The organism is Lentzea sp. HUAS12 (assembly GCF_024125735.1).
GTDB lineage: Bacteria > Actinomycetota > Actinomycetes > Mycobacteriales > Pseudonocardiaceae > Lentzea > Lentzea albida.
The window spans coordinates 1,316,132-1,373,802 of sequence record NZ_CP099738.1 but is presented as its reverse complement, the minus strand read 5'-3'; the positions used below and the strand labels follow the sequence as shown (position 1 = coordinate 1,373,802).

Annotated in this window: 31 protein-coding genes and 2 pseudogenes (2 of these 33 running past the window's edge); 20 read left to right on the top strand and 13 right to left on the bottom strand. The window is 72.9% G+C overall.

The features are described 5' to 3' along the window. The 4 genes and pseudogenes from ND450_RS06190 to ND450_RS06175 form a co-directional block, all read right to left on the bottom strand. Nucleotides 1-12,581, bottom strand: partial view of an SDR family NAD(P)-dependent oxidoreductase gene (locus ND450_RS06190; protein ID WP_371927670.1) — the 5' portion only. It extends 9,547 nt beyond the left edge of the window; the window shows 12,581 of its 22,128 coding nt (coding positions 1-12,581); its start codon is at nt 12,579-12,581; its stop codon lies off the left edge, out of view. A gap of 38 nt (nt 12,582-12,619) precedes the next feature. After that, nucleotides 12,620-17,068: pseudogene (locus tag ND450_RS06185) on the bottom strand (SDR family NAD(P)-dependent oxidoreductase); the annotation flags it as partial. Further along, nucleotides 17,068-22,479 (bottom strand): type I polyketide synthase, encoded by a 5,412-nt coding sequence (locus tag ND450_RS06180; RefSeq protein ID WP_253325189.1) that lies wholly within the window; start codon nt 22,477-22,479, stop codon nt 17,068-17,070. The pseudogene ND450_RS06185 and the gene ND450_RS06180, both read right to left, overlap by 1 nt. Nucleotides 22,480-22,590: 111 nt before the next feature. Next, on the bottom strand, nt 22,591-34,284 hold the full coding sequence (locus ND450_RS06175) for a type I polyketide synthase (protein ID WP_253325188.1): 11,694 nt from the start codon (nt 34,282-34,284) through the stop codon (nt 22,591-22,593). Between the two features lie 361 nt (nt 34,285-34,645). On the opposite strand from ND450_RS06175, the gene ND450_RS06170 reads away from it, so the two are divergent. Both ND450_RS06170 and ND450_RS06165 read left to right on the top strand, forming a co-directional pair. Then, nucleotides 34,646-35,572, top strand: coding sequence for an ACP S-malonyltransferase (locus tag ND450_RS06170; protein WP_253325187.1), 927 nt, complete (start codon nt 34,646-34,648; stop codon nt 35,570-35,572). Nucleotides 35,573-35,719: 147 nt separating this feature from the next. Continuing rightward, the gene (locus tag ND450_RS06165) at nt 35,720-37,384 is read left to right on the top strand and encodes an NAD(P)/FAD-dependent oxidoreductase (RefSeq protein WP_253325186.1); all 1,665 of its coding nucleotides are present in this window, start codon (nt 35,720-35,722) and stop codon (nt 37,382-37,384) included. 49 nt (nt 37,385-37,433) lie between these two features. Here the strand turns inward: ND450_RS06165 and ND450_RS06160 are convergent, their stop codons facing one another. From ND450_RS06160 to ND450_RS06150, 3 genes are all read right to left on the bottom strand, one after another. Then, nucleotides 37,434-38,216, bottom strand: coding sequence for a carbon-nitrogen hydrolase family protein (locus ND450_RS06160; protein WP_253325185.1), 783 nt, complete (start codon nt 38,214-38,216; stop codon nt 37,434-37,436). A 38-nt stretch (nt 38,217-38,254) separates the two neighbouring features. Then, the gene (locus tag ND450_RS06155; protein ID WP_253325184.1) at nt 38,255-38,854 is read right to left on the bottom strand and encodes a hypothetical protein; all 600 of its coding nucleotides are present in this window, start codon (nt 38,852-38,854) and stop codon (nt 38,255-38,257) included. A gap of 64 nt (nt 38,855-38,918) precedes the next feature. Next, complete coding sequence (locus tag ND450_RS06150) at nt 38,919-39,896, bottom strand: zinc-binding dehydrogenase (RefSeq protein ID WP_253325183.1); 978 nt, start codon at nt 39,894-39,896, stop codon at nt 38,919-38,921. A 592-nt stretch (nt 39,897-40,488) separates the two neighbouring features. Here ND450_RS06150 and ND450_RS06145 point away from each other — a divergent pair. Continuing rightward, nucleotides 40,489-41,169, top strand: coding sequence for a universal stress protein (locus ND450_RS06145; RefSeq protein ID WP_253325182.1), 681 nt, complete (start codon nt 40,489-40,491; stop codon nt 41,167-41,169). A gap of 31 nt (nt 41,170-41,200) precedes the next feature. On the opposite strand, the gene ND450_RS06140 is transcribed toward ND450_RS06145, so the two are convergent. After that, nucleotides 41,201-41,776, bottom strand: coding sequence for a GNAT family N-acetyltransferase (locus ND450_RS06140; protein ID WP_253325181.1), 576 nt, complete (start codon nt 41,774-41,776; stop codon nt 41,201-41,203). Continuing rightward, nucleotides 41,773-41,925: an RGCVC family protein gene (locus tag ND450_RS45980; RefSeq protein WP_371927669.1), complete on the bottom strand. Its 153-nt coding sequence runs from the start codon at nt 41,923-41,925 to the stop codon at nt 41,773-41,775. Before ND450_RS45980 ends, ND450_RS06140 begins: the two co-directional genes overlap by 4 nt. 588 nt (nt 41,926-42,513) lie before the next feature. Here ND450_RS45980 and ND450_RS06135 point away from each other — a divergent pair. From ND450_RS06135 to ND450_RS06110, 6 genes are all read left to right on the top strand, one after another. Next, nucleotides 42,514-43,551 carry an acyl-CoA desaturase gene (locus ND450_RS06135; RefSeq protein ID WP_253325180.1) on the top strand — a complete coding sequence of 346 codons (1,038 nt, stop codon included), beginning with the start codon at nt 42,514-42,516 and terminating at the stop codon, nt 43,549-43,551. Between the two features lie 50 nt (nt 43,552-43,601). Further along, complete coding sequence (locus ND450_RS06130; RefSeq protein WP_253325179.1) at nt 43,602-43,826, top strand: hypothetical protein; 225 nt, start codon at nt 43,602-43,604, stop codon at nt 43,824-43,826. A gap of 228 nt (nt 43,827-44,054) precedes the next feature. Next, nucleotides 44,055-44,336, top strand: a complete 282-nt coding sequence (locus tag ND450_RS06125; protein WP_253325178.1) for a hypothetical protein — start codon at nt 44,055-44,057, stop codon at nt 44,334-44,336. After that, nucleotides 44,333-44,536, top strand: coding sequence for a cold-shock protein (locus tag ND450_RS06120; protein ID WP_253325177.1), 204 nt, complete (start codon nt 44,333-44,335; stop codon nt 44,534-44,536). The genes ND450_RS06125 and ND450_RS06120 overlap by 4 nt, the downstream gene beginning before the upstream one ends. A gap of 100 nt (nt 44,537-44,636) precedes the next feature. Beyond that, the gene (locus ND450_RS06115) at nt 44,637-44,867 is read left to right on the top strand and encodes a hypothetical protein (protein WP_253325176.1); all 231 of its coding nucleotides are present in this window, start codon (nt 44,637-44,639) and stop codon (nt 44,865-44,867) included. Between the two features lie 296 nt (nt 44,868-45,163). Further along, nucleotides 45,164-45,367, top strand: a complete 204-nt coding sequence (locus ND450_RS06110; protein ID WP_371927668.1) for an ANTAR domain-containing protein — start codon at nt 45,164-45,166, stop codon at nt 45,365-45,367. Between the two features lie 19 nt (nt 45,368-45,386). Here ND450_RS06110 and ND450_RS06105 read toward each other — a convergent pair whose 3' ends face one another. Beyond that, nucleotides 45,387-46,208: a transglutaminase family protein gene (locus ND450_RS06105; RefSeq protein ID WP_253325175.1), complete on the bottom strand. Its 822-nt coding sequence runs from the start codon at nt 46,206-46,208 to the stop codon at nt 45,387-45,389. 130 nt (nt 46,209-46,338) lie between these two features. Here ND450_RS06105 and ND450_RS06100 point away from each other — a divergent pair, with 130 nt between their 5' ends. From ND450_RS06100 to ND450_RS06060, 9 genes are all read left to right on the top strand, one after another. Then, on the top strand, nt 46,339-46,743 hold the full coding sequence (locus ND450_RS06100; RefSeq protein ID WP_253325174.1) for an ATP-binding protein: 405 nt from the start codon (nt 46,339-46,341) through the stop codon (nt 46,741-46,743). 41 nt (nt 46,744-46,784) lie between these two features. Further along, on the top strand, nt 46,785-47,105 hold the full coding sequence (locus tag ND450_RS06095; RefSeq protein WP_253325173.1) for a hypothetical protein: 321 nt from the start codon (nt 46,785-46,787) through the stop codon (nt 47,103-47,105). Between the two features lie 58 nt (nt 47,106-47,163). Further along, complete coding sequence (locus ND450_RS06090; RefSeq protein WP_089922708.1) at nt 47,164-47,427, top strand: GlsB/YeaQ/YmgE family stress response membrane protein; 264 nt, start codon at nt 47,164-47,166, stop codon at nt 47,425-47,427. A 194-nt stretch (nt 47,428-47,621) separates the two neighbouring features. Continuing rightward, nucleotides 47,622-48,803 carry a fumarylacetoacetate hydrolase family protein gene (locus ND450_RS06085; protein WP_253325172.1) on the top strand — a complete coding sequence of 394 codons (1,182 nt, stop codon included), beginning with the start codon at nt 47,622-47,624 and terminating at the stop codon, nt 48,801-48,803. 99 nt (nt 48,804-48,902) lie between these two features. Beyond that, nucleotides 48,903-49,112, top strand: coding sequence for a DUF2795 domain-containing protein (locus tag ND450_RS06080; RefSeq protein WP_253325171.1), 210 nt, complete (start codon nt 48,903-48,905; stop codon nt 49,110-49,112). A gap of 158 nt (nt 49,113-49,270) precedes the next feature. Then, nucleotides 49,271-50,788: an FAD-dependent oxidoreductase gene (locus tag ND450_RS06075; RefSeq protein WP_253325170.1), complete on the top strand. Its 1,518-nt coding sequence runs from the start codon at nt 49,271-49,273 to the stop codon at nt 50,786-50,788. Next, complete coding sequence (locus tag ND450_RS06070; protein WP_253325169.1) at nt 50,785-51,615, top strand: carotenoid biosynthesis protein; 831 nt, start codon at nt 50,785-50,787, stop codon at nt 51,613-51,615. Before ND450_RS06075 ends, ND450_RS06070 begins: the two co-directional genes overlap by 4 nt. Next, nucleotides 51,597-52,730, top strand: coding sequence for a glycosyltransferase family 2 protein (locus ND450_RS06065; protein WP_253325168.1), 1,134 nt, complete (start codon nt 51,597-51,599; stop codon nt 52,728-52,730). Before ND450_RS06070 ends, ND450_RS06065 begins: the two co-directional genes overlap by 19 nt. A 1-nt stretch (nt 52,731) precedes the next feature. Further along, a complete protein-coding gene (locus ND450_RS06060; protein ID WP_253325167.1) occupies nt 52,732-54,201 on the top strand; it encodes an NAD(P)/FAD-dependent oxidoreductase in 1,470 nt (489 codons plus the stop codon). Here ND450_RS06060 and ND450_RS06055 read toward each other — a convergent pair. Continuing rightward, a complete protein-coding gene (locus tag ND450_RS06055) occupies nt 54,163-54,885 on the bottom strand; it encodes a CDP-alcohol phosphatidyltransferase family protein (RefSeq protein WP_253325166.1) in 723 nt (240 codons plus the stop codon). The genes ND450_RS06060 and ND450_RS06055 overlap by 39 nt on opposite strands. Before the next feature lie 21 nt (nt 54,886-54,906). On the opposite strand from ND450_RS06055, the gene ND450_RS06050 reads away from it, so the two are divergent. After that, a complete protein-coding gene (locus ND450_RS06050; RefSeq protein WP_253325165.1) occupies nt 54,907-55,749 on the top strand; it encodes a YhjD/YihY/BrkB family envelope integrity protein in 843 nt (280 codons plus the stop codon). 9 nt (nt 55,750-55,758) lie between these two features. Here ND450_RS06050 and ND450_RS06045 read toward each other — a convergent pair whose 3' ends face one another. After that, complete coding sequence (locus tag ND450_RS06045; RefSeq protein ID WP_253325164.1) at nt 55,759-56,574, bottom strand: hypothetical protein; 816 nt, start codon at nt 56,572-56,574, stop codon at nt 55,759-55,761. After that, nucleotides 56,571-56,982: pseudogene (locus ND450_RS06040) on the bottom strand (DUF6301 family protein). Before ND450_RS06040 ends, ND450_RS06045 begins: the two are co-directional and overlap by 4 nt. Nucleotides 56,983-57,322: 340 nt before the next feature. On the opposite strand from ND450_RS06040, the gene ND450_RS06035 reads away from it, so the two are divergent. Further along, nucleotides 57,323-57,671: the 5' end (the start) of a hypothetical protein gene (locus ND450_RS06035; RefSeq protein ID WP_253325162.1), read on the top strand. The gene runs 644 nt beyond the window's last position; only the first 349 of its 993 coding nucleotides appear in the window; its start codon is at nt 57,323-57,325; the stop codon falls past the right edge of the window.

The following is a 57,671-nucleotide window of genomic DNA, read 5'->3' as shown; positions in this document are numbered from 1 at the left end:
TGCGAGCCCTGGCCGGTGAACAGCACGGCCGTCCGTCCGGAGAGGACCCGGCCGGTCGTGACCGACGCCGTGGTCCCGCCGGACGAGAGCGCGGTCAGACCGGCGCGCAGCTCCTCCGCGGTGGAACCGACCACGACAGCCCGGTGGTCGTGCGAGGTGCGCGTGGTGGCAAGGGAAAGCCCGAGGTCGGCGTGCAGGCCGTCGACCGCCAGCAAGCGGGCCGCCTGCTCGTGCAGTGCCTGCTCGGTGCGGCCGGAGACCACCCACGGCACGACGGGGAGCTCGACGTCCTCGCGCGGCGCGACGGGCTCGTCCCGCACCTGCTCCAGGATCACGTGTGCGTTGGTGCCGCTGATGCCGAAGGACGACACGGCGGCGCGACGCGGCCGGTCGACGTCGGGCCAGGCGCGCTGCTCGGTGAGCAGGCTGACGTCACCGGATGCCCAGTCGACGTGCGGGGTCGGCTCGTTCAGGTGCAGCGTCGCGGGAAGCACGCCGTGGCGCAGCGCCTGCACCATCTTGATCACGCCCGCCACACCGGCCGAGGCCTGGGTGTGGCCGATGTTCGACTTGATTGAGCCGAGGTAGAGCGGCTCCTCCTCGCGCTCCTGGCCGTAGGTGGCGAGCAGCGCCTGGGCCTCGATCGGGTCGCCCAGCGGGGTGCCGGTGCCGTGCGCCTCGACGACGTCCACAGTGGACGAGGCAATGCCCGCACTGGCCAGCGCCTGCCGGATGACCCGCTGCTGCGAAGGCCCGTTCGGGGCGGTCAGGCCGTTCGACGCGCCGTCCTGGTTCACCGCGGAACCCTTGACCACGGCCAGGACCCGGTGACCGTGGCGCCGGGCGTCGGACAACCGCTCCAGCACCAGGACGCCGACGCCCTCCGACCAGCCGGTGCCGTCGGCGTCGACCGAGAAGGACTTGCACCTGCCGTCGACCGCGAGACCGCGCTGGCGGGAGAAGCCGATGAACGTGTCCGGCGAGGCCATGACGGTGACACCACCGGCCAACGCCATCGAGCACTCACCCGAGCGCAGTGCCTGCATCGCCCAGTGCATGGCGACCAGCGAGGACGAGCACGCCGTGTCGACCGTGACGGCCGGGCCCTCCAGCCCGAGGGTGTAGGCCACGCGCCCGGACAGCACGCTGCCGGACGTGCCGGTGCCGATGAAACCCTCGACGCCGTCGGGCAGCACGCCGAGGCGCGCGCCGTAGTCGTGGTACATCAACCCGGCGAACACGCCGGTCCGCGAGCCCTTGAGCCCGGACGGGTCGATCCGCGCGTGCTCCAGCGCCTCCCACGAGACCTCGAGCAGCAACCGCTGCTGCGGGTCCATCGCCAGCGCCTCGCGCGGCGAGATGCCGAAGAACTCCGGGTCGAAGTCGCCGGCGTCGTGCAGGAACCCGCCCTCGCGCGTGTAGGTCTTGCCCTGCGCGTCGGGGTCGGGGTGGTAGATGCCCTCGACGTCCCACCCGCGGTCCTCGGGGAAGCGGGTGACCCCGTCGCGGCCGTGGGTGACCAGGTCCCACAGGTCGTCGGGCGAGGCGATGCCGCCGGGGTAGCGGCAGGCCATGCCGACGATGGCGATCGGGTCGTCGCCCAGTGCCACGGAGGTGAACTCGGGCGTCACCGGGCCGGCCAGCTCGTCGACGAACTCGGCCTGGACGAACTCGGCCAGCGCGAGCGGCGTCGGGTAGTCGAACGTGAGCGTGGCGGGCAGCCGCAGTCCCGTGGCCACGTCGAGGCGGTTGCGGAGCTCAACGGCGGTGAGCGAGTCGAAGCCCAGGTCGCCGAACGCGCGGTCGGTCTCGACCGCGTCCGGGCTGGTGTGGCCCAGCACGAGCGCGACCTCGGTGCGGATCAGTTCGAGCAGCTGACGCAGCCGCTCGGCCGGGGGAAGCGCGCCCAGCCGCTGGCGCAGGCCGGTGCCTTCCTCCGCTCGCGCGGTGCGGCGCGGGCGGACCCTGACCAGGTTCCGCAGCACGTGCGGGACCACACCGGTGGCCTTCGCGCTCTCCCTGGCCGCGGCGACGTCGAGCCGCAGCGCGACCGGGTTCGCGTCGTCGCCCAGCGCGGCGAGGTCGAACAGCGCCAGGCCGTCCTCGGCCGACAGGGCCGCGAAGCCCGCGGCACCGGCCGCCTGGCCGTGGCCCATGCCCTCGTCCCACAGGCCGTAGGCGATCGACGTCGCCGGCAGGCCCTGCGCGCGGCGGTGGGCCGCCAGCCCGTCGAGGTAGCCGTTCGCCGCCGCGTAGTTGGCCTGGCCGGGCGCGCCGAGCGTGCCCGCGATCGACGAGAACGTGACGAACAGGTCGAGGCCGGTGGTCAGGTCGTGCAGGTGCCGGGCGGCCTCGGCCTTGGGGCGCAGCACGGCTTCGACGCGTTCCCGCGTCATCGCGTCGAGCACGCCGTCGTCCAGGACACCGGCCGCGTGCACGACACCGCGCAACGGCCGGTCGGCGGGGACGAGGGCGAGCGCGGTCTCGACCTGGCCGCGGTCGGAGACGTCGCACGCGGCGACCGTCACCTCCGCGCCGAGGTCGGTCAGCTCCCGCACCAGCGCGGGTGCGCCGGGGCTGTCGCCACCGGAACGGCTGACCAGCAGCAGGTTCCGGACGCCGTGGCGTTCGACGAGGCGACGGGCGACCAGCGCGCCGAGGCCTCCGGTACCGCCGGTGACGAGGACCGTGCCGTCGAGCGACCAGTCGTCGCGGCCGGTCGCCTTGGCGCGGACCAGGCGCGGGGCCCTCAGCTCGCCGTCGGCGAGCAGGACCTCCGGCTCGCCCGTGCCCACTGCGGCGGCGACGTCACCGTCGCCGTGCACCAGCACGAACCGGTCGGGGTGCTCGGCCTGCGCGCTGCGCACCAGACCGCTCACCGCGGCGTGCGCGGGAACGCCCGGGGTCGTGCGCACGACCAGCTTCGCCTCGCGGTCCTCCGCCAGCCACGACTTCAGCAGCTCCAGGACCTCGGCGGTCAGGTCTGCCACCGCGCCGTCGGCGACGACGTGGTCGACGAACGCGTCCGCCGCCGTACCGGGTGCGACCGGCACCCAGTCGATCGTGAAGAGGGCGTCCCGTTCCGCCTGGTCGGCCGATCGGAGCTGCTCCTCGCTGATCTCCCGCAGCGCGAGCCGGGCGACCGAGAGCACGGGGGCGCCGGTGACGTCGGCGACCCGCAGCGACAGCGCGCCCGAGCCCGCCGGGGCGAGCCGGACCCGCAAAGCGGTCGCACCAGCCGCGTGCAGCGTCAGGCCGGCCAGCGAGAACGGCAACCTGGCCCCGCCACCGGACAGCCCGACGGCGTGCAGCGCGGCGTCCAGCAGGGCCGGGTGCAGGCCGAACCGGCTGACGTCGGTGTCCTCGGGCAGTTCGACCTCGGCGAACGTCTCCTCGCCCCGGCTCCAGGCGGCGCGCAGGCCGCGGAACACCCCGCCGTAGTCGAGTCCGGCCTCGGTGAGGGTCGCGTAGAAGCCGTCGAGGTCGACCGGTGCGGCGTTCTCCGGCGGCCACACGGTCTCCGGTTCGCCCGGCTGCTCACCGCGGGCGAGCGTGCCGGTGGCGTGCAGGGTCCACTCGTCGTCGGTGTCGGCCGCCTCGGGACGCGAGTGGACCGTCACCGTGCGGCGACCGTCCACTTCGGAGTCCGAGACGGAGACCCGGAGCTGCACCGCCGCGCTGCCGAGCAGCAGTGGCGTCTGGAGGACGAGTTCCTCGACCGTGCCGCAGCCGACCTCGTCGCCCGCCCGGACGGCCAGTTCGGCGAACGCGGTGCCGGGGAGCAGGACCGCGCCCATGACCTTGTGCCCGGCGAGCCACGGCTGCGCGTCGAGCGACAGCCGGCCCGTGAGCACGAGTCCCCCGTTGTCCGGGAGTGCCACGGAGGCGCCCAGCAGCGGGTGGTCCAGCGCGCCGAGACCGAGGCTCGGGGCGTCTCCCGCGCCCGGCGTGGAGTGCAGCCAGAACCGCTGCCGCCGGAACGGGTAGGTGGGCAGGTCGACGACCGCCGCGGCACTGCCGGCGAAGTACTCCCGCCAGCCGATCTCCTCGCCGTGGCTGTACAGCGTGCCCAGTGCGGTGACCAGCGAGGTCGTCTCGTCGCGGTCCTTGCGCAGGGACGGGACGAACGCCGCCTCCACGGTGCCCTGCCCGAGCCCGGACAGGGCCGCGTCGGGGCCGATCTCCAGGAACCGGGTGACGTCCAGGGCGGCGAGCGCGGTCAGGCCGTCGGCGAACCGCACCGGCTTGCGCACGTGCTCGACCCAGTACTCCGGCGACGTCAGCGTGCCCGGTTCCACCAGCGCACCGGTCACGGTGGACACGATCGGCACCTTCGGTTCGCGGTACTCGATCGACTCCGCCACCGCGCGGAACTCGTCGAGCATCGGCTCCATGAGCACCGAGTGGAACGCGTGCGAGACCGCCAGCCGCTTGATGCGGCGGCCGAGCTTCTCGAACTTCTTGGCGGCCTTGAGGGTGGGCGAGGCGGCACCGGACAGCACCACGGCGTTCGGGCCGTTCACCGCGGCGAGGGACACCTTGGGAGACAGGAACTCCGCGACTTCTTCTTCCGTCGCCTCGACGGCGACCATCGCGCCACCGTCGGGCAACGCCTGCATGAGACGGCCTCGCGCGGAGACCAGCTTGGCCGCGTCCTCCAGCGACAGGACACCGGCGGCGTGTGCCGCCGCGATCTCACCGATCGAGTGTCCCGCGAGGAAGTCCGGCGTGACGCCCCACGAGCTCACCAGGCGGAACAACGCCACTTCCAGCGCGAAGATCGCGGGCTGCGCGTTGCTCGTCTGGGCGAGCACGTCGGCGTCGGTGATGTCCTTGACGCCGGGCAGGAGTTCGCAGACCTCGTCGTAGGCCCGGGTGAAGACCGGGAACTCCTCGTACAGCCCGGAACCCATGCCCAGCCGCTGGGTGCCCTGACCGGCGAACAGGAACGCCAGCCTGCCGGGAGCGGCCAGACCGGTGACCACGCCGGCGGCCTGGCCGGTGGTGGCGAACGCCGACAGCGCGGCGAGCGCGCTCTCGCGGTCGGTGCCGATCACGACGGCACGCCGTTCGTGCGACTGGCGGGTCGTCGCCAGCGAGAAACCGAGGTCCAGCAAGGACTTCGAGCCCGTGTCCGCGGCGAGGCGGCCCGCCTGGTCGCGCAGGGCCTCCTCGGACCGGGCGGACAGCACCAGCGGCACGACCGCGGGCGGGGTGCTCCGCGTCTCGGCCGCGGCGGGTGCCGGGACGTGCTCGAGCACGACGTGCGCGTTGGTCCCGCTGAAGCCGAACGACGACACGCTCGCACGGCGCGGCGCACCGGTCTCCGGCCAGTCGACCTGTTCGGTGAGCAGGCGGATCGAGCCCCGGTCCCAGTCGACCTGGCCGGACGGCGAGTCGATGTGGAGGGTGCGCGGCAGCACGCCCTTGTGCATGGCCTGCACCATCTTGATGACACCGGCGATGCCCGCGGCGGCCTGGGTGTGGCCGATGTTCGACTTCACCGACCCCAGCCACAACGGCTGCTGCCGGTCCTGGCCGTAGGTCGCGAGCAGTGCCTGCGCCTCGATGGGGTCGCCGAGCCGGGTGCCCGTCCCGTGCGCCTCCACCGCGTCGACGTCCGAAGTGGACAGACCGGCGTTGGCCAGCGCCTGCCGGATCACCCGCTGCTGCGAAGGCCCGTTCGGGGCGGTCAAGCCGCTGGACGCGCCGTCCTGGTTCACCGCGGAACCCTTGAGCAGCGCGAGCACCGGGTGGCCGTTGCGCCGCGCGTCGGACAACCGCTCCAGCAGCACCATGCCGACGCCCTCGCCCCAGCTGACGCCGTCGGCGCCGTCGGCGAAGGCCTTGCAGCGGCCGTCGAGCGCCATGGCCTGCTGCTTGCTGAAGTCGATGAACGGGCCGGGCGTGGACATCACGGTCACACCACCGGCGAGGGCCAGCTCGCACTCACCGGAACGCAGCGAGTGGGCGGCCATGTGCAACGCCACCAGCGACGACGAGCAGGCGGTGTCGACGGACACGGCCGGACCCTCGAAGCCGAAGGTGTAGGCGATCCGCCCGGACATCATCGAGCCCGAGGTGCCGGTGCCGAGGAACCCCTCGACGTCGTCGGGGATCGTCTTCAGCTGCGAGGCGTAGTCGTGGTAGATCGCGCCGGCGAACACGCCGGTCGTGCTGCCGCGCAGGTCCGCGGGCTTGAGCCCGGCGCGTTCGAACGCCTCCCAGGAGACCTCCAGCAGCAACCGCTGCTGCGGGTCCATGGCCAGCGCCTCGCGCGGCGAGATCCGGAAGAACTCCGGGTCGAAGTCGCCCGCGTCCTCCAGGAAGGCCCCGACCCGCGTGTTCGAGACGCCCTGCTTGCCGGGCGTGGTGTCGAACAGCGCCGCCAGGTCCCACCCGCGGTCGTCGGGGAACGGGGAGATCCCCTCGCGGCCCTCGGACACCAGCGTCCAGAGGTCCTCCGGAGAACGCACGCCGCCGGGGAACCGGCAGCTCATGGCGACGATCGCGATGGGGTCGTCGGCGGCGGCGACCTGCGCCCGCACCTGGGGCGCACCCGCGACGCCCAGCTCGCCGAGCAGTTCGGCGCGCAGGAAACCCGCCAGCGCGACCGGGGTGGGGTGGTCGAACGTCACCGTCGACGGCAGGCGCAGGCCGGTCGCGGAGCTGAGGCGGTTGCGCAGCTCGACAGAGGTCAGCGAGTCGAAGCCCAGGTCCAGGAACCCGCGGCCGGGCTCGATGCCACCGGGGGTCACGTGGCCGAGCACCAGCCCGACCTCGGTGCGGACCAGGTCCAGCAGCTCGTGGTCCTGCTCGGCCTCGGTGAGCGAGGCGAGGCGGCGCGCGAGCGAGGAGTCCCGCCCGGCACCGGACTGCGCGACGCGCCTGGCCGGCGTGCGGACGAGGCCGCCGAGCACGGCCGGCAGCGCGGTGCCGCGTGCCGAGGCGCGCAGCGCGGGCAGGTCCAGTTTGACCGGGACGGCCACGGGCGCGTCGGCCGCGAGCGCGGCGTCGAACAGCGCCAGGCCCTCCGGCACGGTGAGCGCGGGCGTACCGCCGTTGCGCAACCGGGCGAGGTCGGCCTCACCGAGCGCCTCGCCCATGCCGGCGGCCCACAGTCCCCACGCCATCGACTGGCCGGGCAGGCCGAGGGCCCGCCGGTGTTCGGCGAGCGCGTCGAGGTAGGCGTTCGCGGCGGCGTAGCTGCCCTGTCCCGGCGCGCCGAGCACACCGGCGGCCGAGGAGAAGGTGACGAACAGGGCCAGGTCGTGGTGCGCGGTCAGCTCGTGCAGGTGGCGGGCGGCGTGGGCCTTGGGCCCGAGCACGCCCGCCACCCGCCGCGGGGTCAGCGAGTCGATCGTGCCGTCGTCGAGCACACCGGCCGCGTGCACCACGCCGGTCAGCGCGACGCCGTCCAGCAGTGCGGCCAGCGCGTCGCGGTCCGCCACGTCGCAGGCCGCGGCCGACACCTCGGCGCCCAGCGCGGTGAGCTCGTCGACGAGCTCCTGCGCGCCGGGGGCGGCGAGTCCGCGGCGGCTGGTGAGCAGCAGCCTGCGCACGCCGTGATCGGTCACGAGGTGCTTGGCCACGACGGCGCCCAGGCCACCGGTGCCGCCGGTCACGAGCACCGTCCTGTCCGGATCGGCCGACCTCGGCATGGACAGCGCGACCTTGCCGATGTGCTTGGCCTGGCTCAGGAAGCGGAACGCCGCCCGTGCCTGGCGCACGTCCCACACCTTCACCGGGAGGGGCTCGAGCACGCCCTGGTCGAACAGCTCGACGAGGGCGGTCCACATCTGCGCCGTGCGCTCGGGTCCCGCCTCGCTCAGGTCGAACGCCTGGTAGCGCACGTCCTGCCGGATGCCGGCCACGTCGCGGACGTCGGCCTTGCCCATCTCGAGGAACCGGCCTCCCGGCGCCATGGTCCTCAGCGAGGCGTCCACGAAGTCGCCCGCCAGCGCGTTGAGCACGACGTCGACCTGGCCGAACCGCTGCTCGAAGTCGAGCGTGCGGGACGAGGCGATGTGCTCGTCGGCGATGCCCGCCTCCCGCAGCACGTGCTGCTTGCTCTCGCTCGCCGTGCCGTACACGACGGCACCCAGGTGGTGCGCGAGCTGGGTCGCGGCCATGCCCACGCCACCGGCGGCGGAGTGGATCAGGATCGACTCCCCCGCCTTCAGCTCGCCCAGGTCGCACAACGCGTAGTAGGCGGTGAGGAACACCAACGGCACCGTCGCGGCCTGCTCGAACGTCCACCCCGCGGGCTTGCGGGTGATCATCTGGCGTTCCACCACCGCCGACGGGCCACCGCCACCGGCGACCAGGCCCATCACCTCGTCACCGGGCGCGAGGTCGGTCACGGACGAGCCGACCTCGGTCACGACACCGGCGAACTCGCTGACGAGCAGTCCGGCCTCGCCGCGGTACATGCCGAGGACGTTCAGCACGTCCCGGAAGTTCAGGCCCGCCGCGCGCACGGCGACGCGGACCCCGGTCGGGTCGAGCGGCTGCGCCTGCACCGGCTCCAGCACCAGGTGGTCGACCGTGCCCTGGCCCGTCATGCCCAGGCGCCAGTCGCCCGCGGGCGGGACCATGCGGCCGGTGGTCTCGGTGGAGACCAGGCGCGGGACCAGGAGCTCGCCGTCGCGCACGGCCAGTTGCGGCTCGTCGGACGCGATGGCGGCGTCGGTGATCTCAGCGGCGTCGACCAGCGCGAAGCGGTCGGGGTGCTCGGACTGCGCGGAGCGCACCAGGCCCCAGACCGCGGCCACGACCGGGTCGATGCCGGTGTCGTCGGGGCCCGTCGAGACGCCACCGGTGGTGTGGACGACCAGCTTCGCGGTCTCGAACCGCTCCTCGGCCAGCCACCGCTGGAGCACGTCCAGCGTCGCGGCGAGCGTGCTCTCGACGTCCTCGCCGCCGGCGCGGTGCACGACGACGGGCGGCACCTCGTCGCCCAGGTCCTCCCAGCGCACCCAGCCGACCGGGTCGCCCGCGGGGGCGGTGACCGGCTTCCAGGCGAGTTCGTAGAGCCCGTTCTGGTCGGCGGCCGTGCGGATCTGCTCGGCCGACACCGGTCGCACCGCCAGGGAACCGACGGTGGCGATGGGCGCGCCCTGGCCGTCCGCGACCTCCAGGGTGATCGCGTCCGTGCCCGCCGGGGACAGCCGGACCCTCAGGTCGGCGGCACCGGAGGCGTGCAGGGCCACGTCGGCCCAGGCGAACGGCAGCCGGGCCTGGCCGTCGCCGAGCGCGAGGGCGTGCAGGGCGGCGTCGAGCAGCGCGGGGTGCAGGCCGAACCGGCCCGCCTGGTCGCGGGCGCGGTCGGGCAGCGCGACCTCGGCGAAGGTGTCCTCGCCCCGCGTCCACACCGCGCGCAGGCCCTGGAACGTGTCGCCGTACTCCAGACCGAGTGCGGCGAGCTCCTGGTAGTGGCCGTCCAGCCGGACGGCCTCGGCGCCGGGCGGCGGCCACTCGGTGAGGTCCCAGGGCGTGTCCTGGCGGGCCGTGGTCAGCGAACCGGAGGCGTGCAGCGTCCACGCGCCGTCGACGGCGGCTTTGCTGGGACGCGAGTGCAGGGTCAGCGGACGGCGGCCCGCCTCGTCCGGCGCGCCCACCCACAGCTGGACGTGCACGCCCCCGTCCTCGGGCAGGACCAGCGGAGCCTGGAGGGTGAGCTCCTCGATGCCGGTGAGACCCGTCTCGTCGGCCGCGCGCACGGCCAGTTCGACCAGCGCCGTGCCGGGCACGACCACCGCGCCCATGACGACGTGGTCGGCCAGCCACGGGTGGGTCCTCGTGGACAGGATGCCGGTGAACAGGAACCCGTCGGCGTCGGCGACCGACACGGCGGCACCGAGCAGCGGGTGGTCGAGGGAGCTGAGGCCGAGCCCCGACGCGTCGCCCGCGGGGGCGGTGACGGGCAGCCAGTAGCGGTCCCGCTGGAACGGGTAGGTGGGCAGGTCGACGACGCGGGCACCGGAGAGGTACGCGGCCCAGTCGACCCGGCCGCCGTGCACGTGCAGGTCGGCGAGGCCCGCGAGCAGCGTCGTGACCTCGTCGCGGTCGCGGCGCAGCGCGGGGACGAACCGGCCGTCCGCGCTGTCCTGGCCGGCGGCGGACAGCACGCCGTCCGGGCCGAGCTCCAGGTACCGCGTGACACCGGCCGCGGCCAGGGTCCTGACGCCGTCGGCGAACCGGACGGCCTCGCGGACGTGCCGGACCCAGTAGCCGGGGTCGCAGATCTCCTCGGTGCGGGCGAGCTCGCCGCTGACGTTGGAGACCAGCGCGATCTTCGGGGTCTGGTAGGTGATCCCGTGCGCGACCTCGGCGAACTCGGCGAGCATGCCGTCCATCAGCGAGGAGTGGAACGCGTGCGAGACCTGGAGCGCCTTGGTCTTGCGGCCGGAGGCGGCGAAGCCCGCGGTCACCGCGGCCACGGCGTCCGCGTCGCCCGAGATCACGACCGCCTGGGGACCGTTGACCGCGGCGATGTCGACGCCGTCGCGCAGCGCGGCCCTGACCTCCTCCTCGGCGGCCTGAATGGCGGCCATGGCGCCGCCGGTGGGCAGTGCCTGCATGAGCCGGCCGCGGGCGTGCACCAGCTTCGCCGCGTCCTGCAGCGACCAGACTCCGGCGACGTGCGCCGCGGCCAGTTCGCCGACCGAGTGGCCGATCAGGAAGTCCGGACGCACACCCCACGACTCGACCAGCCGGTAGAGCGCGACCTCGAGCGCGAACAGCGCGGGCTGGGCGTTGCCCGTCTGGTTGAGCACGTCGGCGTCGTCGATGTCGCGGATGCCGGGCAGCAGTGCCGCGATCTCGTCGTAGGCCTCGGCGAAGGCCGGGAACGCCGCGTACAGCTCGCGGCCCATGCCCAGCCGCTGGGAACCCTGTCCGGTGAACATGACGGCGAGCTGGCCGCCGACGGCCTCGCCGGTGGTGACGCCGAGCGCGCCGGACCCGTCGGCCACGGCGCGCAGACCCGCGCGCAGGGAGTCGAGGTCGGTGCCGGTGACGACGGCGCGGCGCTGCCCTGCCGCCCGCGTCGCGGCGAGCGAGTAGCCGATGTCGGCCGGGTCCTCGTCGACCGACAGCAGCGCCTCGGCCTGCGCCCGCAGGGCGGCCTCGGTCCTGCCGGACAGCACCCACGGGATCACGGCGGGCGCGGGTCCGCGGTCGGGCAGCTCCGCGGGCTCAGGGGCCTGTTCCAGGACGACGTGGGCGTTGGTGCCGCTGATGCCGAACGACGACACGCCCGCACGGCGGACGCGGTCGGCGGGCCACGCGCGGTTCTCGGTGAGCAGCGAGATCGTGCCGGACGACCAGTCGACCTGCGGGGTGGGGGCGTCGACGTGCAGCGTCGCGGGCAGCACGCCGTGGCGCAGCGCGAGGATCATCTTGATCACGCTCGCGACGCCGGCGGCGGCCTGCGTGTGCCCGATGTTCGACTTGACCGAGCCGAGGTGCAGGGGGCGGTCCGCCTCCCGGCCGCGGCCGTAGACGGCCTGCAGCGCCTGCACCTCGATCGGGTCGCCGAGGGTGGTGCCGGTGCCGTGCGCCTCGATGGCGTCGACATCCTTCGCGGACAGGCGGGCGTCGGCGAGCGCGGCGCGGATGACGCGCTGCTGCGACGGCCCGTTGGGCGCGGTGAGGCCGTTGGACGCGCCGTCGGAGTTGACCGCCGTGCCGCGGATGACGGCGAGGACCTGGTGACCGTTGCGCTGGGCGTCGGACAGCCGCTCGAGCACGACCACACCCGCGCCCTCGCCCCAGCCGGTGCCGTCGGAGGCCGCGGCGAACGCCTTGACCAGACCGTCGCGCGACAGCCCGCGCTGGCGGGAGAACTCGACGAACGCGCCGGGGTCGGACATGACCGTGGCGCCGCCGGACAGCGCCAGGTCGGACTCCCCGGCGCGCAGCGAGCGGACCGCGAGGTGCAGGGTCACCAGCGACGCCGAGCACGCCGTGTCGACGGTGACCGACGGGCCCTCCAGCCCCAGCACGTAGGAGATGCGGCCGGACAGGACGCTGCCCGCGGTGCCGGTCCCCAGGTAGCCCTCGACGCCTTCGACGCCCCTGGCGATGTCGCGCGCGTAGTCCACGCCGTTCGTGCCCATGAACACCCCGGCGCGGCCACCCCTGAGCGACGTGGGGTCGATCCCCGCCCGCTCCAGCGCCTCCCACGAGGTCTCCAGCAGCAGGCGCTGCTGCGGGTCCATCGACACGGCCTCGCGCGGCGAGACGCCGAAGAACTCCGGGTCGAACTCGTCGGCGTCGTGCACGAAGCCGCCGAGCCGCACGTAGCTCGTGCCCAGGTGGTCGGGATCGGGATCGAACAGGCCGTCGACGTCCCAGCCCCGGTTGACCGGGAACTCGGTGATCCCGTGCCGGCCGGTGACCAGCAGGTCCCAGAACTGCTCGGGTGTGCGCACGCCGCCGGGGAAGCGGCAGCCCACGCCCACGACGGCGATCGGCTCGGCTTCCCGGTCCTCGACCTCGGCCAGGCGGTTTCGGGTGCGCTGCAGCTCACCGGTGACCCGGGTCAGGTAGTCGCGCAGCTTGGCGTTCTCATCCACGGTTGCCCCACTCATTGGTCAAGATCACGAGCGCCGGCTCAGGTGCCGAGCTGTTGGTCGATGAAGGCGAAGAGCTCGTCGTCGGACGCCTCGGTGAGGTCGGTCCGCGCCACAGTTCCGCGCGAGTGCGTTGGTGCGGAGCCGAACTCCGCGACGAGCGCGTGCAGGCGCTCCAGGACGGCGGCGCGCGCCTCGTTGCCGTCGTCGAGACCGCCGAGCACGTCGGCGGCCCTGTCGAGGTCGCGCAGCAGGGCCTCCGCCGCGTGCTCGGGGCCCGCGACCTCCGCCCACAGGTACTGCGCGAGCGCGAGTGGTGTCGGGTGGTCGAAGACCAGCGTCGACGGGACCGACAGCGACGTCGCGGCGTCGAGGCGGTTGCGCAGTTCGACGGCGGTCAGCGAGTCGAACCCGAGCTCGCTGAACGCGCGGTCCGGTTCGATCGTCGTGGTGCTCGGGTGTCCCAGCACCTTCGCGACGACGTCGCGGACCAGGTCGAGCAGCAGGCGGCGCTGCTCGGGCTCGATGAGTCCGGCGAGCCGTTCGCGCAGCGCGGGACCCGCCGCCGCGGCGGGAGCCCCGGCCTGCGGCCGCGGGATCTCCGCGAGGACCGGTGCCTGCCGCGAGGTCTCGAAGTAGGCGGGCCAGTCGAAGTCCGCCACGGTCACCGTGACGTCGCCCGCGGCGAGCGACTCGAACAGGGCCTCGACGGCGGCTTGCGGCGCCATCGGGCGCAGGCCCATCCGGCGCACGCCGTCGTCGTGCGAGCCGGCCATGCCGCCCTCGGCCCACGGGCCCCACGCCACCGCCGTGGCGGGCAGCCCGTCGAACCGCCGTTGCTCGGCCAGCGCGTCGAGGTGCGCGTTCGCCGCGGCATAAGCCGCCTGGCCCCCGTTGCCGAGCACACCTGCCAGGGACGAGTACAGGACGAACGCGTCCAGTTCCAGGTGCTTGGTCAGGTCGCCGAGGTGGTGCGCGGCGTCGGCCTTGGGCTTCGCGACGGCGTCGAACCGCTCCGGCGTGAGGCCCATGATCAGGCCGTCGTCCAGGACTCCCGCCGTGTGCACGACGACACGGAGGTCGTCCAGCTCCGCCACGACCTGGGCCAGGGCGTCGCGGTCGGCCGCGTCGCACGCGCGGATGCTCACCTGAGCGCCGAGGCCGGTGAGCTCCGCGGCGAGCTCGCCCGCTCCGGGCGCGTCCTGTCCGCGGCGCGACAGCAGGACCAGGCGCTGCGTGCCCGCCTCGACCAGCCGCCGGGCGACCTGCGCGCCGAGCGCACCCGTGCCGCCGGTGACCAGCGCGGTGCCGCTCGTCGTCCACGACCCCTTGACGGGCTCGGCGGGCACGAGGCGCCGGGCGTGCACGCCCGAACCGCGGATCGCGACCTCGTCCTCGGCGCCGGACAGGACCTCCCGCAGCCGGGCGACGGACCGGGCGTCCGGCGCCTCGGGCAGGTCGACGCAGCCGCCCCAGGAACGGGGCTGCTCGATCGCCGCGACCCGGCCGACGGCCCAGACCCCGGCCTGCCGGGGCGAGGTGACCCGCTCGTGCGCGCCGACCGCGACCGCGCCCCGCGTGGCGCACCACAGCCTGGTGCCCTCCCGGAGCAGCGCGGCGGCCGCCATGCCGTCGCCGACGAAGGCGAGGACATTGCCCTCGCGGGCGTCCGCGGCGGTGACGACCTTCGTGCCCAACGCTTCCGCCGCCGCCCGCGCCCACGCGTCGTCCCGGTCCCCCACGACCGTCCACGGTCCGGCCGGTGCGCCCCCGGTCGGCACGGGCGTCCAGCGGACGTGGTGACGCCAGCCGGTCGCGCGCTTGACCGGGTCTGCCGCGAGCCAGAACCGCTCCCGCTCGAACGCATAGGTCGGGAGGTCGACCAGTTCGGCGCCGGTGCCCGCGAAGATGCCGGGCCAGTCGAGCTTGACGCCGTGGGTGAACAGGGTGGCCTGCGCGTGCGCGGCGGTGGTGACCTCATCGCGGTTCTTGCGCTGCACGGGCAGGAACAGCCCGTCGGGCACGCAGTCGGCGCCCTGCGCGGACAGCGCCGCGTCCGGGCCGATCTCCACGAAGCGGCGGACGCCCGCGGCGTGCAGCGCGGCCACGCCCTCGGCGAAGCGCACCGTGCCGCGGACGTGCCGCACCCAGTACTCCGGGTCGGTGACCTGCTCGGCGGTGGCGACCGCGCCGGTGAGGTTGGAGATCAGCGGGATGCGCGGCGCCGAGTGCTCGACGTCGCGGACGATCTCCCGGAACTCGGCGAGCATGCCGTCCATGTGGTGCGAGTGGAAGGCGTGGCTCACCGCGAGCCGCTTGGAGCGCTCGAACCGGGCGGCCATCTCGGCGACGGCCTCCTCGTCACCCGACAGCACGAGCGACTCGGGGCCGTTGACCGCGGCGATGCTCACGCCCGGCAGCAGTTCGACGTCGGCCTCGGCGGCCCTGACGGCGATCATCGCGCCGCCTGCCGGTGAGGCCTGCATGAGCCTGCCACGGGCGGCGACCAGCCTCGCCGCGTCCGGGAGCGACCACACCCCCGCGAGGTGCGCGGCCGTCAGCTCGCCGATGGAGTGGCCGAGCAGGAAGTCCGGCCGGACGCCCCACGAAGTCACGAGTTCCGCGAGCGCCACCTCGAACGCGAACAGCGCGGGCTGGGTCACCGCCGTCTGGTCGAGTGCCTCCGGGATGTCGCCGTGCATGACGTCCAGGAGCGAGAACTCGGTGTGCTCGTCCAGGTGTGCGGCGACCTCGGCGAGCTTGTCCGCGAAGACCGGGTAGGCGGACAGCTCCCGGCCCATGCCGAGCCGCTGCGCGCCCTGACCGGTGCAGAGGAACGCGATCTTGCCGGTGGTCTGCGTGCCGGTGACGACGTCCGGAGCCTGGTCACCGGACGCCAGGGCGGCCAACGCCTCCTCGCCGAACACCACCGCGCGGTGCGCACGTGCGGCGCGGCCGGTGGCGAGGGTGAGGGCGACGTCCACGGGGTCGAGTCCGGACACCCGGCCCACCAGGCGCTTCGCCTGCCGGCGCACCGCCTGCTCGGTGTTCCCCGAGAGCACCCACGGGACGCGGGCCGGCGGGGTGGTCTCGCGGACGGCGGCCGCACGCGCCGGTGCCTCGCGCAGGATGACGTGGGCGTTGGTGCCGCTGATGCCGAACGACGACACCGCCGCGGTGCGCGGGTGTGCGGTCGCCGGCCAGTCGAGGTGCTCGGTGAGCAGGCGCCCGTTGCCCGAGTCCCACGAGATGGCCGACGACGGCTCGGTGACGTGCAGGGTGCGCGGCAGCTCACCGCGGCGCAGCGCCTCGACCATCTTGATGATCCCGGCGGCGCCCGCGGCGGACTGCGTGTGCCCGATGTTGGACTTGATCGAGCCGAGCCAGAACGGCTCCTCGCGGTCCTGGCCGTAGGTGGCCAGCAGGGCGTCGGCCTCGATCGGGTCGCCCAGCTTGGTGCCGGTGCCGTGCGCCTCGATCACGTCCACCTCCCCCGCGGGCAGGCGGGCGTCGGCGAGCGCGGCGCGGATGACGCGTTGCTGCGACGGGCCGTTGGGCGCGGTGAGGCCGTTGGACGCGCCGTCCTGGTTGACCGCGGAGCCCTGGACGACCGCGAGCACGCGGTGGCCGTTGCGCTCGGCGTCCTCGAGCTTCTCCAGCAGCAGGATCCCCGCGCCCTCACCGAAGCCGGTGCCGTCGGCGGAGGCCGAGAACGACTTGCAGCGGCCGTCCGGGGCAAGCGCGCGTTGCCGGGAGAACTCGACGTAGGTGTCGGCGATGGCCATGACGCACACACCGCCCGCGAGAGCCATCGAGCACTCGCCCGAGCGCAGCGCCTGGACGGCGAGGTGGACGGCGACCAGCGACGACGAGCAGGCGGTGTCGACCGACAGCGCCGGGCCCTCCAGCCCGAGCGTGTAGGCCACGCGGCCGGAGAGGACGCTGCCCTGGGTCCCGTTGCCCAGGAAGCCCTCGACGCCTTCCGGCAGCGTTTCCACGCCGACGCCGTAGTCGCCGTACATGAGCCCGGCGAACACGCCGGTCGCGCTGCCCTTGAGCGTCGTCGGGTCGATCCGCGCGTGCTCCACGGCCTCCCAGCTGACCTGGAGCATCAGCCGTTGCTGCGGGTCCATGGCGAGCGCCTCGCGCGGCGAGATCCCGAAGAAGTCCGGGTCGAAGTCGGCGGCGTCGTGCAGGAAGCTCCCCTCGCGGGAGTACGACGTGCCGCGGTGGTCGGGGTCGGGGTGGAACAGCTCGCCGAGGTTCCAGCCCCGGTCCGCCGGGAACTCCGACACCGCGTCGGTGCCGGTCGCCACGAGTTCCCACAGGGCCTCCGGCGAGTCGACACCGCCGGGGTACCGGCAGGCCATGCCGATGATCGCGACCGGCGCGTGGGCGTCGTCGACCAGCTTCCGGTTGCGCGCGGCCAGCCTGGAGCTCTCCTTGACCGACTCCCGCAGTGCTGCGACAAGTTCCTCGTTGGAGGGCATCAGAAGTTCTCCGAACCAGAGGTGAGTGACACGGTGTTGTCCTCGGCGGCCGCCATGACGCGCTTCACCAGTTCGTCGGCGTCCATCTCGTCGACCAGGTCGTCCGCGGGGTCCGCCGCGCCGGCGTTTCCGGCGGCCTGGTCGTCGGCCAGCCGGACCAGCGCGTCCAGGACCCCGGCCGTGCGGAGCCGGTCGAACGGGACGGTGGCGAGGAAGCGACGGACCTGCTGCTCGTCCACCTCGCCGGAGCCGCCCGGCTCGTCCAGTCCGGGGAGCAGCGAGAGGACGAAGGCGGCGATCGCGCTCGGCGACGGGTGGTCGAACACGACGGTGGCGGCGAGGCGCAGCTCGAACATCGCGTTGAGCCTGTTGCGCAGGTTCACGGAGCTGAGCGAGTCGAAGCCCAGTTCGGTGAACGCGCGTTCCGGGTCGATCACCGCACCGGAGCTGTGCCCCAGCACGGCGGCGACCTGCTCGAGCACGGCGTCCTGAACGGCGTCCGGCCGCTCGGCGGCGGGCAGGGCGGCCAGTCGTTCGACGAGCGACAGCTCCCGCTTCTCGCTCGTCGTCGCGGTCCGCCGGCCGGCCGTGCGGACCAGGCCGCGGAGAACGGCCGGGAGCTCGGTGCTGCGCGCCACGCGGTTCAGGGCGGTCAGGTCGATCTTGACCGGCACCGCCAGTGCCTCGTCCATCGCCAGTGCCGCGTCGAACGCGCGCATGCCCTCCGCGCGGTCCAGCGAGGCGAACCCGTCGCGGCCGAGGCGGTCGGTCTGGGCGCCGTCCAGGTGAGCGGTCAGGCCCTGGTCCTGCTGCCACGGACCCCAGGCCAGCGACCGCGCGGCGAGACCGCGGGCACGGCGCAGGCCCGCCAGCGCGTCCAGGAAGCTGTTGGCGGCGGCGTAACCGCCCTGACCCGGCGAGCCGAGGACGCCGGCCGCCGACGAGTACAGGACGAAGTGCTCCAGCCCCTTGTCCTGGGTGAGCTCGTGCAGGTGCCACGCGGCGTCGACCTTCGGGGCGAGCACCCCGGCGAGCCGTTCGGGGGTGATCGCGGTGACCAGGCCGTCGTCGAGGACTCCGGCGACGTGGACCACGCCGGTCAGCGGGTGCTCGGCCGGGATGCGGCCGAGCACGGCGGCGAGAGCCTGCCGGTCGGCGGCGTCGCAGCGCTCCACGACGACCTCGGCGCCCAGGGCGGTCAGCTCGTCGCGCAGGTCCGCCGCTCCCGGCGCGTCGATCCCGCGCCTGCTGGTCAGGACCAGGTGCCGGACGCCGTGGCCGGTCACCAGGTGCCGGGCGGCCAGCGCCCCGAGGTCCCCGGTGCCACCGCTGATCAGCACGGTGCCGTCCGGGTCCCAGGTGGCCGGGTCACCGGTGACCACCGCGGGCACCAGACGCGGCACGACCAGCTCACCGCCGCGTGCGGCGACCTGCGGTTCCCCGGTCGCGATGGCCTCGCCGACCGCGTCGGCCGGGCCGTCGAAGAGCACGACCCTGCCGGGGTGCTCCGACTGGGCGGAGCGGACCAGGCCGTGCACCGCGGCGGACGCGGGGCAGGATTCGCCGGCGTCGGTGCGCACGACCAGCGTCGCCGCGGCGAACCGGTCGTCCTCCAGCCAGGTGCGCAGGACGCCCAGCACGCTCGCGGTGAGCCGGTGGGCGTCGGCCACCGGGTCGCCGCCGGCCAGCGCCGGGTACACGACGTGCCCTTCGACGGCTCCGTCGGCGGGCAGGTCGGCGTGGTCGGTCCAGGGCTCGGCGGGCCCGGCCGGGGTGGCGGTCCACTCGACGGCGTAGAGGTTCTCCGGCGCGTCCGCGGCGCGCAGCTGGTCCGCGGTGACGGGCCGGACGGCGATCGACTCGACGGAGAGCACCGGCTGACCGGCGTCGTCCACGGCGGCGAGCGATCCGGAGTTCCCGCCGGCGCCCGTCAGGCGCACCCTCAGCGAGCGCGCACCGGTCGCGTGCAACGAGACACCGCTCCAGGAGAACGGCAGGGCGGCGGACTCGTCCGCGCCGGGGGCCAGGAACAGGGTGTGCAGCGCCGCGTCGAGCAGGGCCGGGTGGATCGTGAAGCCGTCGGTGCCGGCGTCCGGCAGGGCGACCTCGGCGAAGATCTCGTCGCCGCGCCGCCACGCCGCCCGCAGGCCCTGGAACACCGGGCCGTAGCCGAACCCGGAGTCGGCCAGGCGGTCGTAGAAGCCGTCGAGGGGGACGGCGTCCGCGCCCGCAGGCGGCCACTCCCCCGGCGCCCAGTCCCGCGCGGCGGTGGCAGGCCGCAGCCAGCCGTCGGCGTTGCGGGTCCACGACTGGCCCGCGGGGGCGTTCCGGGGCCGGCTGTGGACCGAGACCGGCCTGCGGCCGTCCTCGTCGGCGTCCCCGACGACCACCTGCAGCGCCAGGGAGCCCTCGGCACCCGGCAGCACCGGCGCGTGCAGGGTCAGTTCCTCGACGGTCCCGCAGCCGACCTCGTCACCGGCGCGGATCGCCAGTTCGACGAGGCCCGCCCCCGGCACGATCACCGTGCCCAGGACGGCGTGGTCGGCGAGCCACGTGTGGGAGGAGAGCGACACCCGCCCGGCGAACAGCGCCCCGTCCCCGTCCGCGGGCACGATCGCCGCCTGGAGCACCGGGTGCTCCGCCGAGGCGAGCCCAATGGAGCTCAGGTCGGCGGGACCGTCGTCGTTCGCGAGCCAGTACGGGCTGTTCTGGAACGCGTAGGTGGGCAGGCCGACGCGCCGGGCACCGGTGTCGCCGAAGAACGCCGTCCAGTCGACCGGCGCCCCGCTGATGTGCAGCCGCGCGACCATGGCGGCCAGGTCCAGGTCCTCGGCGCCGTTCTTGCGCAGCGACGAGACGAACTCGGCGGCGTCCGGCCGTTCCACGATCTCCATCGCGGCCGCGGTGAGCACGCCGTTGGGCCCCACCTCGACGTAGCGGGTGACGCCCTCGCGTTCGAGCAGGCTCACGGCGTCGGTGAAGCGGACGGGCCGGCGGATGTGGCGGACCCAGTACTGCGGGTCGCCCACCTCGTCCGCGCCGGCCTGCTTGCCCGTGAGGGTGGACATGATCGGGATGCGCGGCGCGGAGTACGTGAGCTCCGCGGTGGCCCGGCCGAACTCGTCGAGGATGCCGTCCATCAGCGCCGAGTGCGACGCCTGGCTGACGACGAGCTTCTTGGCCTTGCGCCCCTTGTCCTTGAACCGCTGGGCGATGGCCATCGCGGTCTCCTCGTCGCCGGAGATCACGACCGACGTCGGCCCGTTGAGCGCCGCGAACCCGACCAGGCCGGTCAGCTCGGGCGCGACCTCCTCCTCGGAGGCCTGGATCGCCACCATCGCGCCGCCCGGCGGCAGCGAGTTCATCAACCGGCCGCGGATCGCGACGATGCGCGCGGCGTCGGCGAGCGACCAGACGCCCGCGATGTGCGCCGCCGCGAACTCACCGATCGAGTGCCCCGCGACGAAGTCCGGGACGACGCCCCAGGACTCCAGCAGCCGCGCCACCGAGACCTCGATGGCGAACAACGCGGGCAGCATGTAGTCGATCCGGTCGAGCAGGTCGGAGTCCTCCGCGAAGATCACTTCGCGGAGCGGCCGCGGCAGGTGGGCGTCGAACTCCGCCATCACCGCGTCGAAGATGGCGGCGAACGCGGGGTGGGCCTCGCACAGGTCCCGGCCCATGGCGAGGTACTGCGCCCCTCCGCCGGTGAACAGGAAGGCGGTCTTGCCGGTGCGCACGCCGCCCTGCAGGACCTGGTCGCTCCTGCCCCCGTCGGCGAGGACGGCCAGGCCGTCGAGGAGACCGTCGCGGTCGGTGGCGAGGACGACACCGCGCTCCGCGAGCGCGGTCCGGCCGGTGGCGAGCGAGTACGCGACGTCGAGCGGGGTCGCGTCGGGGTCGGCCTCCAGGTGCGACCGCAGTCGCCGGGCCTGGGCCGCGAGCGCCTCGCGGTTCGTGCCGGACAGCACGACGGGAACGGCACCGTGGCCGCGGCTACCGGGCTCGTCCCCGGTGACCGCCTCCGCGGGGGCCTCTTCGATGATCAGGTGGGCGTTGGTCCCCGAGATGCCGAAGGACGACACGCCGGCGCGGCGCGGCTGGTCCTGCCGGGGCCACTCCTGGGCACTCGTCAGCAACTCGACGGAACCCGAATCCCAGTCCACGAACGGGGTCGGGGTGTCGACGTGCAGGGTCTTGGGCAGCGTGTCGTTGCGCAACGCCATCACCATCTTGATGACGCTGCCGACCCCCGCGGCGCACTGGGTGTGGCCGATGTTGGACTTCAGCGAACCGAGCCACAGCGGCCGGTCGCCGGGGCGGTCCTGCCCGTAGGTCGCGAGGACCGCCTGCGCCTCGATCGGGTCGCCGAGGCGGGTGCCGGTGCCGTGCGCCTCGACCACGTCGACGTCCCTGGTCGACAGCCGGGCGTCGGCGAGCGCCTGCGCGATGACGCTCCTCTGGGCGGGCCCGCTGGGCGCGGTGAGCCCGTTCGACGCGCCGTCCTGGTTGATCGCCGAACCCCGGACGACCGCGAGCACCTCGTGGCCGTTGCGCCGGGCGTCGGAGAGCTTCTCGAGCATCACCACGCCGACGCCCTCGGACCAGCCGGTGCCGTCGGCCGCCTCGGCGAACGACTTGCACCGCCCGTCGGGCGACAGGCCGCGCTGGCGCGAGAACTCGACGAAGACGCCGGGGCCTCCCATGATGTTCGCGCCGCCGGCGAGGGCGAGATCGCACTCACCGCTGCGCAGCGCCTGCACGGCGAGGTGGATCGCCACCAGCGACGACGAGCATGCGGTGTCCACCGAGACGGCGGGGCCCTCGAGCCCGAGGTTGTAGGCGATGCGGCCGGAGTGCACCGAACACGTCGTGCCGGTGAGGAGGTACCCCTCCACGTTCAGGGCCTCTTCGTGCAGCCGCGGTCCGTACTCCTGCGACGACACTCCCGCGTAGACGGCGGTCCGGGTGCCGGCGAGGGAGCCGGGGGCGATGCCCGCCCGTTCGATCGCCTCCCACGTGACCTGCAGCAGCAGGCGCTGCTGCGGGTCCATCGCCAGGGCCTCGCGCGGCGAGATGCCGAAGAACTCGGCGTCGAACTCGTCCGCCGTGTGCACGAAGCCGCCGGTGTTCACGTAGCTCGTGCCGGAGCTCTCCGGATCGGCGTCGAACAGCCCCTCCAGGTTCCAGCCGCGGTTGGTCGGGAACGTGGAGATGCCCTCCCGCTCCTCGTCGACGAGCCGCCACAGGTCCTCGGGACTCTCGACGTCACCGGGATAGCGGCAGGCCATCCCGATGATCGCGATCGGCTCCCGGTCGCGGGACTCGGCCTGGCGCAGGCGCGTCCTGGTCTGCTGAAGGTCCGCGGTGAGCTTCTTCAGCAGGCCGACCAGCTTCTCTTGATCCGCCATCTCACAACCTCAAAGGAATGTTGACCAGGACAGGGGGCGTGCGGGTGGCGTGACGCGGAACGGATCCGGGGGCGCGGATGCGCCGCCACCGTCCCGCGTCACACCACCGGGTCAGGAAATGCCGAGCTCTCGTTCCAGGAAGTCGACGACGTCGTCGACCGACGCGTCCGCCAGGTCGTCGCTCGCGACGTCCGGCCCCGCGGCCGCCGCCGAGAACGTCGACAGCAGCTCCTCCAGTCGCAGCACGACCGTCAGGTGGCCGCCGACGTCGCCGTCGAGGGCCTGCAGGCTCGTCTCCAGACGGTCGAGCTCCGCGAGCACGGCGGCCGCCGACAACTTCGCGGCCTCCTGCGGGGCCAGCAGCTGCTTCAGGTGCGCCGCGAGCGCGGCCGTCGTGGGGTGGTCGAAGACGGCCGTCGCGGACAGCCGCACCTCCGCCGCGGTGTTGAGCCGGTTGCGCAGCTCGACGGCGGTCAGCGAGTCGAGGCCGATGTCCGTGAACGGCTTCGCCGTCTCCAGCGCCTCCGCGTCGGCGTGGCCGAGAACGGCGGCGGCGTGCACGCGGACGAGGTCGACCAGGAGCGCGTCCTGCTCGGTCGCCGTCAGCGAGGCGAGCCGGTCCGCCAGCGACGACGTCTTGGCCGCCTCGGTGACCCGGCGCGACGTGGCACGAGCGAGGTCGTGCCACATCTGGTTGATCTCGTTGTGCTTGGCGAACCTGCGCAGCGCGGCCCGGTCCAGCTTCACCGGGACGGCGACGGGTTCGTCGGTGCGCAGCGCGTCGTCGAACAGCGCCATGCCCTCGGCCAGGGCCAGGGCGCCGAAACCCTCCTGCGCCATGACGTCCAGGTCGGCGCGGGACAGGCCGGCTCCCATGCCGTCCTCCCACAGGCCCCACGCGTGGGCCTGGCCGACGTGGCCGGTGCCGCGGCGGTGCTCGGCGACGGCGTTGAGGAAGGCGTTGGCCGCCGCGTAGTTGGCCTGGCCCTCCGTGCCGGTGATGCTGGTGATCGACGAGAACACGACGAACCGCGCCAGGTCGAGGTGCCCGGTCAGCTCGTGCAGGTGCCAGACCGCGTTCACCTTCGCGACCTGCACCGCGTCCAGACGAGCGGGCGTGAGCGAGCCGAGCAGGCCGTCGTCGAGCACGCCGGCGGTGTGCACGACCGCGGTCAGCGGCCGGTCCGCCGGGATGCCGTCCAGCACGCCGGCCAGCGCCTCGCGGTCGGCGGTGTCGCAGGCGGTGATGGTCGCCGTGGCACCGAGTTCGGCCAGTTCGGCCCGCAGCTCCCCGGCGCCCGGCGCCTGTGCTCCACGCCTGCTGAGAAGCAGGAGGTGGCGTACGCCGTGCTCGGTCACGAGGTGCCGGGCGACCGCGCTGCCGAGCGCGCCGGTGCCGCCGGTGATCAGGACCGTGCCGTCCCGGTCGATCGGCCGGGGCAGGGTGAGCACGACCTTGCCGACGTGCCGGGCCTGGCTGATGAACCGGAAGGCCTCCTGTGCCTGGAAGACGTTCCAGCTCCTGGTGGGCAACGGCGTGAGCTCACCGCGCTCGAACAACGCGTCCAGCTCCGCCCAGATCTCCGCGATCCGGTCCGGCCCGGCGTCGATCAGGTCGAACGCCCGGTAGGTGACGCCGAGCCCGGCCACCTCGGCGGCGTCGCGGACGTCGGTCTTGCCCATCTCCACGAAGTGGCCGCCCTCGGTGACGAGCCGCAGCGACGCGTCCACGAAGTCGCCCGCCAGCGCGTTGAGCACGACGTCGACACCGCGTCCGACGGTCGCCGCGCGGAAGACGTCCTCGAAGTCGAGGTCGCGCGACGAGGCGATGTGCAGGTCGCTCAGCCCGGCCTCGCGCAGGACGTCCTGCTTCCCGGGGCTCGCGGTGCCGAAGACCTCCGCGCCGAGGTGGTGCGCGATCTGGGTCGCCGCCATGCCGACACCGCCCGCGGCGGCGTGGACCAGCACGGACTGGCCCTTCTCGAGCCGGCCGAGGTCGCGCAGGCCGTAGTACGCGGTCAGGAACACCAGCGGCACCGCGGCGGCCTGTTCGAACGTCCACCCCGACGGCATCCGCGTGACCAGGCGGCGGTCGGCGTCGGCGACGGGTCCGATCCCGCCGATGACGAGGCCCATCACCCGGTCGCCCGGACGCAGGTCCGTCACCTGCGACCCGACCTCGAGCACCACGCCGGCGGCCTCGTTGCCGATCGTCCCGGCGTCTCCCGGGTACATGTCGAGCACCGTCAGCACGTCGCGGAAGTTGAGCCCGGCCGCACGGACGCCGATGCGCACGTCACCAGGCGCGATCGGTTCCAGCACACCGGGGTTGGGCGTCAGGACGAGGTGGTCGAGCGTGCCCTTGCCGGACATGCCGAGCACCCACGCGCCGGTCCCCTGCGGCGGTGCCAGCCTGCCCTCGGCCGCGGACACGATCCGCGGTGCGAAGGCCTGGTCGCCGCGCACGGCCAGCTGCTGCTCCCCGGATCCGATCAGCCTGCCCAGCAGCTCGTTCCCGAGCACGGCGCCGGGTTCGGCGTCGACGAGCAGGAAACGGCCGGGGTACTCCTGCTGCGCGGTGCGGACGAGGCCCCAGGCGACCGCGGTCGCGGGGTTGTCCACAGTGGAGTCGACCGCGACCGCGCCGCGGGTCACCACGACGAGCTGCGAGTTCGCGAACCGCTCGTCCGCCACCCAGCGCTGGACGACGTCGAGCGTCCGGTGCGACAGCCTGCGCGCCGCTGCGGGCACGTCGACGTCGGTGTCCGCCGCGAGGTGGAGGACGACGTGCGCGGGAGCCCGGTCGCCGACCGCCTCGTAGTCCGTCCAGTCGGCGGCGTCGCCGAGTGCGGCCGGTGCCCACTCCACGCGCAACGACCAGTCGTTCTGCCGCTGCGTCTGCAACCCCTCGGCGGAGATCTCCTTCAGCACCAACGACTCCACGGTCATCACCGGTTCGCCGGCGCTGTCCGCCACCAGGATCGACCAGGCACCTCCGCTCTCCTCGCGCAGCCGGACGCGCAGTGCACCGGCACCCGACGCGTGCAGGCTGACGCCGTTCCACACGAACGGCAGCGACAGCGGCGTTTCCTCGGTGAGGCCGATCGCGTGCAGCGAGGCGTCCAGCAGTGCCGGGTGCAGCCCGTAGTCCGGGTGGGTCGTGTCGTCCTCGATCGTGACCTCGGCGTAGACGTCGTCGCCCCGTCGCCAGGCCGCGGTCAGCCCCTGGAACGCGGGCCCGTAGGAGAGCCCGGTCCCGGCGAGCGCCTCGTACCGGCCGGTGACGGCCACCGGCTCGGCTCCGGCCGGCGGCCACTCCCGCAGGTCGAAGTCCGGCGCGGGCGCGGCGGGCACCAGGGAGCCCGTGGCGTGCCGCGTCCAGGCGTCCCCGGTGAGGGCGCTCGCCGCACGCGAGTGCACGGTGATCGAACGGCGACCGTCCGCGGCGGCGGGACCGACCTGCACCCGGACGTCCACCGCGCCCGACTCCGGCAGCACCAGCGGGGTCTGGAGGGTCAGCTCCTCCACCGTGCCGCAGCGGACCTCGTCCGCCGCGCGCACGGCCAGTTCGACCAGGCACGCGCCCGGGACGATGACCTGGTCCAGCACGACGTGGTCGGTCAGCCAGCCGTGGCTCGACCGGGACAGGCTTCCGGTGAAGAGGAACCCGTCCCCCTCCGCGAACTCGACCGCCGCACCGAGCAGGGGGTGCTCGGCGGGGGCGAGCCCGAGACCGGCCGTGCCGGCCGTCGTGCGCGGCGCCTCCAGCCAGTACCGCTCGTGCTGGAAGGCGTACGTCGGCAACGGCACTCGCCGGGCACCGGGGAACATGGCGTCCCAGGTGACGGGCACGCCGTGCACGTGCAACCGCGCGAGCGCCGTGGTGAACGACTCGACCTCGTCGTGCTTCTTGCGCAGCAACGGAACGAAGACGCTCTCCTCGTCCGCGCCCTCCGCGCCCAGGCCGGACAGGGAGCTGTCCGGGCCGAGCTCGACGAACCGCGAAACCCCGAGCTCCGCGCACGCGGCCACCGCGTCGGCGAACCGCACGGCCTGCCGCGCGTGCCGGACCCAGTACTCCGGCGACGTCACCTCACCGGGACCCGCCAGGGCGCCCGTCACGGTGGACACCACCGGCACCACGGGTTCGCGGTACCCGATCGACTCCGCCACCGCGCGGAACTCGTCCAGCATCGGCTCCATGAGCACCGAGTGGAACGCGTGCGACACCGACAACCGCGTGCACTTCCGGCCCCGCGCGGCGAGTTCCTCCGCCGCGGCCAGCACCGGACCCTCCACACCGGACAGCACCACCGAACCGGCACCGTTGACCGCGGCCAGCGACACCTCGTCCGACAGGAACTCCGCGATCTCGTCCTCGCCGGCCCGCACGGCCACCATGACACCGCCGGAAGGCAGCTCCTGCATCAACCGCCCGCGCGCCGCGACCAGCCGGGCCGCGTCGCCGAGGGAGAACACACCGGCCACGTGCGCGGCCGCGATCTCACCGATCGAGTGCCCCACCAGGAACTCCGGCCGGACACCCCACGACTCCACCAGGCGGAACAGCGCCACCTCGACGGCGAACAACGCGGGCTGCGCCACCGCGGTCCGGTTCAGCGCCTCGGCGTCCGCACCGAACACGACCTCGTGCACGCCCGGCAGCAGTGCGCACACCTCGTCGAAGGCCGACGCGAAGACCGGGAACTCGTCGTACAGCCCGCGACCCATCCCGAGCCGCTGCGAACCCTGTCCGGCGAAGAGGAAGGCCACCGGTCCACTGAGGACGGACCCCTCCACCACGCCGGCGCCGGCTCCTCCGGCGGCGAGAACGTCCAGGGCGGCCAGCAGTTCCCGGCGGTCCGCTCCCGTCACGGCGGCCCGCGTCTCCAGCCCGGCACGGGTCGTCGCCAGCGAGAAGCCGACGTCCGCCGGGGACAGGGTCTCGTCGGCGCCGACGAAGGCGCTCAGCCGCTTGGCCTGCTCCCGCACCGCCGCGGGGGTCCGGCCCGACAGCACCCAGGCGATCCTGGAGGTGGTCTCGTCCGTCGCACGGACGGGGACGTCCGCCTCGTCCGGAGCTTCGAGGATCACGTGCGCGTTGGTGCCGGAGATGCCGAACGAGGACACGGCCGCACGGCGCGGGCGGTCTTCCGCGGGCCACGGCACCGGCTCGGTCAGCAGCGACACCGCACCGGTGTCCCACTCCACGTGCGGCGTCGGGGCGTCCACGTGCAACGTCGCCGGCAGCGTCTCGTTGCGCATCGCGAGGACCATCTTGATGACACCCGCGGCACCGGCGGCGGCCTGCGTGTGCCCGAAGTTGGACTTGATCGACCCGAGCCACAGCGGCGGTCGCCCGTCGCGGTCCTGCCCGTAGGTGTTGAGCAGCGCCTGCGCCTCGATCGGGTCGCCGAGGCGGGTGCCCGTGCCGTGCGCCTCCACCGCGTCGACGTCCGAAGTGGACAGACCGGCGTTGGCCAGCGCCTGCCGGATCACCCGCTGCTGCGACGGGCCGTTCGGCGCGGTCAGGCCGTTCGACGCGCCGTCCTGGTTCACCGCGGAACCCTTGACCACGGCCAGGACCTCGTGGCCGTTGCGCCGCGCGTCGGACAGCCGTTCCAGCACGAGCACGCCGACGCCCTCGGACCAGCTGGTCCCGTCGGCGGCGGCCGCGAAGGACTTGCTGCGCCCGTCGGCGGCCAGGCCGCGCTGGCGGGAGAAGTCCACGAACGTCTCGGGCGTCGCCATGATCGTGACACCGCCCGCGAGGGCGAGTCCGCACTCCCCCGAGCGCAGCGCCTGCGAGGCGAGGTGCAGGGCGACGAGCGACGACGAGCAGGCGGTGTCGACGGTGACCGCCGGTCCCTCCAGCCCGAGCGTGTAGGCCACCCGGCCGGACAGCACGCTCGCCGAGGTGCCGGTGCCGATGTAGCCCTCGACCTCCTCGGGGATCGCGCCCAGGCTGTGCGCGTAGTCGTAGTACATGACCCCGGCGAAGACGCCGGTCCTGCTGCCCTTCAACGACGTGGGGTCGAGCCCGGCGTTCTCGAGCGACTCCCAGACGACCTCCAGCAGCAGGCGCTGCTGCGGATCCATGGCCAGCGCCTCGCGCGGCGAGATGCCGAAGAACTCGGCGTCGAACGCGTCGGCGTCGTGCAGGAAGCCGCCTTCGGAGGCGTAGGAGGTGCCCCGGTGGTCGGGGTCGGGGTGGAACAGCGTGTCGAGGTCCCAGCCGCGGTTCGACGGGAAGCCGGAGATGGTGTCCGTGCCCGACGCGACGACGGTCCACAGGTCCTCGGGCGAGCCCACGCCTCCCGGGTAGCGGCACGCCATGCCGACGATCGCGATCGGTTCGTCCGACGCCGCCGAGGTGACGACCGGGGCCGTCGGGTCGGGTTCGTCGCCGGAGAGCTGGACGTGCAGGAACGTGGCGAGCGCGGCGGGCGTCGGGTGGTCGAAGACCACCGTGGCCGGCAGCCGCACACCGGCGGCGGCGCTCAGGTTGTTGCGCAGCTCGATCGCGGTCAGCGAGTCGAAGCCCAGGTCCGTGAACGCCTTGTCCTGCTCGACGCGGTCCGCGGAGGCGTGCCCCAGCACGGCGGCGACCTGGGCGCGCACCATGCCGAGCAGCGCCGTCTTCTGGTCGGCCTTCGGGATGCCGGACAACGGCGAACCCGAGGCGGCCGCGGCGGCGCGGCGTGACCTGGTCCTGACCAGTCGTTCGAACAGCGGCGGGAGGAGGTCGTCGCGGGACCGCGCCTCGAGGGCGGTGAGGTCGAGCCGCAGGGTGACGGCGATCGGGAGGTCGGAGGCGAGCGCCGCGTCGAACAGCGCGAGGCCCTCGTGCTCCGCCAGCGCGGGGAAGCCCTGCCTGGCCGCGCGGTCGGCCTCCGCCGCCGAGAGACCGCTGCCCATGCCCAGTTGCCACAGGCCCCACACGAGGGACTGGGCCGCGAGGCCACGGGCGCGGCGGTGCTGTGCCAGTGCGTCGAGGAAGCTGTTGGCCGCGGCGTAGTTGCCCTGCCCGGCGCCTTCGAAGAGTCCGGACGTGGAGGAGTACAGCGCGAACAGCGGCAGGTCGAGGTGGCTCGTGAGCTCGTGCAGGTGCCAGGCGCCGTCGACCTTCGGGCGGAGCACGCCCTCCAGGCGTTCCTCGTCGAGCGAGGTGACGACGCCGTCGGCGAGGGAACCCGCGGTGTGGACCACGCCGATCAGGGGGCGGTCCGCCGGGATGGCGCCGAGGACGGCTTCCAGGGCCGCGCGATCGGCGACGTCGCACGCGCTGATGGTGACGTGCGCACCGAGTCCGGAGAGCTCGGCGCCCAGTTCGGCGGCTCCGGGCGACTCGGCGCCGCGGCGGCTGAGCAGCACCAGGCTCGTGACACCGCGGGCCGTGACCAGGTGCCTCGCCAGTGCGGCGCCGAGGCCTCCGGTGCCGCCAGTGATCAGGACGGTGCCGTCGGCGGGCAGGACCGGCTCGGCGCCGGTCCCGGCCGGGACGCGCACGACACGGGGTGCGAGCAGGACGCCGTCGCGCACGGCCACCTGGGCCTCACCGGACCCGGCGGCGACGCCGACGGACTCCTCCGGGCCGTCCAGGAGGACGAACCGCCCGGGGTGTTCGGCCTGCGCCGCGCGCACCAGGCCGCAGACCGCGGCGGAGGCGACGTCGGTGACGTCCGGCCCGGCCGCGCCCTGAGTCACCACGACGAGGCGGGAGTCCGCGTACCGCGCGTCCGCCAGGAAGCCCTGTACGGCAGCGAGAACGGCGCGCGTGGCCTCGCGCACGCCGACGGGACCGTCGTTCTCCGGCGAGACGAGCAGTGCGAGCACACCGGGAGCCGCGTCGGCTGAGCCGTAGGTCGTCCACGCCGGTGCATCGCCGACGGGGACAGAAACCCAGTCCACTGTGTACAGACTGGATGCGCTCCGCGTGGCCGCGGAGGGCGCACGGGACACCAGTGAGTCGACCGTGAGCACGGGCGCACCCGCCGGGTCGACGGCGTGCAAGGCGACCTCGTCGGCGCTCTTGACGGTGATCTTCACGCGGAGCGACGTCGCGCCGGTCGCGTGCACGGACACGCCGGACCACGAGAACGGCAGCCGTGCCCGGCCCCCGTCGTCACCGGCTCCGCCGAACGCGATCGCGTGCAGGGACGCGTCCAGGAGTGCGGGGTGGACGGCGAAGTCCGCCGCGGTCACCGCGACCGACTCCGGCAGGGCGACCTCGGCGAAGACCTCGTCGCCGGCGACCCACGCGGCGCGCAGCCCGCGGAAGACCGGGCCGTAGGCCAGACCGGTGGCGGCCAGGTCGTCGTAGACGCCGTCGAGCGCGACCTCCCGCGCCCCGGCGGGCGGCCACGACGTCGTGGACCACTGCTGCGGCGCCGACGGTTCCACGGCCAACGCGCCGGAGGCGTGCAGGATCCACTCGTCGGAGCCCGGCAGCCTGGAGTGCACGCTGATCGTGGACCTGCCACCGGGGTCGGCGGGGGTGGACCGCAGCTGCACCTGCACGGAGCCCGACTCTTCGAGCACCAGCGGTGCCTGCAGGGTCAGCTCCTCGACCGCGGCGCACCCGGCCTCCTCGGCGGCCCGCACCGCGAGGTCGAGCAGCACGGCGCCCGGGACGACGACGCGGCCGAACACGACGTGGTCGGCGATCCACGGGTGCGTCGCCAGGGACAGCCGTCCGGTGAGCACGTGGCCGTCCCCGTCGGCCAGTGCGACGGTCGCGCCCAGCAGCGGGTGCTCGCCGGGCTGCAGGCCCAGCGCGGCCGCGTCCCCGGCGGCCGTGCCCGGCAGCCAGAAGTGCTCGCGCTGGAAGGCGTACGTGGGCAGCGCGACCGTCGTCGCGGTCGCCGGGAACACCGCGGGCCAGTTGACGCGAGCGCCGCGCACGAAGGCGTTGCCCAGCGCGCTGAGCGCCTCGGCCTCCTCGGGGCGGTCGCGGCGCAGCACCGGCCGGACGAGCACGTCGGCCTCGTCGCTCAGGCAGTCGGCGGCCATGGCGGAGAGAACGCCGTCGGGGCCGAGTTCCAGGCACGTCGTGACGCCGGCCCCTTCGATGACCCGCACAGCGTCGTGGAACCGCACGGCCTCGCTGACGTGCGCGACCCAGTAGTCCGGTGTGGACAGTTCCGCCGGGCTCACCAGGCGGCCCGTGACGGTGGAGACGAACGGGATGACCGGAGCGGAGAAGGTGAGGAAGTCGAGGAGCCGGCGGAACTCGTCCAGCATGGGCCGCATCAACGGCGAGTGGAAGGCGTGGCTCACGTTGAGGCGCTTCGCCTTGCCGCCCTGGGCCTGCCAGCGGTCGGCGATCGCCAGGACGACGTCGTCGGCACCGGAGACCACGACCGAGCGCGGTCCGTTGACCGCCGCGATGCCGGCGACGTCCTCGTGCCCGCTCAGCAGGCCCCGCGCTTCCTCTTCGGTGGCGCGCAACGACACCATCGCGCCGCGCACCTCGAGCTCCTGCATCAGCCGCCCGCGGGCGGCCACCAGTGTCGCCGCGTCCTCCAGGGAGAACACGCCGGCCACGTGCGCCGCGGCGATCTCGCCGATGGAGTGCCCGCTGACGTAGTCGGGCCGCAGGCCCCACGACTCGAGCATGCGGTGGAGCGCGACCTCGATCGCGAACAGCGCGGGCTGGGAGTAGGAGGTCTGGTCGACCAGGGCGGCGTCCTCGCTGCCCTCCTCGGCGAACAGCACGTCCAGCAACGGGACTTCCAGCTGGATGTCCAGGTAGCCGCAGGCGTCGTCCATCGCACGGGCGAACACCTCGTTGTGCTGGTACAGCTCGAGTCCCATCGCGCGGCGCTGGGAACCCTGGCCGGCGAACAGGAAGGCGAGGCCGCCGGTGCCCGCGACGCCCCGCAGTGCCGGGGTGGTCTCGGCGATCACGGCGTCTAGGCCCGCCAAGAGCTCGTCTCGGTCGCGGCCGACCACGGCGGCGCGGTGGTCGAGGGAGGCGCGGGTGGTGGCGAGGGACAGGCCGATGTCGGCGGGAGCGAGCGCGGGGTCGGCGGTGACGAAGGACTTCAGCCGTTCGGCCTGGGCGCGCAGGGCGTCCGGCGTCCGGCCCGACAGCACCCAGAGAACGGTGACGTCCCGGGTGTCGGCGGTCCGCTCGCCCTCCGCGGGCGGGGCCTCCTCGATGATCACGTGGGCGTTGGTGCCGGAGATGCCGAAGGACGAGACGCCAGCGCGGCGCGGGCGGCCGGTCTCCGGCCACGGCCGCGCCTCGGTGAGCAGCGAGACGGCACCGGCCGACCAGTCCACGTGGGGCGTGGGCCGGCTGAGGTGCAGCGAGCGCGGCAGGGTTCCGTGCCGCATCGCCATGATCATCTTGATCACGCCGGCGGCACCGGCGGCCGCCTGGGCGTGGCCGATGTTCGACTTGATCGACCCGACCCACAGCGGACTGTCCGCCTCGCGTTCCCGGCCGTACGTGGCGAGGATCGCGTGCGCCTCGATCGGGTCGCCCAGGCGGGTGCCGGTGCCGTGGGCCTCGACGGCGTCGACGTCCGCGGCGACGAGCCGCCCGTTCGCGAGCGCCTGGTGGATCACGCGCTGCTGCGCGAGGCCGTTCGGCGCGGTCAGGCCGTTCGAGGCGCCGTCCTGGTTGATGGCCGACGAGCGGACGACGGCGAGCACGGGGTGGCCGTTGCGCCTGGCGTCGGAAAGCCGTTCCAGGGCGAGGATTCCCACGCCCTCGCCCCACCCGGTGCCGTCGGCCGACTCGTCGAAGGGCTTGCAGCGCCCGTCGGGGGCGAGGCCCCGCTGACGGGAGAAGGCGATGAAGTTGCCGGGGCTCGCCATGACCGCGACTCCGCCGGCGAGCGCGAGGTCGCACTCACCGGACCTCAGCGAGTGCGCGGCGAGGTGCAGCGCGACGAGTGAACCCGAGCAGGCGGTGTCCACGCTCAGGGCGGGACCCTCGAGGCCGAGGACGTAGGCGATGCGCCCGGAGACCACGCTCGGCGTGTTGCCGGTCAGCAGATGTCCTTCGAGGCCTTCGGGAGCGTCCGCCAGCCGGGGACCGTACTCCTGGGGCTCCACGCCGATGAACACGCCGGAACGGCTGCCGCGCAACGAGGTGGGGTCCACGCCCGCGCGTTCCAGGGCCTCCCAGGAGACCTCGAGCACCAGGCGCTGCTGGGGATCCATCGCGGTCGCCTCACGCGGGGAGATCCCGAAGAACTCGGCGTCGAACTCGCCCGCGGCGTCGAGGAACCCGCCGTGGCGGCTGTAGGTCGTCCCCGCCGTGCCCGCGTCCGGGTCGTAGATCCCCTCGACGTCCCAGCCGCGGTCGGAGGGGAAGCCGGCGATCGCGTCGACACCCTCGTCCACCAGGCGCCACAACAGCTCCGGCGAGTCGACCCGTCCCGGGAACCGGCAGCCGATGCCCACGACCACCACGTCGTCGTCGTGCTCCACCAACGGGAAAGCGGGCGCGGACCCGAGCTGGTCGCCGTCCGCTCCCAGCCGCGCGGCCAGCGCCACCGGGCTCGGGTGGTCGTAGACGACGGTCACCGGCAGTTCGAGCCCGGTGGCCGCGACGAGGCGCGCGTGCAGCTCGACCGAGGCCAGCGAGTCGAACCCCAGGTCGAGGAACGACCGGGTGCCGCTGCCCACCGGCGGTGCGCCGGGCACCATGTCGGCGAGGACCTCCGCGGTCACCCGCAGGACGAGATCGCGCGATGCGTGTGCCGCCGCCCCCAGCTTTCCCGCGGGCAGCTCGTTTCCCCGGTCCGCCACCTCGCCAGTGGCAGGACGGAGGTCATCGAACTCGCTCAAGTGCGCACTCCCCAACTTCTCCGTGGGACATCAGTGATGGCGGAACAACATCGCAATCCGATCCCGGCACATCGGGACGCAGAAGCACCACAAAGCAATCACACGCACGGGCACCTGCGGGATGCAAAGATTCCACTCACCGGCCACTGGACGAGAACCCCGGCAACACGGAGGATTCGAGGTTCCCGGGACTACCGCCGAATTACTGGGCGATGACCGGCCCGCGGAACCGCTCCATTAACAGCCTGCTTCGCCCGCACATAGGATCCACACCTATTTCTCCGAGAGTTGCGTGGCGCAGCTTCTCGCCGGTGCGGCGCAAGCCGGGCGCACCACCAACAGGCAAACAGGAGGCGTCGTCATGAGCCGCACGGCAGTCGTGTTTCCGGGAATGGGCCCGTCGAGTTTCGCCGACGTCGGCAGGTTCATGACGGTCAGCCCGTTCGCCCGGCGGAGGGTGGCGCAGGCGGACGCCGCGCTCGGCCACTCGCTGCTCGACGAGCTGCGGTCCGGTCCCGACGAGTACAACGCGGCCCACCAGATCGGTTTCCTGGTCAACTCGGTCGCGATGGCCGATTGGATGGAGGCGTCGCTGGGCTTCCGCCCGGACGTCTGCGTCGGGTCCAGCTTCGGCGAGCGCGCCGCCGTCGCCTATTCGGGAGCCCTGCCGTTCGAGGAGGTCGTCGCACTCACCGCCGAACTGGCGCGGTGCGAGCTCGACTACTTCCAGCGGGAGCACCGGGACCTGGTCAGCCAGCTGGTCGTGCGCACGCCGCAGGAACGACTCGACGCCGTCCTCGCCACCATGTCCGAGGACGGCGAGTGGTACGAGGTGTCCGGGTACTTCGACCCCGGCGTGCACCTGGTCACGATGCACGAGGAGCACCTCGCCGGGTTCAAGCGGAAGGTCGGCGATCGCGGCGGCTACTGCCTGACGACGATGCGCCCGGCCGCCCACGCCGGCGTGCTGGCACCGTTGCGGGCCCGGCTGCGGGACGAGGTCTTCCCGAAGTTCTCCTTCACCGCACCGGCGATCCCGATCATCTCCGACCAGGACGGCTCGCTGATCAGCGAGGGAACCGAGGTCGGCGCGCTGCTCGAGGCGTCCACCGACAGCCCGGTGCACTGGGGCCACATCCGCGACCGGCTCGTGGACGAGGGCCTCACGAGGATCTGCGTGGCGGGCCCCGACTACCTCATCCACCGCCTGGGGCTCCTCAGGAACGACTTCGACGTCGTGACCGCCGGTCCCAAGGACGCGCTGAAGCCCCGCCGGCCCGCCAGGTAGGCGTCGCGCCCGGCAGCGCCGCTCCGGCGCGCACATTTTTTGCGCCGATTAAAACACAGTCGTATTAAATCGGCGCGATGTCCGCACACCCTCGACCGAACTTCCGTCAAGCCACTGAGATCCGACGAATCATCGAGGTTTGAGCAAATGGGATTCACGACGACAGTCACAGAGGACGACCCCGCACCGACCACCGGCTTCTCCCCGGACTTCCCCTTCGTCTACCAGGAATGGCTGGACCACCAGGCCGGGCTCGGTGCCGTGCCGGCGCACCGCCTCGGCACCGAGGTCGCCGTCATCGGTGGCGGGATCTCGGGAATGGTCACCGCCTACGAACTCATGAAACTCGGCCTGCGACCGGTGGTGTACGAGATCGAGCAACTCGGCGGGCGAATGCGCACCGTCGGTTTCGAGGGGCACCCGGAACCGCGGGCCGAGCTGGGATCGATGCGGTTCTCGCCGTCGGCCACGCTCTTCCACTACGTGAACAAGCTGGGTCTGAAAGCCGCGGCGTTCCCCAACCCGCTGGCGGAGGCGACTCCGAGCACCGTCGTCAACCTGCGGGGTGAGACCCACTGGGCGCGCGGTCCCGAGGACCTGCCCCTGACGTTCCAGCAGGTCTCCGACGCGTGGTCGAAGGCGTTGCACGAGAAGGCCGACCTGCCGGTCATGATGGGCGCGATGGAGCGCCGCGACATCCCCGTCATCAAGGCGTTGTGGAACCGCACGGTCCGCGAGCTGGAGAACCAGTCGTTCTACGGCTTCCTGGCCTCCACGACGGCGTTCTCCTCCTTCGAACACCGGGAGATCTTCGGCCAGGTGGGCTTCGGGTGCGGCGGGTGGGACACCGACTTCACCAACTCCGTGCTCGACGTCCTGCGGGTCGTCTACACCGAGGTGGGCGACAAGCAGTACCGCATCATCGGCGGCAGCCAGCAGATCCCGACCGGGTTGTGGCACCACGAACCGGACGACCTCGTGCACTGGCCCGCCGGCACCTCGCTCGCGAGCCTGCACGACGGGCGGCCGCTGCCGGGGGTGAGCAGGATCGGCCGCAGCGGCGACGGCTACCTGGTCGAGGACGTGTCCGGCGGTGTGCGCGAGTACCCGGCGGCCGTCTTCACGGCGCAGAGCTGGAACCTGTTGTCCCGCATCCGCTGCGATCCCGACCTGCTGCCGTCGGACCTGTGGACCGCAGTGGAGCGAACGCACTACATGGGTTCGTCGAAGCTGTTCGTGCTGACCGACCGCCCGTTCTGGCGCGACCGCGACGAGAGGACCGGCCGCGAGCTCATGGGCATGACGCTGACCGACCGGTTGCCGCGCGGCGTCTACCTGTTCGACGACGGGCCTGGTGAGCCCGGCGTGATGTGCCTGTCCTACACGTGGAACGACGACTCGCTGAAGGTCGCGACCCTCACCGCGGAGGAGAGGCTGGAGGTGGTCCTCGCGTCACTGGCCCAGATCTACCCGGACGTCGACATCCGCTCGCACATCATCGCGCCGCCGGTCTCCGTCACCTGGGAGACCGAGCCGAACTTCATGGGCGCGTTCAAGTCGAGCCTCCCGGGGCAGTACCGGTACCAGCGCGCGTTGTTCACCAACTTCATGCAGGACGGGCTCGACGAGAAGCACAGGGGCTTCCTCATGGCGGGTGACGACATCTCGTGGCTGGGCGGTTTCGCGGAGAACGCCGTGGAGACGGCGCTGAACGCGGTCTGGGGCGTGGTGCACCACCTCGGCGGCTCCACCCACCCCGACAACCCCGGCCCCGGCGACCTCTTCGACGAACTGGCGCCGGTCGTCATCTGAGAGGCGTCCCAGGTCGTGGCCGCGGACCCGGCCAGGACCTGGGACAGGCTCAGTACAGCTCCGGCCGCCGGTCGGTCAGGTACGGCGTCTCGGCGCGGACTTCGGCAATCAGCGACAGGTCGAGATCGGTGACCAGGAGCCCGTCCGAGGCCCCGGCGTCGATCCCGGTCACCCGGCCGTCCGGTCCGACCACCCTGGTCAGACCGCAGTACTCGAGGTCGCGTTCCCGGCCGGTCCAGTTGGTGTAGGCGAGGAAGAGCTGGCTCTCGAAGGCGCGGGCCGGCACCAGCGTCTCGGCGACGAAGTGCCACGGCGACATCAGCGCGGTCGGCACCACCAGGAGTTCGGTGCCGCGCAGGGCGTGCGCGCGCACCAGTTCCGGGAACTCCACGTCGTAGCAGACGATCAACCCGACCGTCAGTCCGTCCACATCGGCCTGCACGACACCGGTCTCCCCGGCGCTGAAGCTCATCCGGTCGATGGCGCCGAACAGGTGCGTCTTGCGGTAGGAGGCCAGACCCGTCCCGTCGGCGCCGACCACCCGCACCGAGTTGTAGACGCGTTCCCCCGCCAGTTCGGGCCAGCCGTGCACGATGGCGATACCGGACTCGGCGGCGATGCGCGAGACCTCCTCGCACATCGGCCCGCTCTCGGGCTCGGCGAGCCGGCGCAGCCCCCGGCTGCCGATGTTGTACCCCGTCAGCGACATCTCCGGCGTGACCAGCAGCCGCGCGCCGGCCGCCGCGGCCTCCGCGGCGCGCACGCGCAGACGAGCGAGAGCGCCCGTCACGTCGGACGGGCGCGTCAGGGTCTGCCAACACGCAATTCTCATCGCGGGATTTCCTCCAGGACCGCACTCGGAACCGAAACTCAGGCGACGTACGTCTCCCGTGCGCCCCTGCGCGGACGCGGCGGGCGGATCGTCGTCAGGAAGGGACCGAGGACGAACCAGGCCACGCCGGTGCCCGTCATGATCGGCAGCGCGACCTTCCACAGCACCTCGGTCTGCGCGGGCGTGCTGACGAGGAAGACCAGCGCGCCCATGATGACGGCCGAGATCAGCCACGCGATCGCGAAACGGCCGAACTGCTTCCACTCGTACCGCACCTTGGCACGCCCGTACTTCGGCGGGCGGACGGGCGGCGGACCACCCGCGAAGCGGTGCTGGAAGCGCTGGTCGGCCCACCGCATCATGCTGTGCCCGAACCCGAGGGTGAGACCGAGGTAGATGGCCGCCGCCGCGTGCGGCCACGTCGCCTCACCACCGGTGCGCAGGTCGAACACCGTCACGACGAGCAGCACGACGTCCACGAGGGGTGTGCACAGGAGCAGGACACCGCCCACTTTGGGACTGCGCAGCGGGTAACGCGCGACGAGCCCGGCGAGCAGGAAGAACCAGAACCCGATCTCGCAGCCGATGATCAGGGCGAGAATGAGGTTCTCGCGGAGTTGGTCGAAGATCTCCGTCATGCCGGGAGCGTGACATCGCGATCTATTGTTCCCCTATCGCTCGCCGCCGCACCACCGCGGCGGCTCACTCGACCACCACCACGGCCTTGCCGCAGATCAGGTTCGCCTCCATGTCGCGGTGGGCCCGCGCGATGTCGGCGATGCGGTAGACGCGCCCGACGGGCACGTCGAGACGGCCCGCCTCGACCTCGTCGATCATCCTCTGCAGCACCTGCGGACCGGGCTTGCGGTCCCCGTGGCAGAGGACGAGGCGACCATCTCGCGACACCGCTGGACCGGCGTGCGACGAACCCGTTTCGTCGCCCAGAGAGCCGGTCAGGCACACGGTTCCCGTCTCACTCGTCGCGCGCAGGGTGTCGGACAGGGTCGTCCTGCCCACCAGCTCGACCGCGCCGTCCACCCCGTCCGGGACCAGAGCGCGCACGTGCGCCTCCACGACACCGTCGTCGACCACCACGTGGTCCACGCCGTGCAGGCGCAGCAGATCGACCTTCTCGGGATCGCGCGTGGTGGCGAGCACGGTCGCACCGAGGTTCTTCGCGAGCAGGATCGCGGCCAGCCCCACCGACGAGGTGCCACCACGCACGAGCACGGTCTGCCCACGCCGCAGGTCGACCGCCACCACGAGTGATTCGTAGGCGGTCTGGAACATTCTGGGCATGGCACCGAGCACGGCCCAGTTGAGCTTCGACCTGAACGGGCAGATGCCCGCCATCGGAACGCACGCGTACTCCGCGTAGCCGCCGTCGAGGTGCTGTCCCATGCCCGTGAGCACCGCCGCGACCTGCTGCCCCCGCGCGAACCGGCCGGAGCGGTCGAGGTCGACCTCCCCCACCGCCTCCGCGCCCAGGACGCGCGGCAGGCTCACCGCATGCCCGGGAAACCCGCGCCGCGACAACAGATCCGACCGGTTCAGCCCGAAAGCGCGAACGCGGACCCGGACCCAGCCGGCCGGCGGATCGGGCACGGGGACGTCGCGCACCACCAGGTTCTCCGGCGGCCCCGGAGCCTCGAGCACGGCGGCCCGCATCGTCCCGATCACGAACAAGCTCCACTCCAGACGAGGACAGGCCAGGTACGACGTTCCGGTCCGGCAACGGCTTCGACCGGCGCCGGAGGACCCCCGCGAGGGAGTCCACTGCGGTGATCGACTCCCTCGCGCACCGACAGGCCACCTCTAGTCGTAGCCGCGGACGTGCCCGTCCTCGTCGGCGAGAATGTCATACCTGTCCATACGAACCTCCTGTCAACGACATCCACAACGGACACCCAGGGGGACGGCGCAGCCCGCCGGGGACGAGGCAGGTCCAGGACCGCGACGCTCCCCCGGCGAGTTCATCGCGCAAGTCCACCCTCCCCCGCCATCGCCGCGCTATCGAACGGCCATCGGCGTCGACGAGCCGGACGTCGGTCACTCCCGGTGACGGCACGCACGAGCACGTCGGCCACGTGCCGTTCGGTGACGTCACCATCCTTGTCCGCAATGGACTTGAGGCTGCCGGACACCGCGACCCGCCAGCACCGCCACCTCGCCCCGCGCCGGCGACGGGCCCTGCGGGAAGAGGACTTTGGTCCCGGCCCGAAGCGTTCTTCCCGCCCTGCTCCGAACGGACGCGACCCAGCATCGTCGACGCATGGAACCGGTCGTGATCATCCAGGACGGCGCCAGACGCGACGAGAACGCCCTGAGGTGGGCCGCCGCGCACGCCCAGCTCGTGCGCACGGGCCTCGAGGTCCACCGCCCGCAGGACGACTTCCGCGCGCGGCTCGTGGTCGTCGGCTTCCGGGGTCGCGAAGCGCATGTGCCGGTCACCGCACGCTGCGACACGGTGGTGGTGCGGGGTACGGCCGCGGCCGTCGACTGCCGGCACCGGCACGTGACCGCGCTGGTCAGCGGTGGACCCGGTGATGGCCGCGTGCTCAGGCACGCCGCCGACTACGCGCGCCTGCGCGGTGCCAAGCTCCGCGTGCTGCACGCCGTCGCGCCGTCCCCGGCCCGCCACGAAGCCGACACCGACCACGGTCACGTGCTCGCGCGCGCCACCGCGGCACTCGGTGGCTTCGCCCACCGCGCGGTGCTCGTGCACGCACAGCCGCACGAGGCGATCGCCCGGTGCACCGACACCGACCTGATCATCGTCGGTGCCGGGGACGCGCACGGGTGCGGCACCGTCACGAGCGCCGCGCTCCACCACGCGCCGTGCCCCGTTCTCGTTGTGCACCAACCCGTTCTGGAGACCTTCGACGGTCGATTCGCCGTTGCGGACCGTCAACGCGCGCTGGGCGCGAGGCCGATCGTCACGGCGCCCGTCTGAGGCGCTCCACCCGTTCGATCGGCGAGCGTGCTCAGTCGCGGTCGTGCGGCTGGGGCGAGGCCGGTGCGGCCGAGTCGAGGTCCGCCCTGCGGAGGCGGAACACCTGGAGTTCGACGCCGTAGTACTTCGTGGTCTCGCCCACCCAGTGCATCCCGTTGTTGCGCACGGTGGCCGCCGCGCGGGCATTGCCCGGCCGGACGACGGCGAACACCTCGTGCACGTCCTGGCTGAACGCCCAGGCGGCCAGCGCGTGCGTGGTCTCGGTGGCGTAGCCGTGGCCCCAGGTGTCGGGACGCAGCTGCCAGCCGATCTCCAGGTCCTCCTCGCCCGGCGGCAGCGGGAGCAGGACGGCTCCGCCGATCACCAAGCCGTCGCTGTCGCGCTGGACCGCCCACCGGCCCGCCGGCGCGGGCAACCGCTCGCTCTCCGCCGCCCACTGCTGTAGCAGCAGCCGCATGGCCGCGCTGTCCGGGACCCGGTCCATCTCGGGACTGAGCCACCGCGTCACTTCGGTGTGCCCGTAGACCTCCAGTGCCGCGGGTGCGTCTTCGAGCTGCCACGGGCGCAGGGTGAGCCGCTCGGTGGTGAGCACTGTGGTGGCCGTCATGAGCAGATGCATCCCCGTTGCAGCGCGGAGGCCGCGGTGGCGGTGCAGTACCGCACGCCAAGGGGGTCGTGCTCGTGCCACGGGTGGGGGCAGACAGCGCACACGCGCCCGGCTTCGGTGTCGGTGGTCAGCGGCTCGGACGAGATCATGCGGGAACTCCGATGAACGGTGCGGCAAGAAGTGGACGCCGGTGACGGAGGCGCGCGGACCAGGACCGCGGAGCGGAACCGAGGTCGGCTGGGCGCTCCCACCTCCAGCCGGACGGCCGGGTCTCGTGATGCGCCCAAGGCGGCACCAGCTCGACCGCTGCTGCACGACATGCCCTCGGTGGTGGCGAGTCTACGCGAACCCAGAGCACGACTCGTCGGCGGTCGCCACGCGTCGACGGTGAGTCCTGTTAGGACGAATAAGTGAGTGACCGGGAACGTGGCGTGCGCTCGACCGCTCGCACACCAGAAGCCCCGACAGCCCGGACACTACACGTACGAGTGCGGGGCGCACCCGAATCGACCAGGTATCTTCAGGAACAACGCACCGCCCAACACGATCCGGGTTGTCCAGGCACGGACCGGGGTACCCGTCGGAAGAGTGCACACGAGTCCGCGCACGGGAGGACCGCTCCGCGTGACCGCGGCCGGTGCCCACGCGTTCAGTTCAGCCGGCCACCCGCGCCGGACGCACGCCCTCCTGAGCAAGAGCCACGGGAGCACATGATCCTCCACCGTCCGGAGTAGACAATGTCATCATCGCCCGACGTCCTGAGTTCCCAGGCCGACCGCCCGCGGGGCAGCGACTTCGCCCGCCTCACCAAGGAGCTCAAGGAAGCCGGGCTGCTCGACCGGCGACGCGGCTACTACATGCTGCGGATGGCGGTGAACGCCCTGCTGCTCGGCGCGATCGCGGCCGCGTTCGTGCTGCTGGGCGACTCGTGGTGGCAGGTGCTGACGGCGGTCGCCCTGGCCTTGGCGTCCACGCAGCTGGCGTTCATCGGACACGACGCCGGGCACCGGCAGATCTTCCGCAGCCACCGCCACAACGACGTGGTCGGGCACCTGCACGGCAGCCTCACCGGCATCAGCTACCAGTGGTGGGTGGCCAAGCACAACCGCCACCACGCCAACCCCAACCACGAGGACCACGACCCCGACATCGAGATCCACGCCCTCGCCTTCAGCCGCGCCCAGGCCAGGGGCAAGCGCGGCCTGAACGCCTGGAACACGAAACGCCAGGCGTTCCTGTTCTTCCCGCTACTGCTCGCCGAAGCGGCCGTGCTGCGGATCTCCGGCATCATCGCCCTGTGCCGCAACGAACTCCGCAACCCGTGGCGTGAGGCCGCACTCCAGATCGTCCCGCTCGCCGTCTACCTCACCGCCGCGTTCGTCGTGCTGTCACCCGTGAAGGCGGTCGTCTTCATCGCGGTGCACCAGGGCCTGATGGGCGTGTACCTCGGGTGCTCGTTCGCGCCCAACCACAAGGGAATGCCGATCATCACCGGCGAACAGCGTCTCGACCACCTCCACAAGCAGGTGCTGACCTCCCGCAACGTCACCGGCGGCCGGTGGGTCGACGCGCTGCTCGGCGGGCTCAACCACCAGATCGAGCACCACCTCTACCCGCACATGCCCCGCCCCAACCTGCGGCACGCGCAACCCGTCGTCGAGAACTTCTGCGAACGGCACGGGATCCCGTACAGCAAGACCACGCTGCGCCGCTCCTACGCCGAGGTCCTGCGGCACCTGCACGACGCCGGCGCACCCCTGCGGACCACGGTCTGAACGCCGCGACCCCCTCACGACGACCGGAGGGTGTAGCGTGGGGTCCGAAGGTGGCCGCGTTCCGCGCCCTCGACGCTCCTGTCGGAGATGTCGACCTTCCTCTGCCATTCAACGGAAAGAACCAAGTGGCCCTGTTTTCGGCGAACGACCTGTTCAGCCATCCCGAGACGCACCAACCGCAGGCGGAATCCGGCCCGGCCGGCTCCGACCGGCCGTCCTGGACGGACCTCTTCCAGGAACCGGTGCCCGCACCGCGAGTCCCGTCGGAGCACTGAGCCACCGGCAGCACGGGCCCGGCGCGCACCGGATCGGCGCCGCATGGAGTAGTGTCGGCACCGTTGGGGTTCCAGTTGCCGGCATCCAGCCGCCGCGGACCCCGATCCATCCGGTTCGGCGCTCGTGCCTCCGACCGGGGATTGGAGCACCGGCTTGCCGCCGGATCGCCCGTTCTTCCCCTCGCACTCCCCACTCCTCCGCACCACAAGGCTCCAGCAGGTGCGCGCATGACGCGAACCAGCCAGATCGGCCGCCCGAACGGTGCCGCGGCCGACTTCCAGGAGGCGCGCCTCGCCGCCGAGGAAGCAGGGGCCGTCCAGCAACGTCAAGCGGCACAACGGGTCGCGGAGCACTCCCACGACGCGCAGGACTGCCTTGACCTGCTCTCGATGCTGGGCCTGGCCGGCCTGCAACCGCGCGACGCGCATCCGATGCGCGACGAACCGGCCAACGTGACTTTCCCGGAGGCGCTCGGCGTGTACCGGACGACCGAGGGAGTGGCTCGATGACCCAGGGAACCGTCAAGTGGTTCAACGGCACCAAGGGATTCGGCTTCATCGCCCCTGAAGGCGGCGGCCCGGACGTCTTCGTGCACCACTCCGAGGTCCACGAGTACGCCTACCAGGGCATCCCGGACAACCAGGCGGTGGAGTTCGAGATCCAGCAGGGAGACAGGGGACCGCAGGCCACTGCGGTCCGGCTCCTCTGACGAAGCAGAGGTTGTGGGAAGCGGGTCACCGACTGGTGGCCCGCTTCCCACATGCCCGGCAACCCGCCGAGACCGCCGGTGAACCCGTACTGTCGCCCCCATGACTGACGCACAGGGCGGCCCCGCCCTCGGCCCCACGTTGTCGGAGTGGATCAGCGCTCGCGGCGAGACCGAACGGCACCTGGCGCACGCCGCCGGGTCGCCGGTCGACGCCGAATGGGTGCAACGGCTCTCGGACCTGCTCGCCACCGAGAGGTCGTGGCAGGACCAGTACACCGATCTCCTCGCGCTCGGCAGCGCCGGCGGCCAGTTCCCGTCCTCGAACCGCTGAACCGGCGGCCGTTCGTCCATTCGTGTCGTGCGGACGCTCCGGAGCGAACCCGCGCTGGCCTCAACGCGTCTGCGGTCCCATCCGGTTCAGCCAGCAGCCCGTGGGGCTTCCCACCGTGCCTCCTGTCCGGACTCCTCGTCGGTCGGCGAGGAGAGGGCCCGTGTCGACGTCGAAGCAGATCATCCCTCCGCTGCCCGCGCCTGGACGCCGCCACCACGCGCAAGCTGGTCAGGGCCACGGTCGACGAGGCGCGGCACCGGTGGCCGGTCCTCGGCACGGCGTCCCGCGCCGCCGGCATGGTCAGCTTCCCGCCCGCGCCGCGTGCCGTGATCGACCAGGCGAAGGGCGTGCTGATGGCCGTCCACGGGATGACCGCCGACCAGGCCTTCCAGTTGCTGGTCGTGCAGTCGCAGCGCGAGAACGTCAAGCTGCGCACGCTGGCCGAGCGGTTCATCACCGAGGTCGTGACCCGGTCCGCCGAGTGCGAACAGCCCGTGTGAGCGGTCGCGTCGCGCACCCTCAGCGCCACAACGGGGCGAGGTCCTCCTCCGCCTGCACCACCATCGACTCCAGCACCGGCCCGCCGAACGTCGTCACCGGCGCGACGTCGGCAGCGTCACGGCCCCGGCCGACGACCACGCGTCCCGTGCGCGGCTCGTTGGTGCGCGGGTCGAAGGTCCACCACCGGTCCCCCAGCCAGACCTCCACCCACGCCGCGAAGTCCATCGGCGCGTCGACCGGCCGCACGTCCAGTTCCGGCAGGTATCCGAGGACGTAGCGCGCCGGGATGGTGAGCGCACGGCAGAAGGAGATCACCAGGTGCGCGAGGTCACCGAACCCCGTGGCGCCGTGCCCGGACTCCCGCGACTCGTGGACGTGCCGGCAGATCTCCGACACCCTGCCGTAGCCGGGCCGATGAGCCCCGAACCGTGACCAGGCCTCGTCGCCCAGCGCGTCGGAGGCGCAGTACCGGCTGGGCAGCGTGTACAGCAGCACGTCGTCCGGAAGACCGTCGGGCGACGTCTCCGTCACGTCCTCGTCCACGTCCTCCGCCCTGTCCGGCACGTCCACCCACGCGCTGTAGTGCACTGTGGACAGACCGGCCGGCAGCAGGACGCGAGATCTCCTGTTGCCGTACACGTCGAAGTGGTGTCTCAGCGGAACGTCCGGCGTCACGTCCAGGTTCTCCTGGCTCACCCGGACGTCCGCGGACCAGAGCGGCCGCACGAGGAAGACCGCGGGCGCCGGCACCCTGGCGCGGTGGGTGAACGCACAACCGACGCGGAGAAGCCGGGTGTTCCACGTCAGCTTCGCCGCACCGCCGTAGTGGCGCGAGTTCACAGCACCCGCTCGCGGGCCTGGGGCGTTGTCGTCATCCGGCTCCCGACACTACACCCAGCGCCGCAGGGGTTTTGACCGATTCATCCGAGGTACCTCAGTGGGTGTGACGCCAGTGGAACGAGGCCCTGCCGTGGCTGCTGCCGGTACCGAGGACGGGTGGAGCACCCTCGAGCTCGTCCAGGGCCTTCCCGACACCGCCAAGGTGCGCAGATGGGCTCGTGCCGTGCTGTGCGACCTGGTCGAGGACGACCTGGTCGACGTGCTGCTCGTCGTCTCGGAACTCGCGTCCAACGTGTTCGACCACGCCCGGTTCCCCGCGCGTCTCAAACTGCGCAGGTCGGCCGAGCGCCGCGTCGTCGACATCGTCGCCGAGGACTCCTCGCCCCTGCCGCCCCGGTTGCGGCCGGCCACGCCCGACTCACCGCGCAGCCGCGGACTCGTGATCGTCGAGCAGCTGTCCGCGCGGTGGGGCGTGGTCCAGCGGCTGGCGGGCAAGTCCGTGTGGGCCGTCATGCCGTGCGCGACGGTGTCCTGACGCGCCGTGCCCCGCATCGAGCTCGGTGCGATGCTGATGCGGTGGCCGAGCCGGAACACACCTCAGACGGACACTTCGTCATCATCAACGGGCGGCGGTGGCGGGCCACCGATCCGGAGATCCCGCCCGAGCCGGCGGCACGGCTGCGCGCGCTGTTGATGGCGGCACGCCGCGACGTCGGCGCCGCTCTCCGCGCCCAGGACGCCGAGGCGGAACGGGACGCGCGCGGACGGGTCCACCTCGCGAAGACCGCCCTCGGCGAGCGCGGCGACCCGTGGTGGGACCAGACGACGAGCCAACGGCGCCAACGGTGGCAGAGCGGCCTGGACGCGCTCGAACACCACGACACGAGACGTGGTTGATCGACCGGACGACGGGGTAACCGGGTCGAGCAGGACAATCGACCTTCAGGAGGCTGACGTGATCGGGTTCATCGTCGCCGGACTGATCATCGGCGCGCTCGCCCGACTGATCAAGCCCGGCAAGCAGAACCTCGGCATCGTGGCGACCCTGCTGCTGGGGCTGGTCGGCTCCGTCATCGGCGGCACGATCGCGAACCTGCTCGGCACCGGAGACATCTTCGAGCTCAACGTGCTGGGCTTCATCATCGCCGTGATCGCCTCCGTGCTGCTCATCGGCGTCGCGGAGGCCGTGGCCGGCCGCAACCGCACGGGCGTGCGGTAACACCTCGACCCCGAACTGCCCTGGGCACCGCGCACCGGCGCCCAGGGCAGTTCGCTGTGCGCGTCACCTGGATCCGGGGAGTGGTCGGCGCGGCGCAGGAAAGCGTTGTCCCAGCGGCGGAAGCGGCTAGTACGGTGTGGCCCGACGACCGGGATGCGCGAGTGCTTCCGCGCGGCCGAGCAGGAAGGACTTCCATGGGGATCTCACTCGACGCCGCCGACGTCCTCCCCCGCGACGCGGCGGACGCCGCACTCGTCGCGAGGGTCTACGACCCTTCCGCGGGCGGCCCTTCGGTCGTGACGATCCGCGGCGAGCAGGTCGTCGACCTGTCACCCGCCGCCGCGACCGTGTCCTCGCTGCTCGAACGCCCCGACGCGCTGGAGGTCGTCCGGAACCACCCCGGCGGCACGTCGTGGCCGCTCGCGGAGGTCCTGGCCGCCACGACGAGCCCGGCCGGTGCCGTTCCCCGGTTCCTCGCACCGGTCGACCTGCAGGTGCTCAAGGCGGCCGGCGTGACCTTCGTCCGCAGCATGCTCGAGCGGGTCATCGAGGAGCGGGCCGACGGGGACCCGAAGCGGGCCGGGGAGGTTCGCGAGAAGCTGGGCGCGATCGTCCAGGGGCACATCTCCGACCTGAGGCCGGGATCCGCCGAAGCCGCGGAGGTGAAGAGGGTCCTCCAGGCCGAGGGCCTGTGGTCGCAGTACCTCGAGGTCGGCATCGGCCCGGACCCCGAGATCTTCACCAAGGCCCCGGTGCTCTCCGCGGTGGGGCTGGGAGCCGACATCGGTGTCCTCGCCCGCTCGGCCTGGAACAACCCCGAGCCCGAGCTCGTCCTGGTGGTGGACTCGCGCGGGAAGCCGGTCGGCGCGACGCTCGGCAACGACGTCAACCTGCGCGATTTCGAGGGCCGCAGCGCGCTCCTGCTCACCGAGGCGAAGGACAACAACGCCTCCTGCGCCATCGGGCCGTTCCTCCGGCTGTTCGACGACGGCTTCACCCCGGCGGACGCCAAGGCCACCGAGATCGCCCTCGACATCACCGGCCCCGACGGTTTCGAGCTGCACGGCGTGAACCCGGTCTCCGAGATCAGCCGGGAGCTCGAGGACCTCGTGTCCCACGCCTTCGGCGCGCACCACCGCTATCCCGACGGCTTCGCGCTGTTCACCGGCACGATGTTCGCCCCGACCGAGGACCGGGACCGGCCGGGCGAGGGGTTCACCCACCGGGTCGGGGACGTCGTCCGCATCTCCTCGCCCCGGCTGGGCGCGTTGACGAACGTCGTGAACACCGCCGAGGACGCGCCGGACTGGACGTTCGGCATCACCGCGCTGATGGAGAACCTCGCCGCCCGCGGCCTGCTGGGCCCGCGTTCGTGAAACCGCCCGGCATCCAGACCACCGACGTGTCACTTCCGCGTTAGGCGCGCCCGTGGCCGGGTAGCCGGTGGCGACAGGAAGCCGAGCTGGAGGAGAGCGATGAGCGACACGACCACGGTGGACCGGCTGCGCACGGCGCTGGCCGACGTGAGCTACCCCGCGGACAAGGGCCGGCTGGTCGACCACGCCTCGCGCAACAACGCCGACGAGGACACCGTGCACGCGTTGCACTCCGTTCCCGAGCAGTCCTACGGGTCGTTCGACGAGGTGCTCGGCGTGGTCGCCGTCGACCAGAGCCGCGAATCCTGAGCCGCCGCCGCTCCCGTTGTGCAGGGTGATCGGACTGCCCATACGGTCGGAGCAGGCGCGGACACCGGCAAGGACAGTCGGCACCGGGTATCCCCGGTGTCCGTTCGCGCTGCCCTGATGGCACTTTCCGTCGGCCGAGAGCCGGAAGTGGGAGCACGATGAAGGATCGCAAGGCGGTGCGGATCCCTGCGCCCGCGGGACGTTCTCGCTTCGCGGGCGACGTGCCGGTCGTCGCGGTGGTGGGCGGGGGGATCGCAGGCCTCGCGGCGGCCACCCTCCTGGCGGAGCGTGGCGCGCGAGTCGTGTTGTGCGAGCGCGAGTCCTATCTGGGCGGGCGCGTCGGTGGGTGGCGCACGCGGCTGGCGGACGGCAGCGATGTCACGATGACGCGCGGTTTCCACGCCTTCTTCCGGCAGTACTACAACCTGCGCGCGTTGCTGCGGCGGGTCGATCCGGACGGCGGCGCGCTGACGCCGATGCCCGACTACCCGTTGTGGCACGCGCGAGGTGACCGCGACTCGTTCGCCGGCATGCCCACGACGGCGCCGTGGAACGTGCTGGCGTTCCTGCGGCGCAGTCCGACGTTCCGCTGGCGCGACCTGCCGGAGATGAACCCCGAGGCGGCCCTGAAGCTCCTCGACGTCTCGGTTCCCGGGATCTACGACGAGATCGACGGCATCGACGCGACCGGGTACCTGGACCGCGTCCGGTTCCCGGAGGCCGCGCACGCGCTCGCGTTCGAGGTGTTCTCCCGCAGCTTCTTCGCGCACCCGCGGGACATGTCGGCCGCCGAGCTCGCCGTGATGTTCCACATCTACTTCCTCGGTTCCAACGAGGGCCTTCTCTTCGACGTGGCGGCGGACCCGTTCCCGCACTGCCTGTGGGATCCGCTCGGCCGGCGCCTCACCGAGCTCGGCGCCGACGTGCGCACGGGCGTCGACGTGCGGTCCGTGCGGCGGGGCGGGGCCAGGCGGTTCACCGTGACCACCGGGGACGGCGCGATCGACGCCGACGCCGTGGTACTCGCCGCCGACGTGGGAGGGCTGCGCGGGATCGTGCGCTCTTCACCGGGCCTTGGGGACGCCGGCTGGCGGGCGCGCGTGGAGGGGTTGCGGACGGCACCGCCGTTCCTCGTGTCGCGGTACTGGCTGGACACGCCCGTCGACCGGCCCGGCTTCATCGGCACGAGCGGTTTCGACCTGCTCGACAACGTGAGCGTGCTCGACGGCTACGAACACGAGGCGAGGGCGTGGGCGGCGCGCACGGGCGGTTCCGTGGTGGAGCTGCACGGCTACGCCATTCCGTCCGATGTGGACGAACACGAGGCCAGGCGGCGGCTGTGGGACCAGCTGACCGAGGTCTACCCGGAGACCAAGCGCGCCACCGTGATCGACGAACGCCACGAGTGGCGTGCCGACTGCCCGTTGTTCCCGGCGGGCGGCTACGGGGACCGGCCGACGGTGAGCACGCCGGACGACTTCCTCGTGCTGGCCGGAGATCTGGTGCGCGTCGACCTGCCGGTGGCGTTGATGGAACGCGCCGCCACGACCGGTTTCACCGCGGCCAACCGGCTGCTCGGTCAGTGGGGTGTCGCCGGCACGGACCTCTGGACGGTTCCCCTCGAAGGGCGCGTGCCGCTGCTGCGGGCGGCCGCGCGCCGGCGGAGGTCGGCGTGAACGTCGGCGTGGAACGCGGCGGCTCCCGAGCTGCCGCACGCGGATCAGCCGCCAGGATCCGGGCGGTGGCGTGGGTCTGCGGTGCGCTCGTCGTGCTGGCGCAGATCGTCTACTCCATGACCGAGCCGGACGCCCGGCTCTTCACGACGGTGGCCTCGGTCGTCGCGTTCGCGGTGGCGTCGGTGTGCGACGCCTTCGCCCGCTTCGGGCCCCGCGCGGCGGCACTGCTGGTGGTGGTCGCCGGAGGCGGCGGGCTGGTGGCCGAGACCACCGGGGTGCACACGGGCTTCCCGTTCGGCGACTACCGCTACACGGGCACGCTCGGCCTGGAGATCGCGGGCGTGCCCGTGGTCGTGGCACTGGCGTGGATCATGATGTCCTGGCCCGCGTTGCTCGTCGGGAGGGCGCTCGCGGCCCGCGCGGACCGCCCCGCCTGGCTGGTCGTCGGGATCGGCGCGTGGGCGCTGGCGTCGTGGGACGTGTTCCTCGACCCGCAGATGGTGGACGCCGGTCACTGGACGTGGTCCGATCCCGTCCCGGCACTGCCCGGAGTGGACGGTGTCCCGCTGACGAACTACGGAGGCTGGCTGCTGGTCTCGGTGCTCATGATCACCGCATTGCACGGGACCGTCGGGAGGGCGCGCGTCGCGAACGAGCTCGACCTGAGGGCGGGACCGGCTCCGGTGCTGTACCTGTGGACGTACGGCTCGTCGGTGTGGGCGCACGCGGCGTTCTTCGGGCGCCCCACCGTGTCCCTGGTCGCGGGCGTGTTGATGGGCCTGGTGGCCGTGCCGTTCGCGTGCGCGCTGTGGCGGGCCCATCGGTGAAGCGGTTCCTGCGCGCGGCGGTCCGCGGTGCCGCTGCCGGCTCTGCTGTCGCGGCGGCGCACGCCCTGGTGAACGCGCGGCTGATGCGCGTGCCGGCAGCCGATCCACCCCGCTGCGGGGAGGCGGTCTCGGTGCTGGTGCCCGCACGGGACGAGGCGCACCGCATCGCGCCGACCATCTTGTCGCTGCGGGCTCAGCGCGGTGTCGACGACCTGGAGATCATCGTGCTCGACGACGGCTCGTCCGACGGCACCGCCGACGAGGTGCGCCGGGCAGCCGGTGACGACCCGAGGATCCGTGTGGTCACCGGGGAAACGCCGCCGGAGGGCCTGCCCGGCAAGCCCCACGCCTGCGCCCAGCTCGCTGAACTGGCCACGGGCCGCGTGCTGGTGTTCGTCGACGCGGACGTCGTGCTCGCGCCCCACGCGGTGGCCTCGGCGGTCGCCCTGTTGCGGGAACACGACCTCGATCTCGTGTCACCGTTCCCGCGCCAGCTCGCCGACGGCACCGGAGCGCGTCTCGTGCAGCCGCTGCTGCAGTGGTCGTGGCTGGTGTTCCTGCCGTTGCGCCTGGCCGAACGCTCGCCCAGGCCGTCGTTGTCGGCCGCCAACGGGCAGTTCCTGGTCGTGGACGCCGGTGCCTACCACCGCAGCGGGGGTTTCGCGGGCATCGCCACCGCCGTGCTCGACGACATCGCGCTGCTGCGGGCGGTCAAGCGCGGCGGCGGACGCGGTGTGGTCGTCGACGGCAGCACGGTGGCGACCTGCCGGATGTACGAGGACTGGGCCGGGGTGCGCGACGGGTACGAGAAGTCGCTGTGGTCGGCGACCGGCAGTCCGGTGGCCGCGGCGGCGCTGTCCCTCGTGCTCGCCTGGCTGTACGTGCTGCCGCCCGTAGCCGCGCTCGCCGGCTCCCGCGCCGGCATCGCCGGGTACGCGGCCGGCGTGCTGACCAGGGTCGTGACGGCACGGCACACCGGCGGGCGGGTGTGGCCGGACGCGCTCGCCCACCCGGTGTCCGTAGGGGTGTTGCTGACGCTCGTCGCGCGGTCGTGGCGGGCCAGGAGGACGGGACGACTGCAGTGGAAGGGCCGATCGTTGCGGGGAAGCAGCTGACATGGCACGGGTAGCGGTGATCGGCGCGGGAATGGGCGGACTGGCCGCGGCCGCGCGGCTGGCGAGGTCGGGGCACGAGGTCACGGTGTACGAGCAGGCCGCCGGCCACGGCGGCAAGCTCGGCACGTTGCGGCGGAACGGTTTCACGTTCGACACCGGACCGTCGCTGCTGACGTTGCCGCACGTCTACCGCGACCTCTTCGCGGCCACCGGCGCCCCTCTCGACGACCTCGTGGAGATCGTCGCGGTGGAGCCGACCTGCCGCTACCGGTTCCCCGACGGCTCCGAGCTCGACATGCCGCACGCCGAGGAACGGGCCGAGGCCGCGCTGACCGACGCGTTCGGCCAGGAGGCCGCCCGGCAGTGGCGCGGGATGCTCACCGAGGCGGAACGGTTGTGGGACCTCGTCGGTGAACCGGTGCTGCAGAACCCGTTGGGCGGCGTGGGAGATCTGCTGCGCCGGTCGGCGAGCGTGCGGGACCTGGTGGCGATCGCGCCGTGGCGCACGCTGCGCGGGGTGGGCAGGCGGTTCAGCGATCCGAGACTGCGCATGCTCCTCGACCGCTACGCCACCTACAGCGGCTCCGACCCGCGCCGCACACCCGCGTTGATGACGGTGGTCCCGTTCATCGAGCAGCGGTTCGGCGGCTGGTACGTGCGCGGCGGGCTGCGCCGGCTCGGCGACGCCCTGTTCGGGCGCTGCACCGAACTCGGGGTGGGGTTCCGCTTCCACGCGAAGGTCACCGCCGTGGACACCGGAGGCGGCCGCGTCACCGGGGTGGTCCTGCGGGACGGCGAGCGCAGGCCGGCCGACGTCGTCGTGTCCGATGTGGACGCCGAACACCTCTACGGCGAGCTGCTCACCGACCGGCGCGCACACCGTCCACGGCGGACACTGCGCAAGGCCCAGCCCTCGCTGTCGGGGTTCGTGCTGCTGCTCGCGTTGCGGGGCAGGACGCCGGATCCGGCCCACCACCGCGTGCTGTTCCCGGCGGACTACGACGACGAGTTCGACTCGATCTTCGGACGCCGCCCGCGCCCCGTGCCGGACCCGACCGTCTACGTGTGCGCGCCGAATGACCCGGCCGTCGCGCCCGAGGGTGACGAGGCGTGGTTCGTCCTGGTCAACGCACCGCGGCAGGGTGACGTCGACTGGACCGCGCCGGGACTCGCCGACTCCTACGCGGACCGGGTCCTGCGCGTGATGGCCGAGCGCGGCCTCGACGTCCGCGACCGGGTGCGCTGGCGCGAGATCCGCACACCGGCCGACTGGGCGCGGGACACGGGCGCGGTCGGCGGATCGATCTACGGCTCGTCGTCCAACGGCCCGCGGGCAGCCCTGCTCCGCCCCGCGAACCGCTCCCCCGTGCCCGGCCTGTTCCTCGTCGGCGGCTCGGCACATCCGGGCGGCGGCCTGCCGCTCGTGGCGATGTCAGCGCGGATCGTCGCCGACCTGGTCGGCCCGGCTTGACGCGAACGGCCCGGTCCACGGCCGGCCGGCCAGCTCCTGCCGAATGCCCGCGGCGAGTTGCCCGAACCCGGCCACCGCGCACACCGCCCACACCAAAGCCGACACGGCCGCCCAGTCCCACCCGGTGACCGGCGTGCCGCCCGGCGCCAGACCCGTCCCGGCACAGGCGATCGCGACCACGACGACCCTCGTCGGCCGCTCCGCCACGGTGATCGCACCGGCCGACGTCATGCCGACGCCCTGCGCCTTCGCGCGCGTGTACTCGTGCAGCATCACCGACACACCGATGGCGGCGCACCACCACGCCCCGGCGCCAAGGGCGAACAGGACCAGCACCAGCGCCAGGTCCGCCAGGCGATCCGCGACCGCGTCCACCACAGCACCCAACGGCCGCGCACGACCGGTTCGCAACGCCACCGCGCCGTCCAGCCCGTCGAGCACTCCGGCCGAGACCACCAGCAACAGAGCCAGGAGCGCCCACCGGCCGCCCGCCACCGCGGCGACGACGGCACCACCCGCGACCACCACACCGGCCGCCGACAGCGCGTCGGGAGGAACGCGGTCCAGCGGGCGGGCCAGCACGTGCACGAGCCGCAGCCAGCCGACGACGAGCCTGTTGCCCGACACGTCCTCCCCGTGCAGCCGGGACCACCCGGCGACTGGGTTCGCCTCGTCACCGGTCACGCCACCACCGTAAGCCGAGGGGTGACGCCGTGCAGGTTCGGGTACTTCCCGATCATGCACCTGCTCCGCGCCGTGGTGACGGCTACCGGGAGCGCGCTGCGCGGCCGGGACCTCCTGCTGTGGGCCGCCGGACTGACGTTCTTCTCGGCGCTCGGCCTGGTGCCGCTGCTCCTGCTCGCCCTGCGCGGGGTGGCGCTGGTGTTCGGCGAGGACTTCGTCGTCGACAGCGCGCGCACCGTCGGCCGATCGCTGCCCCAGGCGCACGACGCCACGGAGACGCTGGTCCGGCTGGCCGAAGCGGCGACGAACACGTCGTGGCCGCTGCTCGCCGCGGCCCTGTTCCCCGCCTCGCTCTACGGCGAAGGACTGCGCCGCGGCCTCGTGCAGGCGGCCGGTGAACGCCCGAACAAGTGGACCGGCTGGGCCGGGCGGATCGCCTTCCTGCCCGTGCTCCTCCTCGCGCCCCTGCTGGTCGCGCTGCCGCTCTCGCTCGCCTCGGTGGTCGGCCCGCTCTACGAGGAGGGCGGGTGGTCCACCGTGCTGGGTGTGGTGCTGTCGTTCCACCTCGACGTGGTCCCGATCGGCGTGACCGTCGCGCTCGTGTTCGCCTTCGTCGGGCCGGTCGCCCTGCCGGTCAGGACGGTCCTCGCGGCCGGGGTGTGCGTCGGCGCCGTCCTGACCGGCTTCCTGCACGGGTTCGTCGTGTTCCTCGCGATCCCGGTGGACTGGGCGATCCCGTACGGCGGGCTGGCGGTCCCCGGAGCGGTGGCGGCGATCGGGCTGTGGCTGTTCCTGCTGCACGCCCTGCTCCTGTTCGGCTACCGGACGACGCTCAGCACCCGCGACGTGCTCGCCCGGGACTGAGGCGGCGGGTCAGCCGAGCCCGAGTCCGGGGAACTCCACCGCCGTGGCGTCGGCTCCGAACGGCTGGGACCACGCGCGGTACCGGAGCTCGTCCGGGCTCGTGATCCCGTAGGCCTCGTGCAGTGCCGCGACGCAGCGCCGCGCCAGCCCCGCGAACTCGCTCGTGAGAGCGGGGCGCCGCAGTTCCGACGTCCAGTTGGGCTGCGTGACCTCGGGTGCGGCCCAGTCGAACCTGCGCAGCTGGAACTCGTCGGCGTCCGCCGCGACGTCCGCCCCCGGTGCTTCCGCGTACAGCCGGTCGGGCGCTCCGGCGAACTGCACGTACCGCCTGGGGTCCGCCGCCGCGTGGACGATGAGGAAGACGCCGTCGGTCACGTCCCGGAAGCAGTCCGTGAGGCGCTCGGTGAACCGGTCCCACTCGTACGCGATCTTCCACGGCATCGGAACCGGTGTGCGCGTGGTGGTGAACCGCAGTTCCGCGTCGTCGAACGCGATCAGCTTCGCCAGCGGACTGCGGTGGTCGGGGCGCTCGAAGCCCTCGGCGTGCCCCTTCGGGTCGCGCGTGGTCACCCAGTACGCGTTCCCCGCGTCGCCGACCACCTCGACGACCAGGCCTCGGTAGGTGCCGGGACGGGAGAGGTCGTAGCACTCCATCACGTCGTCGTGCGCGATGTTCTTCACGAAGTGGCGGCGCCCCGCCTGCACGAACGACTCGTCCACCGCGTGGTCCGAGGTGATCCACCACTTGCCGAGCTGGTGACCCAACCGGTGGTCGACGTCGCGATGGCGGACGAACCGTCCGGGCGCCGGGAGGCGGTCGTTCACCGTGGCCCCGCCTTCCGGTCGAGCTCGACGCCCTGAGGGGTCTCGAACATCGCGCTAGCGCTCTTCTGCCTGAGGTTGAACGAGATCCGCCCGCCGGACGCGGTGTTCCAGGTCGCCGACGTCGTCCTCTCGAAGTCGCGCATCACCGGCGCGCCCCACCGCACCCCGCCCTCGCGCACGATCAGGGTGAAGGCGTCCCCGAGGAACGCCCGCGACGTGGAACTTGAGGTAGGACAGGTCGCCCCTGGAGCCGATGGTCATCACGTCGGGGACGGTGAACCCGGAGTCCCTGTTCATGAGGTAGGGGGTGCCGTTCTGGACCTCGACCGTCCACCCGAACCACTCGACGGCCTGCTGCTGCACCTCGTCACGGGTGAGCGGCCAGGACGCGGCCTCCCAGAAGTCCATGAGGTCGCAGGCCTCGGCGGGCGCCATCGCTCTCCACTCCACGTCCTGATCGTCTCATGCGGTCTCACGGGCGGCGGCGCGCAGGTTGCAGTCGTCCTCAGTGGACAGTCTGCGCCCGGATGCGGTGTGATGCGTCCATCTCGGTGAACGCGCCCCGTCTCGTTTGCCGACCGGCGGCGCGTACCTGCATGGTGTTCGCAGGAGAACCGGGGGGCTCCGCTGGGGGACATCATCCGCGTCGTCTCGCGCCCGAACGCGCCTTCGTCCGGCCGTCCACTGTGGACGTCGGGCGGCAGCGTCGACCCCTCCTCCACCTGCCCGACACCGAGGAGACCACCGCATGCGCAACAGACCCGTGCTCGCCGCACTCACCGCGCTCACCGTCGTGACCAGCCTGCTCGCCCCCACCGCGGCGGCCGCCGCGGACTGCACCTGGCGGCTCTCCCCGCTGCCGGTCCGGGACGGCATGGACTGGAGCAACCTCCGGATCACGAGCGTGGACGCCCAGGGAAACGTGTCCGGCTTCCACACCACCAAGGGCGAGAACGACCACGCGCTGACCCGCTGGACCGCCACCGGCGTCGAGGTCGTGCCGAGGCCGGAGGGCGCCACCGCGTTCGTCACCATCGCCGGCAACGCCTCGGGCGTGGTCATCGGCCGCGTGGACCGCCCCGGCGGCGGCGCGCTCA

What these genes read in the sequence shown, in the direction of transcription:
- ND450_RS06170 (WP_253325187.1), top strand. Translation starts at nt 34,646, where the DNA reads ATGAGCCGCACGGCAGTCGTGTTTCCGGGAATGGGCCCGTCGAGTTTC.
- ND450_RS06165 (WP_253325186.1), top strand. Translation starts at nt 35,720, where the DNA reads ATGGGATTCACGACGACAGTCACAGAGGACGACCCCGCACCGACCACC.
- ND450_RS06125 (WP_253325178.1), top strand. Translation starts at nt 44,055, where the DNA reads ATGACGCGAACCAGCCAGATCGGCCGCCCGAACGGTGCCGCGGCCGAC.
- ND450_RS06110 (WP_371927668.1), top strand. Translation starts at nt 45,164, where the DNA reads ATGGTCAGCTTCCCGCCCGCGCCGCGTGCCGTGATCGACCAGGCGAAG.
- ND450_RS06115 (WP_253325176.1), top strand. Translation starts at nt 44,637, where the DNA reads ATGACTGACGCACAGGGCGGCCCCGCCCTCGGCCCCACGTTGTCGGAG.
- ND450_RS06060 (WP_253325167.1), top strand. Translation starts at nt 52,732, where the DNA reads ATGGCACGGGTAGCGGTGATCGGCGCGGGAATGGGCGGACTGGCCGCG.
- ND450_RS06135 (WP_253325180.1), top strand. Translation starts at nt 42,514, where the DNA reads ATGTCATCATCGCCCGACGTCCTGAGTTCCCAGGCCGACCGCCCGCGG.
- ND450_RS06180 (WP_253325189.1), bottom strand. Translation starts at nt 22,479, where the DNA reads ATGGCGGATCAAGAGAAGCTGGTCGGCCTGCTGAAGAAGCTCACCGCG.
- ND450_RS45980 (WP_371927669.1), bottom strand. Translation starts at nt 41,925, where the DNA reads ATGATCTCGTCCGAGCCGCTGACCACCGACACCGAAGCCGGGCGCGTG.
- ND450_RS06080 (WP_253325171.1), top strand. Translation starts at nt 48,903, where the DNA reads ATGAGCGACACGACCACGGTGGACCGGCTGCGCACGGCGCTGGCCGAC.
- ND450_RS06155 (WP_253325184.1), bottom strand. Translation starts at nt 38,854, where the DNA reads ATGACGGAGATCTTCGACCAACTCCGCGAGAACCTCATTCTCGCCCTG.
- ND450_RS06120 (WP_253325177.1), top strand. Translation starts at nt 44,333, where the DNA reads ATGACCCAGGGAACCGTCAAGTGGTTCAACGGCACCAAGGGATTCGGC.
- ND450_RS06145 (WP_253325182.1), top strand. Translation starts at nt 40,489, where the DNA reads ATGGAACCGGTCGTGATCATCCAGGACGGCGCCAGACGCGACGAGAAC.
- ND450_RS06160 (WP_253325185.1), bottom strand. Translation starts at nt 38,216, where the DNA reads ATGAGAATTGCGTGTTGGCAGACCCTGACGCGCCCGTCCGACGTGACG.
- ND450_RS06075 (WP_253325170.1), top strand. Translation starts at nt 49,271, where the DNA reads ATGAAGGATCGCAAGGCGGTGCGGATCCCTGCGCCCGCGGGACGTTCT.
- ND450_RS06140 (WP_253325181.1), bottom strand. Translation starts at nt 41,776, where the DNA reads ATGACGGCCACCACAGTGCTCACCACCGAGCGGCTCACCCTGCGCCCG.
- ND450_RS06085 (WP_253325172.1), top strand. Translation starts at nt 47,622, where the DNA reads ATGGGGATCTCACTCGACGCCGCCGACGTCCTCCCCCGCGACGCGGCG.